The sequence below is a fragment of the Elusimicrobiota bacterium genome (assembly GCA_016788905.1).
Classification (GTDB): domain Bacteria; phylum Elusimicrobiota; class Elusimicrobia; order FEN-1173; family FEN-1173; genus JADKHR01.
The window spans coordinates 56,664-103,050 of the sequence record JAEURZ010000007.1 but is presented as its reverse complement, the minus strand read 5'-3'; the positions used below and the strand labels follow the sequence as shown (position 1 = coordinate 103,050).

General features: G+C 55.0%; 32 protein-coding genes and 1 tRNA gene (1 of these 33 running past the window's edge). 32 read left to right on the top strand and 1 reads right to left on the bottom strand.

All coding sequences use genetic code 11. The features are described 5' to 3' along the window. The first annotated feature begins 110 nt into the window (after positions 1-110). From JNK54_04655 to JNK54_04580, 16 genes are all read left to right on the top strand, one after another. On the top strand, positions 111-1,946 hold the full coding sequence (locus JNK54_04655) for a class I SAM-dependent methyltransferase (protein ID MBL8023559.1): 1,836 nt from the start codon (positions 111-113) through the stop codon (positions 1,944-1,946). Between the two features lie 27 nt (positions 1,947-1,973). Next, positions 1,974-3,923: a hypothetical protein gene (locus tag JNK54_04650; protein MBL8023558.1), complete on the top strand. Its 1,950-nt coding sequence runs from the start codon at positions 1,974-1,976 to the stop codon at positions 3,921-3,923. A 119-nt stretch (positions 3,924-4,042) separates the two neighbouring features. Continuing rightward, the gene (locus JNK54_04645; GenBank protein ID MBL8023557.1) at positions 4,043-5,140 is read left to right on the top strand and encodes a hypothetical protein; all 1,098 of its coding nucleotides are present in this window, start codon (positions 4,043-4,045) and stop codon (positions 5,138-5,140) included. Beyond that, positions 5,137-6,069, top strand: coding sequence for a ThiF family adenylyltransferase (locus JNK54_04640; protein ID MBL8023556.1), 933 nt, complete (start codon positions 5,137-5,139; stop codon positions 6,067-6,069). The genes JNK54_04645 and JNK54_04640 overlap by 4 nt, the downstream gene beginning before the upstream one ends. Positions 6,070-6,410: 341 nt before the next feature. Next, the gene (locus JNK54_04635) at positions 6,411-7,922 is read left to right on the top strand and encodes a DUF3373 family protein (protein ID MBL8023555.1); all 1,512 of its coding nucleotides are present in this window, start codon (positions 6,411-6,413) and stop codon (positions 7,920-7,922) included. 75 nt (positions 7,923-7,997) lie between these two features. Continuing rightward, the gene (locus JNK54_04630; protein ID MBL8023554.1) at positions 7,998-8,327 is read left to right on the top strand and encodes a hypothetical protein; all 330 of its coding nucleotides are present in this window, start codon (positions 7,998-8,000) and stop codon (positions 8,325-8,327) included. Between the two features lie 114 nt (positions 8,328-8,441). After that, the gene (locus tag JNK54_04625) at positions 8,442-10,070 is read left to right on the top strand and encodes a cytochrome C (protein MBL8023553.1); all 1,629 of its coding nucleotides are present in this window, start codon (positions 8,442-8,444) and stop codon (positions 10,068-10,070) included. Further along, positions 10,067-10,690 (top strand): cytochrome b/b6 domain-containing protein, encoded by a 624-nt coding sequence (locus tag JNK54_04620; protein ID MBL8023552.1) that lies wholly within the window; start codon positions 10,067-10,069, stop codon positions 10,688-10,690. Before JNK54_04625 ends, JNK54_04620 begins: the two co-directional genes overlap by 4 nt. Before the next feature lie 95 nt (positions 10,691-10,785). Then, complete coding sequence (gene sucC, locus JNK54_04615; GenBank protein MBL8023551.1) at positions 10,786-11,964, top strand: ADP-forming succinate--CoA ligase subunit beta; 1,179 nt, start codon at positions 10,786-10,788, stop codon at positions 11,962-11,964. A 9-nt stretch (positions 11,965-11,973) separates the two neighbouring features. After that, positions 11,974-12,312, top strand: coding sequence for a hypothetical protein (locus JNK54_04610; GenBank protein MBL8023550.1), 339 nt, complete (start codon positions 11,974-11,976; stop codon positions 12,310-12,312). Next, on the top strand, positions 12,309-13,220 hold the full coding sequence (gene sucD / locus JNK54_04605; GenBank protein ID MBL8023549.1) for a succinate--CoA ligase subunit alpha: 912 nt from the start codon (positions 12,309-12,311) through the stop codon (positions 13,218-13,220). Before JNK54_04610 ends, sucD begins: the two co-directional genes overlap by 4 nt. A 5-nt stretch (positions 13,221-13,225) precedes the next feature. After that, complete coding sequence (locus tag JNK54_04600; protein MBL8023548.1) at positions 13,226-15,193, top strand: glycogen debranching enzyme family protein; 1,968 nt, start codon at positions 13,226-13,228, stop codon at positions 15,191-15,193. After that, on the top strand, positions 15,190-16,257 hold the full coding sequence (locus tag JNK54_04595; GenBank protein MBL8023547.1) for a C40 family peptidase: 1,068 nt from the start codon (positions 15,190-15,192) through the stop codon (positions 16,255-16,257). Before JNK54_04600 ends, JNK54_04595 begins: the two co-directional genes overlap by 4 nt. Before the next feature lie 2 nt (positions 16,258-16,259). Then, positions 16,260-17,348 (top strand): hypothetical protein, encoded by a 1,089-nt coding sequence (locus JNK54_04590; protein ID MBL8023546.1) that lies wholly within the window; start codon positions 16,260-16,262, stop codon positions 17,346-17,348. After that, positions 17,348-18,532, top strand: coding sequence for a DUF819 family protein (locus JNK54_04585; protein MBL8023545.1), 1,185 nt, complete (start codon positions 17,348-17,350; stop codon positions 18,530-18,532). The genes JNK54_04590 and JNK54_04585 overlap by 1 nt, the downstream gene beginning before the upstream one ends. A 98-nt stretch (positions 18,533-18,630) precedes the next feature. Then, on the top strand, positions 18,631-20,517 hold the full coding sequence (locus tag JNK54_04580) for an N-acetylmuramoyl-L-alanine amidase (protein MBL8023544.1): 1,887 nt from the start codon (positions 18,631-18,633) through the stop codon (positions 20,515-20,517). A gap of 14 nt (positions 20,518-20,531) precedes the next feature. Here JNK54_04580 and JNK54_04575 read toward each other — a convergent pair whose 3' ends face one another. Further along, a complete protein-coding gene (locus JNK54_04575) occupies positions 20,532-22,817 on the bottom strand; it encodes a discoidin domain-containing protein (GenBank protein ID MBL8023543.1) in 2,286 nt (761 codons plus the stop codon). A gap of 274 nt (positions 22,818-23,091) precedes the next feature. Here JNK54_04575 and JNK54_04570 point away from each other — a divergent pair, with 274 nt between their 5' ends. From JNK54_04570 to JNK54_04495, 16 genes are all read left to right on the top strand, one after another. Then, positions 23,092-26,250 carry a PAS domain S-box protein gene (locus JNK54_04570; protein MBL8023542.1) on the top strand — a complete coding sequence of 1,053 codons (3,159 nt, stop codon included), beginning with the start codon at positions 23,092-23,094 and terminating at the stop codon, positions 26,248-26,250. A gap of 120 nt (positions 26,251-26,370) precedes the next feature. After that, positions 26,371-27,471 carry a bifunctional diaminohydroxyphosphoribosylaminopyrimidine deaminase/5-amino-6-(5-phosphoribosylamino)uracil reductase RibD gene (gene ribD, locus JNK54_04565; protein ID MBL8023541.1) on the top strand — a complete coding sequence of 367 codons (1,101 nt, stop codon included), beginning with the start codon at positions 26,371-26,373 and terminating at the stop codon, positions 27,469-27,471. A gap of 1 nt (position 27,472) precedes the next feature. Then, entirely contained in the window at positions 27,473-28,066 is a 594-nt protein-coding gene (locus JNK54_04560) for a riboflavin synthase (protein MBL8023540.1), read from the top strand. Next, entirely contained in the window at positions 28,060-29,262 is a 1,203-nt protein-coding gene (locus JNK54_04555) for a bifunctional 3,4-dihydroxy-2-butanone-4-phosphate synthase/GTP cyclohydrolase II (GenBank protein ID MBL8023539.1), read from the top strand. The genes JNK54_04560 and JNK54_04555 overlap by 7 nt, the downstream gene beginning before the upstream one ends. A 17-nt stretch (positions 29,263-29,279) precedes the next feature. Continuing rightward, positions 29,280-29,726: a 6,7-dimethyl-8-ribityllumazine synthase gene (locus JNK54_04550; protein ID MBL8023538.1), complete on the top strand. Its 447-nt coding sequence runs from the start codon at positions 29,280-29,282 to the stop codon at positions 29,724-29,726. Position 29,727: 1 nt separating this feature from the next. Continuing rightward, positions 29,728-30,183 carry a transcription antitermination factor NusB gene (nusB, locus tag JNK54_04545; GenBank protein MBL8023537.1) on the top strand — a complete coding sequence of 152 codons (456 nt, stop codon included), beginning with the start codon at positions 29,728-29,730 and terminating at the stop codon, positions 30,181-30,183. Next, a complete protein-coding gene (ligA, locus tag JNK54_04540) occupies positions 30,183-32,186 on the top strand; it encodes an NAD-dependent DNA ligase LigA (GenBank protein MBL8023536.1) in 2,004 nt (667 codons plus the stop codon). The genes nusB and ligA overlap by 1 nt, the downstream gene beginning before the upstream one ends. Before the next feature lie 34 nt (positions 32,187-32,220). Continuing rightward, positions 32,221-32,712, top strand: coding sequence for a regulatory protein RecX (locus tag JNK54_04535; GenBank protein ID MBL8023535.1), 492 nt, complete (start codon positions 32,221-32,223; stop codon positions 32,710-32,712). Then, the gene (gene purH, locus JNK54_04530) at positions 32,709-34,274 is read left to right on the top strand and encodes a bifunctional phosphoribosylaminoimidazolecarboxamide formyltransferase/IMP cyclohydrolase (GenBank protein ID MBL8023534.1); all 1,566 of its coding nucleotides are present in this window, start codon (positions 32,709-32,711) and stop codon (positions 34,272-34,274) included. Before JNK54_04535 ends, purH begins: the two co-directional genes overlap by 4 nt. A gap of 69 nt (positions 34,275-34,343) precedes the next feature. Next, a complete protein-coding gene (locus JNK54_04525) occupies positions 34,344-34,601 on the top strand; it encodes a hypothetical protein (protein MBL8023533.1) in 258 nt (85 codons plus the stop codon). After that, positions 34,598-35,002 (top strand): type II toxin-antitoxin system VapC family toxin, encoded by a 405-nt coding sequence (locus JNK54_04520; GenBank protein ID MBL8023532.1) that lies wholly within the window; start codon positions 34,598-34,600, stop codon positions 35,000-35,002. The genes JNK54_04525 and JNK54_04520 overlap by 4 nt, the downstream gene beginning before the upstream one ends. Positions 35,003-35,008: 6 nt before the next feature. After that, positions 35,009-37,648: an alanine--tRNA ligase gene (alaS, locus tag JNK54_04515; GenBank protein MBL8023531.1), complete on the top strand. Its 2,640-nt coding sequence runs from the start codon at positions 35,009-35,011 to the stop codon at positions 37,646-37,648. 123 nt (positions 37,649-37,771) lie between these two features. Beyond that, positions 37,772-37,845 (top strand) — tRNA-Arg (locus JNK54_04510). Positions 37,846-38,032: 187 nt separating this feature from the next. Next, the gene (locus JNK54_04505; GenBank protein ID MBL8023530.1) at positions 38,033-44,281 is read left to right on the top strand and encodes a hypothetical protein; all 6,249 of its coding nucleotides are present in this window, start codon (positions 38,033-38,035) and stop codon (positions 44,279-44,281) included. 83 nt (positions 44,282-44,364) lie between these two features. Next, positions 44,365-45,390: a DUF1016 family protein gene (locus tag JNK54_04500; GenBank protein ID MBL8023529.1), complete on the top strand. Its 1,026-nt coding sequence runs from the start codon at positions 44,365-44,367 to the stop codon at positions 45,388-45,390. After that, on the top strand, positions 45,387-46,387 hold the 5' end (the start) of the coding sequence (locus JNK54_04495; GenBank protein ID MBL8023528.1) for a hypothetical protein. Its footprint extends 1,039 nt past the window's final position; 1,001 of the gene's 2,040 nt are visible here — the first part of the coding sequence; its start codon is at positions 45,387-45,389; its stop codon lies beyond the right edge, outside the window. The genes JNK54_04500 and JNK54_04495 overlap by 4 nt, the downstream gene beginning before the upstream one ends.

Here is a 46,387-nt window from a genome sequence, read left to right as displayed (position 1 = left end):
TTCGCTCAACACACAACCGTTGCCGTCCTTGTTGCCAGTGAAATAGCTCCGGGGGGTGAAACCCCCTGAACGGTTACGACCGATCGAATTATTTAGAGGAGAAAGGGGCCATGAATCCAGGAACTCCACAATATAAGTCGGGTGGCGGTGATCTCCGAATCCACGCTGAACCAACGCCTTTTTTGGATTTGGTGGAACGGGTGCGGCGTAACCCCCTGGGCGAGGTCCGCTGCCCGTGGCTTTTAGAGTGGGATGGACAAGCGCTTCATGTGAAATTGGATCCTTCGCCTTCTTCCTCTTTGCCTGAAGACCAGTGGTTTTCCTTGGGGACCGTTTTGGAAGAGATGGAAACTCTGTCCGCGGGGGCTGGATTCCAGCTGGAGGTTGTTGTCAATGATTCAATCCCTGGTGGGCGGGTGAAACCCCTTCCGTCCGTTCCTCGGGTTCACCTCCTCTCCTCCGCTCTGGGGGCGACGGGGTGGGTGCGATCGCAACGCAGTGGTCTTTTTACTCCGGCCACTCGACGCGCCATGCGCTTGGTGGTTGAGGAACCTGGGGTGGATTTCTTTTTGATGGAAGACCGTCGGGAAATGGAACAAATGGGCCAAATCCTTTCTCTTTTGGGATCCCCTGCTTTGGGCGACAGGTGGGAAAGCACCTTGGCCGTGGGTTTTTTCCTTACCGACACGGGATCCCCCGCTTCCCTTCTCCGGGCGGGTCGGGCCTTCGCGCGGTTTCACATGACGGCGGAACTTCGTGGGTTTAAGGTTGAAGTGTTCCCTGAAATCGTTCAATTGGCCCGAAGGCGGTGGGCCGAAAAGAACGGGGCCTCCCACCCGGTGGAATCGAGGTCCATCGAAAAAGGAGCCGCGGAACTCGCCCACTGGGTCCCGGATGTTGACCAGAAGTTTACAGCCGTGGTGTTTCGATTGGGAAAGGGGGGGGCCACTTTTCCCGTGGAAGTATCGTCACCTGCTCCGTCCGTTCCACGTGCACCCCTTCCCGTTGGGAAAAACACACCGGACCAGGATATCGCGATGGGGATGGGCGAGATTTTTCAGCCGGTCAAATTTCCCCGGTTGCAATTGATGACGTCATTCCTCCGTGAGATCCGCGCCAAAAACCATTTCCCTCGGGAACCGGAGCCCGACTTGATTATGGATGGGGAAGCGGAGGTCGCGGCCTACCGCAACGCCGGGCGTGTGGACGGCATTATGTCCGCCAACTATATCTATCAAACGGCCCGCATCACCCAGGCGATTTATGGGTGCGGAACAGTGGTCGATTTGGGGTGTGGCCCCGCCACCCAGTTGGCGCAAGTGGCGGCCTTTAACCCCCAAACGAAGTTTATCGGGGTCGAACTTTCCGATGAGATGGCGCGGGAGGCCCGGGCCCATGTGGCGCAACTCGGTCTTTCCAACGTAACATTCATTAAGCAAGACATGACCAACCTGGATGCTTTTTCGGATCACAGCGTGGACGGGGTCATGAGCACGTTGGCCCTTCACCATCTTCCCACGCGGGGGCACTTGCAAAAAACGTTCCAGGAAGTGAATCGAATCCTCGCGCCAGGGGGATCCGTCTATTTAACCGATTTCGGACGGTTAAAATCCCTCTGGACCGTGCTTTTTTTTGCCTACAAGAACGCCGATCGGCAACCCAACCTATTTTCCCGGGACTATGAACGGTCCCTCCGGGCGGCTTTTTTGCTTGAAGACTACCAAGCTCTAACCCGTGAATGTTTGCCCACGGGGGTGCGTGTTCAATCCACCTTCCGTGTTCCCTTCCTGGTGGCGGTGAAGACACCAGACAAACCGGTCCCTTCGGAAGTGTCGGAAGGCCTCCGCCTTTTGGCGAAAGCTCTTCCGTCTCGCTATAAAGCGGATCTCAATGAAATGCGCCTCTTCTATCGTTTGGGCGGTTTTGGTCGGGACCTTTTTCGTTGAAACACCCCACGCCTGCGGGATCGTTCCATGGATGACTTAAGTTCCCGGAATTTGTTAAACACCCCAACGGTCACTCACGGTGGGGTGGCGGGACTCTTTATTCGATTGGTGGAGGAAACAGAAAAAAATCTTTTGCCGGTTTTTCGTTGTCCCTGGTCTTATTCCTGGGATGGAAACTCTTTGGGAATTCGTCTTGATCCACCGCCTTCTTTGCCCCAACCGGCGAAATATTGGTTTTCTCTTGGGGTGCTTTTGGAAGCGATGGAAACCCGAGCCGCGGGAACGGGTTTGGAACTTCATGTGACGCTCATGGAACGAGAACCGGGGGCCCAGGTCAACCCCAGGTCCACGGTCTCAGGGGTCAATGCTTTTGTCGGTCGTTCGCGTTCCCAAGACAAAGACAAAGGCCCTCTTTCTCCCTCTTTCCGGAAAGCCATTCAATTGGCGGTGGAGGATCCCGGACTGGGTTTAGCCCTTGTGGAAGACCCTCATGACAGGGAGAATCTGAAGAAAATGACAGAGCGGTTCCAGCCGTTTTTATTACCACTTCGGGAACGGTCCCTTCCCGAAACGGCCATGGGCATCCTTTTTTCAGAGGGGAACACACCTCAAGACTTCCTGCGGGCAGGTCGGGCTATGGAGCGTCTTCGTCTGACGACTGAAGGGCATGGGTTTAATTTGGTTTCCATCACAGGCATCGACCGGTTCGTTCGTCATCCTCGGAACGCGGGGCCCGGTGCGGCCCCACCCACGTTACACCCTGGGGCCATGGCATTGGCTCGCTGGTGGACGGACCCAGAACACCGCTTCCCCCTGGTTTCGTTTCGATTCGTACAGGCCCCTTCTCTTCCGGTCAAGAAAGTTAACCTTGATCTTCCGATGTTGCTGACCGAAGGGGCGGGGGGCATCTTTCCCTCACCCAGCCAAATCCAGGCGATTGTTGAATTCGCTCGATGGGCTCCGTCGGGGGACAACGTGCAACCCTTCACGTTTGACTGGAACGGGAAGGTTCTTTTGGTCCTGGAGGAGCGTGCCCGGAGCCGGGCTTTCCTGAACGTGGATAATGCGGCCAGCCTCATGGCTCTTGGCATGTGTTTTCGCAACATGGAGTTGGGCGCGGAGCGCGAAGGTTGGTCTGCCTGTTGGCAGCTGGGAGAGGAGGAAGGGATGGCGGCTCGGGTGACGTTTAAGCCCGGCCCGATCAAAACCTCCTCTTTGGTGGATGCGGTGACCGCTCGCGCTGTCGACCGGCGCCCCTATCGCCTTGACCCGATCCCTCGGCGCTATGTTCGCGATCTCGTGGATGAGGTGCAAAACCCCTGGGGCATTCGCTTTCGCCTTTTGAACGACAAACACCGGCTAAACGCCATGGCCCACATTAACGGTGGGTTTGAATCGTTTCTCTTTGAACATCGGGAGAACCACACGTTATTCTACCGATGGCTGCGTCGAACCGATGAGGAAGCCAGCCGGACCATGGATGGATTGCCCGTTTCCACATTTGGTCTAAATGCCTTGGAGGTCTTGGGCCTTCGCCTGTTGGGTTGGTGGTGGCTTGCCCGATTGTTTAGTTTCGCCGGGTTCACACGAATGGCCGCTCTCCGGGCTCGAAAAGTTTATCGTCAGTCAGGAGGGTTTGGCGTGTTTACGGTGCCGAACCAAGATCCCCTCACTTTTGTTCGCTTGGGCTGGCTTTGGCAACGGATGTGGCTCAAGATGGCTGTGGACGGATGGTCTCTCCAGCCGGTGATCGGTAACGCTCTCATGGGCCTCCTCTGCCGGGCCCATGGGGGGGAAGGTCTTTCCCCATCCCAAAAAGCGCGTTTCACCAGAGAAGAAATGGAGATGCGTGATTTGATCGTGGCGGAGGAAGGGGAAACCATTGCTTGCGTTTTCAGAATGGGCCGCCCCACCAGTCCCGTCACCGCTCGCGCCCCCCGCCGCTCCCTGGCCAGTATCCTCGCCACCCACGGTTAGAGGACCCTTTTAAGCTTCTTTCAAGATTTCTCTGGAAATATCGTCCAATGGGATATACAGTAGTTAGATCACGGACCTCCTCCTTTGAGAAAAGGAGTGAAGGTAAAAAAAGGGGACCTATGACTATTCCGAAGGCTACTGAAGGGGCTGTTCCTTCCATTCGTGATATTGAAGCCATTGTGAACGGCGCCCGTTGGGCTCCAACAGGGGATAACGCCCAGGAATTTACATTCGATTGGGACGGAAGGGTTTTGTCTGTGCTGGAGGACCGCGGTCGGGGTGAGGCCTTTATGAATGTCGGGAACATGGCGAGCCGGATTTCTTTAGGAATGTGTCTCGCCACGATTGAAATTGGGGCCGAACGGGAGGGGTGGGTGGCTCGATGGGACATGGGAAGCGAGGGCGATGTTGTGGCCCGAGTCACTTTTACGTTCGGGCCAAAAACAAATTCTCCCCTGGCGGAGGCGGTTTTCTCTCGAACAGTGGATCGGCGCCCTTACCGCCCGGAAACGCTTCCCGTCTCTTATGGAAAGGAATTGGTGGCCTTCATGGAGAACCCTTGGGGAATCCGTTTCCGCTTGGTGGATAACCCCACATTCATTCAAAAACTGGTTCGAATTATGGGGGGATTTGAACCCGAAATGTTTGCAATTAAAGGGCTTCACCACTTTTTGTTTCGATGGCTTCGTTGGACGGAAAAAGAAGCTCATCAGACGGGGGATGGAATGCCGATTCAAGCCATGGGGGTGGGACCCCTGGATGCCGTTAATTTGCGATTGCTTTCTTCCTGGAGATTTTCAAAATTATGTTCCATCTTCGGGTTTACTGGTCTGGCGGCTGTTCGGGCTGGAAAAGTTTACAATCAATCCTCCGCTCTCGGCGTCTTTACAGTCCCAAATATTGAACCCCTCTCTTTTATAAGGGTCGGATGGCTTTGGCAGCGCTTGTGGTTACAACTGGCGGCGGATGGGTGGTCCCTTCAACCCATAATGGGCAACTCATTAATGGGACTCCTTTGTCGCCATTTCGGGGGGGCCGGTTTGACGGACGCCCAAAAAGAACGGTTCACCCGCGACGAAAAAGAACTACGGCATTTGATTTCGGCGGAAGAGGGGGAAACATTGGCGATCTTTTTCCGAATGGGTCGGTCCAAGGGGCCCGTTCCCGCCCGGGCGCCGCGAAGACCTCTTCATCAGGTTCTGAGGATTCGGTCATGACAACCCCCACGGAACCTAGAGCGACCCGTTGGGAAGGGGCGTGCACGCCCCAGGGAGACGATTCGAAAAACCCGAAAACTTTTAATTACGACGCAGCTTTTAGTCGTAATTTAGGTTTGGTTCAACCGGAAGAACAGCTTCGGCTGAAAGGAAGTGTGGTGGCTGTAGCGGGGCTTGGCGGGGTGGGGGGAGTTCATGTGACGACCCTGGCTCGGTTGGGGATATCCCGGTTTCATCTGGCCGATTTTGATCGTTTCGAAGTTCACAATTTTAACCGCCAAGCGGGGGCGGTGGTGGATAGTCTTGGTCGGGAGAAAGTCGAGGTGACTGCGGAGCAAGCTTTAGGCATCAATCCTTCGGCGGAAATCAAAAAATTCCCACAGGGGGTGGCCAAGGACAATGTGGAATCTTTCCTAGACGGGGTAGATGTGGTGGTGGATGGCCTGGATTTTTTTGCGCTGGAAGCCAGGGAAATTCTGTACGACGCCGCTGAGCGCCGAAAGATTCCCCTCGTGACGGCCGGACCCATGGGGATGAGTGTGGCCTGGCTGGTTTTTGAGCCGGGGAAAATGTCCTGGCGAAAATACTTTTGTTTTGACCTGGCGAAATCCCCTCTAGATAAAATCATCCTTTTCGCACTGGGGCTCACGCCCCGGGCAACACAGTTGAAATATTTAGACCGTCGTTATGTGGACTTAGAGAAGCACCGTGGCCCGTCCCTGTCCCTGGCTGTTCAGTTGTGTGCCGGCGTGGCCGCCGGGGAAGTGTTAAAACTTATTTTGAAGCGAGGCCGCTCGGCTCCTGCCCCAGCGTATCATCAATTCGATGTCTATCTGGGACGCTACGTGAAGGGACGCCTCCGTTGGGGCAATAGGGGCTGGCTGCAACGTCTCCGGTTTGGGGTGGCAAGGCGGTGGTTGTCTCGATAATATGCGTGGTAGCGCGAAATCGCTCCAGTGTCCTTGACACATCGACCTTCCACTGTAGCCTTGTTGCAAATGAGCCCACCCTGTTTTCTCTCGGGCTGGATGGGACGGGGTCAGCCCCGGGAACGGCACAAAATTGTGCTCGAAACGCCGCAATGGGGGATCGAAAGGCGAAAGCGTAAAACAACCCGAAAAGACGGACTCGCGGGGGAATCTCACCCCACCGGTCTTGCCTTTTTCCTCCCTATGTTGAAATATAGGGACATAGTGTTGTGTGTTTCGATCCTTTCTCATTCGCCGCGACGGTGCGGCGAAAATAACTCATGGTTCAAGGAGGAATCCTGATGTTACAAAATCGTCTCTGGATAGGTTTGGTCTTTGTGGCGGCTTCGGTGGTGCCGGCGTGGTCGGCAACAACGGAAGAATTGGAAATGAAATTAAAAGATCTTGCCTCGCAGGTTCAAAAACTGAAGGGAGAGGTTTCCAGTCATGAATCGGCCGAAGACCCCACCCACAATCGCTATTCCTGGCTAACCATCGGCGGTGATTTCCGCGTCCGGCATGACGTGCTGGGGGCGCATTCGGTGCCATATCAAGAGATGGACCCATCAGCCCCATTTTTTATGGGCGAGGTAATGGAGGCGCAGTCCATTCGAAACAGTTCTCTCCTTACATCGCGCGTGGGCCTGAACTTGAAAGCCCAGGTGGCCGAAGGCATTTCGTTTAAGACACGCCTTGTCATGCAGAAGGTTTACGGAATGGCGGACGGGTCTGCCTTTACCGGGAGCTATTTCTCTGATCGTTACGGGGGAAATCCCTTTGACGGAACCGTTGGGAAAATCCCCGGTAATTCCAGTGTCGTTGTGGAACAAGCCTATGCGGATTGGGCCAATATCGGCGGTGCGCCCGTATGGTTCAGTGCTGGTCGACGTCCTTCCACGGGCGGGGTACCGACCAATTTCCGCCAAAACAAGGATGACGAGGGTGTTTCTGGCGTCAACGGCTTGCTCGTGGACTATGTGTTCGATGGATTTTCTCTGGGATACGCTCCCCAAATCGCCGGGCTTCCGGGCTTCGCGACGAAACTCTGCGCGGGGCGTGCGTTCCAGGCGGGTTTTCAAACCCCAGCGACGGCTTCCACGTTGAAGAATACAGACATGCTGGGCGTCGTGTTCCTTCCTATGGATACGGGGAAGACCCGAGTGGATTTCCAGTATCAACGGGCGTTCAATCTCATGAATACTGTTCCGACCTGGGATAGCGCTTGGAATGACCCCATGCATGACACGACCGCCGTAACCGCCAACATTGGCGACATTGAAAACGCGGCCGGTGGGTTCGTGAAGAAAACGGACATTATTGGGGGATCGTTGCAGTTTTTTGGGTATGGGGGACTGAGTCTTTCGCACCCAACCCCGACGGGGGGGCTGATGTTCTCCCCTGGGGCCCAGAGTGCATCAGGCAAGCAAGGGTGGTCGGCCTACACCGGGCTTCGTTATGACCTGGAAAAGTCCCGCACGAAGATCGGCGCGGAATACAACTATGGATCCAAAAACTGGATCACGTTTACCCCGGCGGCGGACGATGTTTGGACGTCCAAGCTGGGCACACGTGGCAACGTGTATGAAACGTACGTGATTCAAGAGCTGGGCCGGTTCGCCTATGCCCCCAAGGCCAAGACCTTTTTCCGCTTGGGTTGGCAGTACTACGACTTCAAGCATACCGGGTCGAACAACTGGGTGGGCGGTGCCATCCCGATCAAGGATGTTGATCCCAACAACCCAGCCACCATGCAGTTCTTTACCCCATTGGCGAACGCCTATGACATTTACACGACCTTTGAGGTGCATTTCTAACATTCGGATTCCTCACGCGTCCTCCCCCATGAAGGGGGAGGACGCGTAGGGGGCTCTTTCTTAAAGGAGAATCCAATGAAACATTTTAAAAGTTTGACCTTAATCTTGATGGGCGCTTTTTTCGTGGGCGCGGTGGCCCTTCCTGTTCGGGCGGAAACCCCGGTTAAAGGGGAAAAGAAAGCGGTGGGAATCTTGATCAAAGTTGACGTGGCCGAAGACGGGGCCTCCGCGGTGGCGACGCTCAAAGTTCGGGGTAAAAAGGTGGAGATTCTGGTGACCGATGAGCTGACCCTCAACAAGTTCGAAATTAAAAAGATCAAGGTGGGAGATGAAATCCGTACCGAATACAACGAAAAAGATGGGGTTCGGTCCAGCGTTCAATTCGTTCGTACGGCCGGTTGCTAGTTGGTCTTTTCCCGTTAGAAAAATGACCCTCCTCCCGAACCGCCCTTTTCTGGAGATACGGGAGGAGGGGGGGCCGGCCCTTGGAGGAGTTTTGAAAGAGGTCGAATCATTCCAGTGAATAGAAATAAAATCGGATTTCTTCTCTTCCTTCTTTCCCTTCTCTGTTTTGTCCCCGCCCAGGCGGAACGGACCGTGGACCATCGTTCTTTCCCCGCGCTGAAAGGTCCCTTTAAAGACGGACCCTCTGTCACCAAAGCCTGCCTCACCTGCCACCTTCAGTCGGCCCACGAAATTATGGAAACCCCCCACTGGTTGTGGAAGGGGGAGGAAACCGTGGTTCCCGGATCGGACGGCAAGCCTCGACGGATCGGTAAGGCCAACTTGATTAATAACTTCTGCATCGGAATTCAATCCAATGAGGCGTCCTGTACCCGTTGTCATATCGGCTACGGCTGGAAAGATAAGACCTTCGATTTCTCCGATCCCACCCGGGTGGACTGCCTGGTTTGTCACGATACCACCGGCGAATACGCGCGTCCAGCTTCATCGGACGATTTAGGGCATTCTTCTCCTGGGGGGGCCACCGATTGGGTTCGTGTGGCCCAGGGGGTGGGACCCACCAGTGTGGAAAGCTGTGGCAAGTGTCACTTCGCCGGGGGGGGCGGTGAAGGGGTCAAACATGGGGATCTGGATCCCACCCTGATCGAGGCCGGTCGGGGCCTCGACCTGCACATGGGAAAAGATGGATTGGGGTTCACCTGTTCGACCTGTCACAAGGGGGAAGAAATTCCCCACCGGATCACCGGCCATTCCGCGTCGGTGGCGGTCCGTACTGGGGACGCGCTTTCCTGTGCCAAATGTCACGGGACGTCCCCCCATGGAACCCCATTTATTGCCCGCACCCAAAAAGAACGGAACGCCGGGAAAGCTCTCCGGCAGACGGGGGCAGATCTTTCGGGACAGCACGCCCAACGGCTGAATTGGCATGCCCGTCGAATCGCCTGTCAAACCTGTCATATCCCCCGCTACGCTCGGGAGATGCCCACCAAGACCTGGTGGGATTGGTCCAAGGCCGGTCGCCTGGACGAAGAGGGGAAGTCGGTGACCGAACTGAACGACGATGGTGACATCGTCTACATGGGCATCAAAGGTGAATTCAAATGGGGGGCCAACCTGGTCCCCGAATACCGATGGTATGACGGAACCCACCAACGCTATCTCCTGGGGGAAAAGTTCGACCCATCGAGAATCTTGTCGCTCAACCTCCCCAGGGGGGGGCCGGAATCCGGTGCCAAAATTTGGCCCTTTAAAATTATGCGGGGTCGGCAAATTTACGATGTAAACAACCGTTATTTGATTCAGCCCAAACTCTCCGGGGCCAAGGGATCCGGGGCCTATTGGAAAGATTTTAATTGGGATGTGGCCGCCCGGGAAGGTATGGCGTATGCCGGTTTGGATTACAGCGGCCACTTCGATTTTGTGGAGACGGAGATGCACTGGCCCTTGTCCCACATGAATGTGGAAGGGCAGGGCGCCCTCGCGTGCCAGGACTGTCACGCGAAGACCGGTCGGTTGGCGGGTGTCCCTGGGGTTTACATCCCTGGCCAAAGTCGAAGCCGATTGTTGGATTTCTTGGGATGGTTCGTGGTCATCGGATCGACGTTCATGGTCTTGATTCACGGTGTGTTGCGATGGCGGAGTCGTCGCCGAAAACCCGTTCGAATTTCGGAGAAACAATCGTGAAAAAGATCTACCTGTTCAAAATTTATGAGCGAATCTGGCACTGGGTTCAAAGTGGGATCCTCTTAATTCTTCTCTGGACAGGGTTTGCTCTCCATGGGACTTTCGGTTGGCCCCACTTTGAACCCGCGGTTCGTTGGCATGAATTCTTGGGGATCTCCCTTATCGTCCTGAGTGTCTTCACGATGTTTTGGCACCTCACCACGGGGGAGGTACGCCAGTTCATCCCCCGCGGGCGGGGTTTGGGGGATATGATTCGTTTCTATATGGGCGGTAATTTTCGACATGAACACCATCCCAATGTGCCCACGCCTGACGCGAAATTTAATCCGCTCCAACGTTTTTCCTATTTCAGTTTGCTGGTGTTCATCTTTCCTGTTCAGATGTTGACGGGATTTCTTCTCTGGGCCATGCCCCGTTTCGAACTGTTCTCCCTTTTTCGGCCACACGTGGGGCTCTTGGCCCTCCTTCACACCGCCGGATCTTTTGGGATGTTGGCTTTTATCGTTGTGCATATCTACATGATCACCACGGGCCGCACTCTGGGTGCCAACCTAAAAGCCATGATTACCGGCTGGGCGGAGGAGGAGGATTCTCCTCCCCCGACACCCGAATCAAAGTAAAGAGTCCCCCTCTCCTCATCCATTCGTCGTTTGGCCTTTCGAGGTTGGTGGAATTATGGTTGAATCACGTCTGAACCCAGAGGGGAGGATTATTCATGAAGCTCCATGAGTATCAAGCAAAGCGTCAAATGGAAATTTTTAAATTGCCCGTGTTAAAAGGGGCGGTGGTGACCGAGGGGGGGGCTGTCCCCGAAGCTTTGAAAGCCGTTGGGGACGGGCCTTGGGTCCTCAAGGCCCAGGTGCATGCGGGTGGGCGGGGGAAAGCGGGCGGGGTCCGTGTGGTCAAGGATCTGGGAGAGGCTGAATCTTTTGTCAAAGGGGTTCTCGGGAAACCACTGGTGACCGCCCAGACCGGGCCGGAGGGACTTTTGGTTCGAACGGTTCTTGTGGAACCCGCGGTCACGGTGGAACGTGAACTGTACGCCGCGGTTCTCATGAACCGGAAAACGGGGAAACCTGTTCTCATCGTTTCAGCGGAGGGCGGGGTGGATATCGAAACCTTAGCTTGGACGTCTCCCGATAAAATTGTTCGGGTGGATGTGGATCCGATTCGGGGGCTGGAAGCTTTTCAAGCTCGGGAAGTGGCTTTTGCCACCGGACTGGCCGGGGATTTCCTGGGGGAATCGGTTCCGTTTTTCCAAAACCTTGTGAAGATGTTTCTCTCCACGGACGCCAGTTTGGTGGAAGTCAATCCCCTGGGGGTTCGGACGGGAAAAAAGGGCGAGCGTCTTTTAGCTTTGGACGCTAAGATGACCGTGGATGATAACGCCCCATTTCGCCAGCCGGCCTTGTTTAAAGAAGCCGATGAGGCGGATCTTTCGGAAGCGGAACGGCAAGCGAGTGCCGTGGGCATCTCCTACATCCGTCTTGAAGGGACCATCGGTTGCATGGTGAATGGGGCGGGGCTTGCCATGGCGACCATGGACATCATAAAACTCCATGGGGGTGAACCCGCTAATTTCTTGGATGTGGGCGGCGGGGCGACGGTGGAGCAAGTCACCGAGGCGTTCAAAATCATTTTGTCCGATTCCAACGTGCGGGTTGTTCTGGTGAACATTTTTGGTGGAATCATGAAATGCGATGTGATTGCTGAAGGGATTGTCCAGGCGGTGAAAAGCACCGGGTTGGACCGCCCTCTTGTGGTTCGGCTGGAAGGGAACCGGGTCGAAGAAGGCCGAAGAATTTTAGCGGCTTCCGGCTTAAAAATCACCCCCGCAGCGGATTTGGCGGACGCCGCCCAAAAATCGGTTGCCCTTTCAAAAGAGGCGGCCTAGGAGATTCCCATGAGCGATTTTGAAACCCTGATGAAGTTTCCGCCGAACAGCGTGGCGGACGTGTTGCGACGGTTATTGAGCGTTGATCGCGAAGGGGGGGCGAACGCTCCCCTCTTGTCGCTCCATTTAACGAGTGGGGCCACGGTGTCAGGGGCCCTGCTTCAGTTTCGCAAAGACAATTCTCACCAGTTTGTTGTCACGATAGGGACCTTTCGAAAGGAGGACGGAGCGGTGGAATCGGTGAGCTATGTTCCGTTGATCAACATCGAAGCGATTACGGTGCATCATCCCATGGCCCTGGCCTCTTGCCTTGAGGAAGTCTCCATGACGGAAGAGGAAAGAGCGTGAGTATCCTGATTGATCAAAAAACCAAAGTTATTGTGCAAGGGATGACCGGGGCGGCGGGGTCTTTTCACGCCCAGGGGTGCCGGGATTACGGGACACAGGTTGTGGGGGGAGTGACCCCGGGGAAAGGCGGGACTTCTGTTTCTGGAATCCCCGTATATAACACTGTGAAAGAATCCGTGAAAGCCAGCGGGGCCACGGCGTCTCTCCTCTTCGTGCCGCCTCCCTTTGCGGCGGACGCGATTTTGGAAGCGGCGGACGCGGGGATCGGGCTTATCCTTTGCGTGACAGAAGGGATTCCCGTTCTGGACATGGCCCGCGTGATGTCCGTCTTGAAAGGAACGGGGGTTCGTCTCATTGGGCCGAACGGGCCCGGGGTGATCACCCCCGGGGATGCGGCTCGGCCCGGGTGTAAAATAGGCATTATGCCGGGCTATATCCATAAACCGGGCCGAATCGGCGTGGTGTCCCGTTCCGGGACGCTCACCTACGAAGCGGTCTGGCAGTTGACCCAACGGAGTTTGGGTCAATCCACGGTGGTGGGCATTGGGGGAGACCCGATCCAGGGCACTTCGTTCGTCGACGTTCTTGAACTTTTTGAAAATGATCCTGGAACCGACGCCGTTCTTATGATCGGGGAGATTGGGGGTACCGCGGAAGAAGAAGCCGCCCAATTCTTTAAAAAAAGAATGTCCAAGCCGCTCATGGCGTTCATCGCGGGCCGCACCGCTCCTCCCGGGAAGCGGATGGGTCACGCGGGGGCCATTATCGGGGCGGGTGGGGAAGGGGGAAAAGTTTCCCACGGATCGGCGATGGAAAAGCGAGCCGCCCTGGAGTCCGCGGGTGTGAAATTGATCGATTCGCCAGCGGACCTGGGAGAAACTGTTTTAAAAGTGATGCGGAGCGCATAGAAAAAATGCCCCCGAAGGGGACACCCCTCTTATTGCTCGGTCCCGACATTTGCCGAAACTTCGAAGACGCCAGTGGTCGGGAATGGATTGAAACCAACGGTCGTGGAAGTTACGCCATGGGGGCCGTGGCCGATTGCGCCACCCGCCGTTATCACGGTTTTTTAACGGTCGCGCGTCGACCGCCCCTGGACCGGTTTCAATTGGTCAACCGCCTTGAAGAAACCGTGTTCCAAGACGGAACCCGCGTGGATTTGTCCTGCCAACAATACCCCGGTGTCTCCCGGCCCGCCAGTGGGGATCGGTTGGAATCTTTTCGCCTCGATCCCTTTCCCACATGGACCTTTGCTTGGGGGGAAACCCGTCTCCAAAAAACGTATTTTCTCCGTTATGGGGAAGACACTGGAGTGATGACGTATCGACTCCTCTCGGGGCCGGCCCTCGAAATGGAAGTGCGTCCTCTCCTTTCGTTCCGCGATCACCATTCCCTCGGACGTCGTGACGCGCGGTTTGAAGGGCGCCTGTCCTATGGGGAGAACCTGGTGGGCGTTTCTGTTCCAGGGGTTGATCCGTTGACGCTGTGGGCCACGGACGGTCATTTTTACTCGGTTCCCGTGTGGTACAACACCCAAGACTATGTGAAAGAAGAACGGAGGGGCGAAGAAGGATGGGAAGATGTTTTCGGTCCTGGAATTTTTCGGTTTTCTTTGCAGAAAGATAAACCGGTATCCGTGGTTTTTTCCGCGGTATTGAAGGAACGCGTTCCGTCCTCGGGCTGGGAAGGGGAGGAGCGGGATCAACGACGAAAAATTGTTCAGGGGTCCCTGGTGCGGGGGCCCTTGGGCGGGGCCTTGAGCGCGGCGGCCGATTCTTTTGTGGTGTCACGGGGCGAAGGGCTCAGCGTGTTGGCGGGATACCCGTGGTTGGCGGATTGGAGTCGTGACGCGTTGGTGGCGTTTCCCGGCCTTTTTCTCGCCACCGGTCGATGGTCGGAGGCCACGTCGTTTCTGGAAACGTACGCGCGGCATGTGCGCCAGGGGTTGCTTCCCAACTATTTCTCGGAGGGGAACGCCTCTGTCGCCTACAACGCTGTGGACGCCCCTCTCTGGTTTATCCGGGCGGTTCAAGCTTATCACAAGGCCACCCATGATGACGCGGCTGTTCGGAAATGGCTTCCCATCCTGAGGGACATTGTCGATGCTTTTCAAAATGGAGCGGCCTACGACATCCATATGGACGGGGACGGTTTGATTGTCGCCCCGGCCGCGGATTTGGCTCTGACCTGGATGGACGCCCGTGTGAACGGTCAACGGGTCACCCCACGCACGGGAAAACCGGTGGAAATTCAGGCCCTGTGGTACAACGCCCTCCAATTCCTCGTCGAAATTCAACTGAAACTCAAGGAACCCACACGGGGATACGATACGTTAGCTCAGATCGCTCGCCAAAGTTTCAACGCTAAATTTTGGAACGAATCGGGGGCCTATTTGTATGATGTTATCGAAGGAAAACAGCGGGATGACGCTGTTCGACCAAACGCGCTATTGGCGGTTAGTCTTCCGTACGAAATCTTGGAAGAAAAGAGGTTCCGCTCCGTGGTCGATGCGGCCTGGAAAACCCTCTATACACCCCGGGGTATGCGAACATTAGCCCCCGGATCTCCCGGGTATCGGGCCCGATGTGAGGGGACACTTTCTGACCGAGACAGTGCCTATCACCAGGGGACCGTTTGGCCGTGGCTCTTGGGTCCGTTCCTGACCGCGTTTGTGAAAGCCTATGGCGCTACGGAAGAAACGAAAAGTCACGTGGTGTCTTTCCTCCAACCTTTTCTAGGGCACTTAACGGAAGTGGGGGTGGGCCACATCTCGGAGATCTTTGATGGGGACGCTCCCCATTCTCCACGGGGATGTCCCGCTCAAGCCTGGAACGTTGGTGAACTTTTGCGTGTGATGTGGGAGGAGGGGGTTACTTTATGATGAATCGTTTTTTCTTATGGGGTGCACTTGTCCTTCCTTGTACGGTCTGGAGCGGGGTGGATATTACCTTTACTCCCCAGGGACCGGTCACCACCAAGACCACGGCCCCGGAAACTCCAAAGGCGCCCGCCACCGAACCCGTGGAAGGGATCGTCGTGGTTCCCATCGCCGACCTCCGCCGGGCTCCTGTCTCGCCCTCTCCCCAAGCGGTGAAGCGTCGTCCCTACGCGGTGGATGAGAACCAAGAAACCCAGTTGCTGTTCGGTGAGAGAGTTCTTGTTTATGAGGTGAAAGGAAACTGGTTTCGAGTGGAAGCCGTGGACCAGGCGGAGTGGACCCACTCTCAGCGGTGGCAGGGGTATCCTGGATGGGTTTTGCAAGAGGCGGTTATTCCACGTCCGGCCGATTTCATGCCTCAAGCGGTCGTCATTGCCCGCTATGGGCGCGTGAGGGAAACTCAAAAAAGATCTTCCGCTTTTAAAGAGTTGCCCATGGGCTCCAGGCTCGGGGTCCTCTACAGGCAAAAAGGCTGGGTTCGGGTGCAAGGGCCCCAGGGCGAAATGGGGTGGATGCGCGATAAAGATGTTCGCCTGGATCGTGAAGCCCCCACCCGAAACAATGAGGTGCGGGACGCACTGGTGACCGCGGTTCGTCAATTTATAGGGGAACCTTATTACTGGGGCGGGCGAAGTGGGCACAAAAAAAGGGGGACCAACCCCTCCGGGGTGGATTGTTCGGCGCTTGTGAATGTCGCCTATCGGTCGGTGGCGTTAAACGCCCCCCGGGACGCCCACGAACAATTTCTCCTAGCGAGTCCCTTGCGAAAGGGGGGGGACCTTCGGCCGGGGGATCTGGTGTTTCTTTCGAAAAAGGGGACTCCTGACCGCGTTGTCCATGTCCTGATTTATGAAAAGACCGAAACATTGATTGAAGCGGTTCACGAATTCAATAAGGTGCGTCGGGTCTCTTTCAAAAAGAAATTGGGTGTGCGCCAAAACGATATTCAGTCTGGATCGATCTTCGGCGATTTTGTTGTGCGGCTTGGAACTTTTTTGGATAAGTAGGAGTGAATCGTCATCGTCTCGGTCTCCCCACCGTCATTCCCGTTCGCTGGTCCCTCCGCCGTCCTTTCGTCACCGCTCTCGGTCGTAAAACGTCTACAGACAACGTCCTCATTCGCCTTCCTCTTTCAGGGGGGGGATCGGGGATGGGGGAGGCTTCGTCCTCTTTGGCGATGCCCGAACAAACGGGGTCGCGCATGGCTTCCGCGTTACGACGCCTGGGGCGGCGTTTTCGGGGTCGGGATGTTCGGGATCTGCAGCGCCTCGTGGAGGAGGCTTGGGCCACGGAAGGGGATTGGCCAACGGCCGTGTCCGCTTTCGAAGTGGCGTTGTGGGATGCCTACGCTCAAGCGGAAACCATCCCTTTCTCTGAACTCTGGGGCGGTGTGTGTCAGGAGATGGAGACGGTCCTTTCCCTTTCTGCCGTGTCTCCGGCTGAGGTGGGACAACGGGCCCGTCTAGCCGCTCGGTCTGGGTGGCGTTTCCTGAAATTGAAATTGAACGGACAGGAACCCTTTGCCGTGAACCGGGATCGCCTTCGCGCGGTGCGGCGAGCCGCTCCTCGGGCGCGTGTTCTTCTGGACCCAAACCAAAGTTATGGTCCGGACGGTTTGGAAGAACTTTTGTTGGCGGCCAAATCGGACGGCATCGAAATTGAATTGATCGAAGAACCTTTTCCTAAGGGAAAAGCGGCGGCCTATCACGAAGCCAAGGAACGAAGATTAGGCCCTCTCCTGGGGGACGAAACCATCCAAAACATTTCGGACGCTCGACGATTCTCTAACGGTGGACTTGTTTGCGGGCCGAACATCAAAATAGCCAAGAGTGGATTGTCCCGAAGCCGGGCCATTTTGGACGTGTTTGATCGGACGTTAAAAGGGCGTGCCCTTTTTATGATCGGGTGCATGGCCGAGTCGTCTCTGGGGCTGACCGCCGCCGTGCATTTTGCCCTGGGTCTCGGCGTTTTTCATTACGCGGATTTGGATTCGGATTTGATTCTGTCTCCGACCGGAGTCCGGGGGGGATATGTCCGCCAGGGGCCCTGGCTCCGGCTACCTAAAAAAACTGTTCCGGGATTGGGGATCTGTTTCTAATGGAAATCCCGCCACTTTTTCTGGGGATCCTGTTGGCCTCTTTAACCGGAGGCATCCTCTGGGTTCGAGAGAAATATAAATCCTCGGCTCTGTTTCGCTGGGTCCCGGCCCCTTTCTTCTGTTATTTTTTTCCCCTCTGTTTGACGTCGATTGGTTTGCTCCCTTCTGTGAGCCCCCTTTACGATGGGGTCGCACGATTCCTCCTTCCGGTGTGTTTAGCTTTGCTACTCCTTAATGTTAATTTCGCCGCCCTGCGTGGGGTGGGGCGATCGGCTCTTCTCGCCATGGCCTGGGGTGTGGGGGGGATGGTGGCCGGGCTCGTGGTCTCCTTCGGTTTTTTTCATTCGTTTCTTCCCCCTGAAGCGTGGAAATCCGTTGGGGCCTTGGCGGGCAGTTGGACAGGAGGGAGCGCCAATTTGTTGGCGGTTAAAGAGGCTCTGGGGGCCTCCGAGCAGGTGTTTGCCCCTATCCTTGTTGTTGACACACTCTTCGCCTACAGTTGGATGGCGTTCTTGGTTTGGATGGCCGGCCGCCAGGGAGCCGTTGATCGTTGGTCCAAGGCATGGGAGAGGGACGTCCTTCCCGTCCCGCCGCTTCTAAAGACAAAGACGCCTTCCTGGCCCTGGCCGACGGTTCCCATGGCGGCCCTTGTCTTGGCGGGTGGATCGCTTTTTTTAGGGACAACGTTAGGGCCCACTTGGAGCAGAGCTGTAGCCGAAATTTTACCGGACCTGGGGAACAGTCTGAAGCCGGCCACTTGGACAGTGATCGCTGTTACGACCGGAAGTCTGGTGGCCTCCCTGTCGGGGCGGTTCCGGGCCCTTCCGGAACGAACCGAAGGGGTCGGAACCTTTTTCCTTTTCTTCTTGTTAACAACCTTGGGCGCTCAAGCTTCTTTCCGTTCGTTGAAAGAAGCCCCACTCTTTTTGGCGGTCGGCGCGGTGGGGTTGATGATTCACGGGGCCACACTGGTGGTGGGGGCGCGATTGTCCCGTTTGCCTTTGGCCCTTTTGGCAACGGCCAGCCAGGCGTGCGTGGGGGGAGTCGTGTCCGCCCCTCTGGTTGGGGCTGTTTACCGGTCCTCCCTGGCCGCGGTGGGATTGCTGTTAGCGGTGTTGGGAAACGTGGGAGGCACCTATGTGGGTCTTCTGACCGCCCATTTGTGTTCTTGGATTGGAAACTAACAAAGATTTTCCGTGAAATTCTGGTTGTCAACAAGAGGGAATGAAAATTCCGATTAAAGAAGTGGGGTGTCAATAAAACGGGGAGGACAATGGCACGAATGAAAAGACGATTGCTCTTGATTGTGTTTTTTGGGTGCGGAGCCGGACTGATGTCGGTCCGTGGTGAAGATGGGTGGGTGGAAGAAGGCGATGAACGGGAATCCCTTTCCGTCTCAACAGAACCTGAAAAAGGTATCCTCCCCTTGAAAATTGTGCATCCTCCCGAAGGAAGGACTCTTCCCGCTGTCAAATCGTCTTTCGTCTACGGCTGGGCCGATCCCCTAGGGAAATTGACCGTCAACGGTTTCCCGGTGACAACACACGCGGGGGGAGGCTGGCTTACGGTGATCCCCTACACACCCGGGGCCTTTACGATCCAGGCGGAACTGAAACTTCCCACCACCACCTATGTCACGTTGCGCCGCGTCGTTGTGGCGGGGGAAGAATCCTCATTTCCCGTTCCTTCTTCTCGAGCCCTCCAGCCTGATGAAAATCTTCTTCTTCAGGCCGGGGAAACTGTGGTTGTGGAGGCTCTCGGCCCGCCGGGGGAAAGGGCGTATTTTCAATGGGCGGGTTCCCGAAGAAAGGTTCCCATGGAAGAAATTTATTCCAATGGCAAAGGGATTTATCGCGGTTTTTTTATTGTTCCTTCGCGAGAAGAATACGAGAGGAAGATCGAAAACGATGCCATTAAAATCACGATGGTGGATAAAAAGGGTAGGAACAAGCGGAAGGTCTTGGCGCCGGGTCGGATTTCCCGTTTCGATCGACCGGCACCATGGGTGGTGGAGGTTTCTGTGGACCCCGCTGTCCTTCGTGCGGGGCCGGGTGTGGTGAAAGGGGAAAAAAGCGGTTATATCCTTTATCCTCCCATGGGGACTCGCCTCTTGGTCACGGGCCGACGGGGGGAAGAGTTTCGTGTGGCGCTCACTTCCACGCGAGAGGCGTGGATTGGGGTAAAAGACGTTGTCGACCTTTCTCCCGGCGCACGGGCTCCGCGGGCCGTCGTTTCGTCGGTGTCTGTGGAACGGAGTGGTCGTCACACCCTGGTGCGCGCCGCTGTCGGAACGAAAGTTCCCTTTGAAGTTCGCGCCTGCGATGACCTATCCGCTCTGGATGTGTTGTTTTACGGAGCGGTGTCCGATACGGATTGGATTCATTACGGCGGAGCGGGGGGGGCGGTTCGACGCGTGGAGTGGTTTCAAGAGGAGAACGATATCTATCGTCTTCGGGTTCATCTTCACCCGGGCCGTTGGTGGGGGTACGACGCTCGTTATGAAAACGGATGGTTTGTCTTAGAACTCCGGCGCCCCCTTTCGAACACCCGAAACCCATCGTCGCTTGCGGGGTTAATGGTGGCGGTCGACGCGGGGCATTCCTCCGATCGTGGTTCCATTGGCCCAACGGAGTTTTTGGAAAAAGACGCCAACTGGGCCATTGCGTTGTGTCTAGAGAAAAAACTGAAACGAGCGGGGGCTGAGGTTTTTATGGTGAGAAAGGGAAATGAGCCTGTGGGCCTCTACGAACGACCCCAACGCGCCTGGAAGGCAAAGGCTGATCTCCTAATCAGTGTTCACAACAACGCCCTCCCGGAAGGGGCCAATCCTTTTGATCGGAATGGATACGGGGTGTATTATTTTCAACCGCACAGCTTTGGTCTGGCGAATCAGATTCACGAGGCCTACGGGGATCTCTTTGGGGGGAGAGGGAAACATCAGGGGCGATCGCGGGCAAAGCTTCGGGATGACGGCTTGCACTATGGGAACCTGGCCTTGGCCCGAACGACCCAGATGCCCGCGGTTTTAACAGAATCCGCTTACATGATTCTTCCCAACGAAGAGGCGTTACTGAAAACCGAAAAATTCCAATGCGATTGCGCCGAGGCCATGATCCTGGGTCTAAAGCGTTTTGTCCGTGACGTTCGCGAAAGGGACACCTCCCCCTGACGGATGGGCGGAGGTTAATCGGTCACCGTGGCGGTGGCCGTCACCCCGGCCTTTCCCTCCGGAGGGGCTCCGGGATCATAAAAAGCCGATAATTCCCAGAGGGAGTAGGGATAGGGCGATCCGCGCTGGCGGCAAAGGATTCTGACGAAACGTGTGTGGGAGGTCGGAATCGCCACCACATCTTGGCCGCCGTTCCCATTTTCAACCGAAGCGATATCCGCCCACTGAAGTCGATCGTTGGAGATCTGAACGGTATAGGCTTTGGCGTAGGCGGCTTCCCACTTCATGATCACTCGATTGATGGAGCGCGGCTGCCCAAAATCGATGCCAATAAATTGGGGATCAGGGAGCTCCGCGGCCGCCCATCGGGTTGCCGAATCTCCGTCCACCGCCAGAGGGGCTAGGTCCTGGCGAGAGGAGGCCACCGCGAGGGGCGTGTCATACGGGGTGAACCCGGCGGCCGCCAGCCCTCGGATCGCGATGGGGGATTTCATAAATGTTTCCTTGATCATTCCCGTTCGATGGTTTTCGATGCCCAGGATGATGGGCCCCGTGTCCAACCCCAATGTGATGGGCGAAATGTAAGGGTTGTCGGGGGGGCGGGTCACGTTGAAGGAATCCGTGAAACCAAATCGGCCCCAAATGTGATGTTTGTATTGAAAATACATGAACCGGGCCGCGGCAAGGGACGGTGCGGGGGTAAACTCCATGGAGGTTAAGGCCGCCGTCGGGGCTACTGTCCCATCGTTGCACCCGAAGGGGGGGACTCCGTAGGCCCAATAGTGAGTGTTGGCGGGGGCGCAATATCCGGGTGGCCCATAAGAGGCGGTGACGCCCCAGCGGTTCTTTTCATACAGAAAGCTGTCCTCTTCACACAGATCCCGGTTGTACAGAGTCGCGTCTCGGGCGGTGAGTTCGTAATTGGCCCAACCGTCATGGCGTGGCCCCAGATCAAAGTAGAGGTTTTGGAATTGGTGTGTGAACAGGGGCGGTTCGTGAATGAAATTGTATCCGTGATCGTTCACCCAGGTCCGCCGCATTTGGGTCCAGGCGGAGACGGGAAGGGGAAAGGAATTGGACCCTAGGGCCAGGAGGTCGATGATTACTGTTTCCGAATAGCGGTTCCAATAGTCGTGGGCGAAGTAGCCTCCCTCCCCCGGGTTGGGATAGGCTCCCCCCTCCTGGTTCCATCCTTGGCACATGAAGAGGTCGTCCGGGTGATTGTCGGCCGGATGGCGGTTCAGCCAAATGGTCCATTCCATGCGAGCGTGGAGGGTTTCCGCCAAGGTCTTAATTTCGGGATACGTGTTTCGGAAATACTCTCCGGCTTGCAGGGCTCCCGCCATGAAAATCGCCGAATCGATGTTTGATATTTCGGACGTCCCGGAACGCATTCCAGTGTCCATATGGACAAAATGGTTCCAGAAGCCGTGGAAACTTTTGTTGGGATCATTGTTGGCCTGTTGGAGAGAATCAAAGAGCGTCAGCGTCGCCATGATGCGATCCCGGGCGGCTTGGGCGGTTATCCACCCTCGGCTTACCGCCACGGTCAGAACGCTGAACCCAAACCCCGTGGCGGCGATGTTTCCCAGGGAGGAATATCGTCCCGCGAAACTGTTTTCATTTTCTTTCACGATCCCCGTGACGGGATGCGCCTCGGTCTCGAAATAGCGAAACAGGGTTCGTTGAACGAAATCGAGGAAATCATCATCGGAGAGGGAGACCACCTCGACATCAAGTCCGCAGAGCAAGGCGTTGTCGGCTGTGACCTGAGGAAACGAAAGGGTCAACACCCCATCGGTCACGTTTCGCGTAAAGGTATGGGTGTCCGCTCGGTCGAACCCCTTTTCAGCGAAGATGTCGTGGTTTGTAAGCACGGTTTCACCTTCAATGGCCACATCAAAAACCCGACGATTCGGGGCTGTCCAGAACGTTTCCGCGAAGTGAAGGGTGATGCGGTATCGGCCCCGGGGCACCGCGACCTGATACTCCATTGTGGTTCCCCCGAAGCGATGGGTTTGGTAAAGGGGGTCGAGATCGGTCCCGGCGATGGGGCGGGAAATGGGAACGGCGGTTTGGCCGTTCACAAACCCCCACCGATTCAAGTCGTTATAGAATTCATCGTGGGTCCACCAATTCTGGCGGGGGTCGGTGTAGTCGAATTCCGCCCCGCAATTGAGGTGCCAAACCTCCTTCCCTGAAGCGGAAGCCTTGGATAAGGGCAACGCTTGGCTGGGCCAGGCCATCACGGAGGCGACGATGCCCACCACGAATTGTTTCGCGGAATTCGAACGATTCATGAAATTCTCCCTCGCGTCATGGTTGTTTCCTGCCAAGGCGATTATAGCAGGGTTTATCCAAACCCAGTGAGGAGGAAGATCTCCCTATCGGGATGTCCCAAAACAAACCCATTGAATTATTGTACAACAGCAACTATAGTTAACGTTGTGCCCTTGAAAAGGAGATTGTGACGATCAGGAGCGGAATCCAGGCGACCGGATCCCTTAGTGTGGGGGTGGAGGTTCGCGTCACCAGAGAGCCTTTTTTCTGGTGATGGGAGGAGGGCTTCTCGGAGTGAAGGCGTTGTGGTGGAAGCTGATGCGGTGGGTCCCAGCGCTCACGTTGGGTCGATGGGCCCATCTCTTTCGCGGTCGGACCCTGAGCCGGCGTTTGTTGGCTCCTGTTCTCCCGGCCGTTATCGTTGTGACCGTGTTGTTTGGCGGTTTTAGTTATTTATTGGTCCGTCATCAAATTGTTGAAAACGTTCACCAGGTGGTGAACGCCGAAGCCCAAAACACCGCTCGTGCCCTCCAGGATTTTTTTCACCAACGACTCAACGATCTCGAATCTGTTTCGGAAACCCCGCTGATCGCGGACTACAATAAGAATCGAGATTATGGTTTAGGGCAAGAAGCGGCCATTTACCGAAAAGAACTGGAAAAATATTTCCAAAGTTTTGCCCAACGGGCCAAAGTCTATTACGACATTGCCTACGTGTCTCCCGATGGCAAACGCGTTTGTTCTCTCCGCCCCAATATCGACCCCGACCGCTATAAAGCGTCTTTTCCGTTGGAATTCCTGGACCATATTCGTCGGGGGAAACGGTTCGATCCTCCCTTGCAGAAAGCGGTGGAGGGCGGTCCGTTGGTCAAGCGCTACGGGAAAGCTATTTTTGATGAGGCGGGGGTGTTTTTAGGGGCGATCGTGACCGATTGCGACATGTCCGCCGTGGAGGATATTTTACGTGGGGTGCAGGTCGGCATGGGAGGGGGCGCCTTCATTGAAGATTTTGACGGAAACCGACTGTTGGGGTTGGAACGGACCCGAACGAAATCGGTTTTTCGTGGAGAAATGCCCATTCGGGAAGGGGAAACCGGGTGGCGTTGGCGGGTGGTGGTCACCGCGCCGGCCCGTGAATTTTTAGCGCGGCCTCTCCGAAATATTTTCTTGGCCACCGCTCTGTTTGCCGTCTTGGGGACGGTGTTTCTCATGGGGCTCATCGTTTCCCGCGTGTCGGATCTCATGGGCCCGATTCACAGCATGGTGGAGGGAACCAAACGATTTGCTTCCGGTGATTTAACCTTTCGATTTCCGGGATTGAAAAGTCGCGAGTTGGATGTTCTGGCGGCTTCATTTAACCGCATGGCGGGAACGTTGGAGGCCCGCAACCGAGAGCTGGAACAGCGTCTCCGCCAGGTCACGGCGTTGCGCGATATGGAGGAAGCGGTCATCCAACGCCAGGAGGAGGAAACGGTTCTTCGCACATGCTTGGAGGCGGTCGCTCGAGGGTTTGCGTTCGATCGCACCGGCATGTATTGGGTGGATCCCATTCACAAAGAAATTGTGGGACGATACCTTTTTGGTTCGGACGCGGCGGGTTTTACGGAAATCGCTTTCAAAAAACGTCGGGTGCCTCTTGGAGGGGACGACATCTTAAACGAAGTGGTCCGGAACCGTCAGGCCGTGATCGTCCGGGAACCTTCGGGCGATTATCGGGTGAATCCCGCGTTTGTTTCGGAAGCCAGAACCCAAGAGTTTTGCATGGCCCCTATCTGCGGAAAGGACCGGGTTCTCGGCATCATCACGGCGGACAATTTCGATAGCCAACGCCCCTTTACGGAAACCGATCGAGAAGGGCTGATGTTGTACGCGAACGCCGTGGGGCTGGCTTTAGAAAACGCGATCCTTTTCCAGAATCTGGCGGAAAGCGAATCCAAATTACGCACGGTGTTGGAAAATTCGCCCGAAGCCATTATCGGTATGTCGCGGGAGCATTGGATCAGTACCTGGAACCGTGGCGCGGAAAAAATATTTGGTTACCTGGTCCCCGAGGCGTTGGGCAAACCGTTGACCATCCTTTTCCCAAAAAACGCGGGGGCCGATTTTAAAAAATTGCTCAATCTCGTCATGGAAAAAGGATCGGTGCGCGATTTTATGTTGCCGGGGCAAGCCAAAGACGGTCGACCTTTGGAGCTTTCGGTTTCTTGGGGGGGCCAGCACCAGGATTTTTGGATGAACAAGGAATGGACCCTCGTGATCCGCGACATCACAGAATCCCGTCGGCTGCAACAGCAACTCATCCGGTCGGAAAAACTTTCCGCTGTAGGACAACTCATTTCGGGTATCGCTCATGAGCTCAACAATCCGTTGCAGGCGGTGGTGGGGTATTCCGATATTTTAGGTGACGATATGAAGGATCGGTTGGCCTCTCCCGATAAGGGGCAGCGCTTAGACCCCAAGGCCATCTTGAATGATCTGCGCATCATCACAGAGAACGCCATGCGGTGCCAAAAAATTATCGAAAACCTACTGCTTTTTGTTCGGCAGGGGGACATCGAAAAACGGCCTGTAGACCTGGCCCACGTCGTGGAATCTTCCCGGGAATTGTTGCAATACAAATTGAAAAAAGCGGCCCACATCGAAGTGACAGTGGACATCCCCAAGAGCGTTCCTTTCGCGAAGGGAAATCTTCAACAGGTTCAGCAGGTGTTCGTTAATCTCATCAACAACGCCTGCGATGCCATGGGGACCAACACGGGGAAGAAGACCATCCACGTGTCCGCCCGGGAAGAACCACCGGGAATGATCCATGTGGAAGTGACCGACAATGGTCCCGGGGTCCCCGAGTCGGCCCGGGAGCGGTTGTTCGAACCCTTTTTTACGACGAAACCGGAAGGACGCGGAACGGGGTTGGGTCTTCCCGTGTGCAAACAGATCGTTGAGGAACATGGAGGGAAAATAGGTTTTATTACGGAGATCGGTCAGGGGACAACGTTCCTCTTTGATCTCCCCGCGTCTCCGGACGCCGCCGTGCCGTCCTCCGCCCCATCGGCGCCCTTGCCGGTCGTGCGCGGGAAGTCGATCCTTCTGGTTGACGATGAACCCGATGTCCTGGGATTTTTGTCGAAAGTTATTCAGGCGGAGGGGAACCACATGGAAGTGGCCGCATCGTTAAAAGACGCCATTGGTCACGCCGCCCAACAACCTTTCGATTTGATCGTCACGGATGTTCGGTTGGGGGAAGGAACCGGTTTCTCTTTGTACGAGAATTGGAGCTTGTGGTCCAATCACCCGCGCCCCCTTTTCCTCTTTATGACGGGGGACGTGTTGAACGGCACGATCGTGGCCGACATTGAGAACCGCGGGTTGCATCTTCTCCATAAACCCATTGATTTGGCCACGTTCCAGCGGGCCATCCGAAGTTCCCTGGCCCCCCCGGTCGAGGGACATTGAACCTTCTCCCTCCAAAAAGCTAGAATGCCACCACTCTAAGAGAACTTTGTTGGTCCTGAGGCCGGGAGTTTTATGCTCATTTTTTTATTTTCCCATTGACGTTTCCCTTCCGCCCCGGCCGTGTACCGTCTTCTTGATCAAACCATGATGTCTCGGGCGCTCTCTCTCGCTGAAGAACGGGGGGGGGGGGCCCATCCGAACCCCCGTGTGGGATGTGTCATCACTCGGGGGAAACGTATCGTGGGGGAGGGATGGCACGAGCGGTTTGGGGGACCCCACGCGGAAATTTTGGCGTTACGTCGGGCAGGTGTTCAGGCCCGCGGGGCCACAATGTATGTGACCTTGGAACCCTGTCCCCATTGGGGAAAGACCCCTCCGTGCGCTGAGGCGGTGGCCCGGGCCGGTGTGGCACGAGTGGTGGTGGCGGTTTCCGATCCCAGTCGGCGTTTGACGGGACGGGGAATCGCTCATCTTCGTCGTGCAGGGGTGCGGGTGGACTGTGGCCTCCTGAGGGAAAAGGCCGTTCAGTTGAATCCTGGATTTTTTTCCCGGGGAAAGCGCGATCGGCCCTGGGTGATTTTAAAAATGGCTCAGACGTTGGATGGAAAGATTGCGTCGCGGACAGGGGCTTCCCGCTGGATCACGGGTCCCCGGGCGCGTGCGTTGGGTCACCAATTGAGGGCCGCCTCGGATGCGGTGTTGGTGGGGGGGGGAACAGTTCGTCGGGACAACCCGGGCCTGACAAGTCATGGAAAGGGTGTTGATCCTGTTCGGGTGGTTCTGTCTCGGTCTCTCCGTTTGCCTGTCGGTGCAAAAGTTTTTCGACGGGATGTTCCCGTTTGGGTTTTATCTGAGAGCGGGGGGACCCGAGCCAACGTTCGCGGGTTGGAGAACGCGGGGGTTTCTGTGATCCCGGTTCTTCGGGGCCCAGAAGGAATGAGCCCCCGCCACGCGCTGGTCGCCCTGGCGCGACGGGGGGTGAACCAGTTGTTGGTGGAAGGCGGGGGGCGGACCGCGGAATTCTTTTTGTCCGCAGGAATGGTGGATGAGGTTTATCTCTTTGTGGCCCCCTTTTTTCTGGGGGGACGGGAAGCACCCACGTCGGTTGACGGTCGCGGGTGGGCCTCTCCCGGAGAGGGGCCACGGCTTCATGAGGTAAACGTGACTCCTCTCGGGGACGATTACCTGATTCATGGTTATATGAAATCCAGGAGAAATTAACGTGTTCACAGGAATCATTCAGTCCAAAGGGAAGGTGGTGGAACGAAAAGGCCTCCGTCTTGTCGTTCGAGCCCCTCTCGCGCGGGCACGGGTGGGGGATTCTGTGGCGGTGAACGGGGTGTGTCTGACGATTGTGAAATCGACGGGTTCATCCAAGGCACGCCTTCTGGGATTTGATTTGTCCCAAGAAACATTGGATCGAACGACAATGGGCGAATGGAAGCCCGGGCGTACCGTCAACGTGGAGCCGGCTCTCCGTGCGGGGGATCCCATGGGGGGGCATATGGTGCAAGGGCATGTGGACGGCGTGGGGCGGGTTGAGGCGCGACGAGACGAAAAAGGATGGAGCCATATCACGTTTTCCTTTCCCTCGGTGATGAGAGATTTTTTTGTGGACAAGGGGTCTGTGTCCATTGACGGCATTAGTTTAACGCTCTTGAATCCCAAGAAAGGGCGTTTCGGCGTGGCGGTGATTCCACACACGGATCAGGTGACCACATTGGGAGAGGTTCGGCCGGGAGATCCGGTGAACTTGGAAGCGGATGTGATGGCGAAACAAGTAGCGACTTTGATTAAAGGGCGGCGGCGATGGTAACGTTTCAATCGGTAGCGGACGCGCTGAAAGATTTCAAACGGGGTAAACCGCTGATTGTCGTGGACGACCCGGGTCGGGAAAACGAAGGAGACGTGGTCATTGCCGCGGAAAAGGCGACGCCGGAAGCCATCAATTTTATGGCGAAAGAGGCCCGGGGTCTGATTTGTGTCCCCATGTTGGGCGACCGATTGGACCGTCTTAACGTTCTTCCGATGGTGGAACGAGGCGAACCGCGTGAGGCGGCTTTTACCATTTCGGTCGATGCCAAGAAGGGGGTCACCACCGGGATCTCGGCCCACGACCGGGCGCGGACCGTGCGGGCTCTGGTGGACCCCCGCACCCGTCCCGAAGATCTTCGTCGACCAGGGCACATTTTCCCACTCCGGTACAAGGAGGGAGGCGTGTTGGTTCGGTCCGGCCACACGGAGGCGGCCGTGGACTTGGCCCGGTTGGCGGGGTTAGCCCCCGCCGCGGTTATTTGCGAAATCATGAACGATGATGGCAGTATGAGTCGCCTGCCCGCTCTCGGGACCTTTGCGCGTCGGCATGGCTTAAAAATTGTGACCATCGAAAGTTTGATCGCTTACCGGCGTCGCCATGAGCGGTTGGTGCGACGGCTGGTTTCGGCGAATTTACCCACCCGGTTTGGGCTGTTTAAAATTCATCTCTATGAAGATGTCCCCACCGGGGAGCATCACGTGGCCTTGGTTCGAGGGGAGGTGGCGGGATCCCCCAACATTTTAGTTCGAGTTCACTCGTCTTGTTTTACGGGGGATGTCCTTCATTCGCTTCGTTGCGATTGCGGGGAACAGTTGGAAAAAGCGTTTGAAAAAATCAATGGGGCGGGGAAGGGAGTCCTTCTTTATATGCACCAGGAAGGACGCGGGATCGGATTGATGAACAAGCTTCACGCCTACGCGTTGCAGGAAACCGGTTTGGACACGGTTCAGGCCAACCGCAAGTTGGGTTTCAAGGCGGATCTTCGGGAATATGGGATCGGAGCGCAAATTCTGGCTGATCTGGGCCTGTCCAGCGTGCGCCTTTTGACGAACAATCCCAAGAAGATCGTGGGGATTGAAGGATACGGTTTGCGCGTGACTCAACGGGTGTCCCTGGAAATCCCTTCCAACCGGCACAATCGTCGCTACCTGGCCACGAAGCGGTCCAAAATGGGCCACCAATTGGAGGGACTGTGAAACGTAAGCCATCGTCCGTGCCATCCGCCCTTTTGGAGGGGCGGGGTCGCCGATTTGCTGTGGTGGTGGCGCGTTTTAACAAGGACATTACGGGAAAATTGGAAGAGGCCTGTGTTCGGACGTTGGCGTCCCATGGGAGCAAGACGCGCGTCGTTCCCGTTCCGGGTGCTTTTGAGCTTCCCCTGGTGGCTCGTCGACTGGCCCGTTCTCGAAAATTCGATGGGGTGATCGCGTTGGGATGTATTATTCGCGGGCAAACGCCCCACGATCGATACATTGCCCAGGAAGTTTCCCGCGGGTTGGGCCAGGTGGCGCTTGAAACCGATGTCCCGGTCATTTTTGGAGTCTTGACCCCGCTCACCCTCCGTCAAGCTCAGGCCCGGGCCGGTAACGGTTCCTCCAACAAAGGGGCGGAAGCCGCGTTAGCGGCCCTGGAAATGGCGAATTTAGGGAAGTTGGTCTAAAATGGGGCTGCGTCGACAATCTCGGGAAGCGGCCCTTCAAATTCTTTATTTGGCGGATGTCGCACGCCTGCCTTGTCCCGAGGCGGCAACGATTATTTGGGCGGGGGCCAACTATCCCCCGAAAGCCCGGCGGTTTGCGGATGTTTTGGCCGCGGGATCTTTGGCCCATCGGCCGGAAATCGATCTTCTGATCACTCGACACGCGGACAATTGGGAGATTTCTCGCATGGCCGCGGTGGACCGGAACATCCTTCGGTTGGCCACGTTCGAATTGTTGTTCGAGTTGGATACCCCGGTCTCGGTCGTGATCGATGAGGCGGTTGAAATTGCCAAGAGTTACTCCACCGTGGATTCCGGTAAATTTGTTAACGGTATTTTGGATCAAATCAAAGCCAGCCGTCCCGCGCCACCTCCCGCGGTGGACCCCGGCAGCCAACGGGAATTGTTCCCCACGTGATGGAACAGACTGTTTCCCCTCAAGCTCAGGCGGAGGCTCTGCGGCAAGAAATTCGTCGGCACGATCGGCTGTACTACGTGGACGCTCGACCCGAAATTTCTGATGGTGAATACGATCAGCTGTTCCTTCAATTGAAGGCACTGGAAGCGGGGCACCCCAACCTCGTGACCCCGGACTCTCCCACCCAACGGGTGGGGGGGGCCGCCACAGCGGATTTTCGTCCGGTGACACATCCTGTTCCTATGTTGTCCCTGGACAATGCTTTTACAGAAAAAGATCTTTTAGAATGGAAAGAGCGCGTGGCGAAAGGCCTTCCTCCCGGGGAGACGGTGGTCTATACGGTGGAACCGAAAATTGACGGGGTGGGATTGGCGCTCCTCTATGAGCAAGGGGTCTTGGTTCGCGCCGCAACACGGGGGGACGGCGAGACGGGCGAAGAGGTGACGGCCAATGCCAAAACGATCCGCGCCATTCCCCTTCACTTGGAAGGTCCGTACCCACCACGCTTGGAAGTGCGGGGGGAGGTCTATGCCCCAAAAGCGGATTTTGAAAAATTCAGTCAACGTCTTTTGGAAAAGGGAGCCCCCGTTCCCGCCAACCCTCGGAACTTCGCGGCGGGGAGTTTGCGTCAAAAAGATTCGCGCGTGACGGCTGAAAGGCCTCTTCGCTATTTTGTCCATTCCTATGGGACAGTGGAAGGGGCCGTTTATGATTCTCATGCGGAATTTCTCAAGGCCTGTCGTTCCTATGGTTTACCGGTGGATTTGAAAACGATGGGGGGCCTTCCTTTCGATTCTGTGGTGACCGTGTGTCGCCAGTTTCAAGAAGGGCGGGCGGCCCTCCCTTATGAGGTGGATGGGGCTGTGATTAAAGTGGATCGAATCGATCAACAAAAGCGATTGGGCGCCACGTTTAAATTCCCTCGTTGGGCCGTGGCGTTTAAATTCCCCGCGGCCCAGGCCACCACGCGGGTTCTGGACGTGGGGCTGTCCGTAGGGCGCACGGGCGCCGTGACGCCGGTGGCCAAACTCGAACCGGTGGAATGTGGCGGGGTGACCTTGGCGAGCGCTTCCCTTCATAATTTTGATGAAGTGAAACGGTTGGATGTGAAAATCGGCGACTGGGTTTTGGTGGAACGGGCTGGGGAAGTCATACCTAAAGTCGTTCAAGTGATTTTTTCCAAACGTCCCGCCGACGCACGTCCGGTTCTGGTGCCCAGGGCCTGTCCCGCTTGTCGGGGCGAAATCGTTCGCTCCAAGGAAGACGAGGTGGTTTTTCGGTGTGTCAATTCGGCTTGTCCCGCCCAAATCGAAAAAAGTCTTCTCCATTTTGCCAGTCGCGACGCCATGGACATTCAGGGGTTAGGGGAAGCGGTGGTGGCGGAACTCCGTTCAAAACAATTCGTCTTGGACTTGGCCGACATTTACCGAGTCACCAAAAAACAACTTTTAACTCTAGAGGGATTTAAGGAAAAGAAGGCCGATAACCTTTTGAAGGGGATCGCCGAATCAAAATCCCGTTCCCTTGCCCGTTTCTTGAACGGGCTGGGAATTCGGGATGTGGGGGAGAAGGGCGCGATCCTTTTGGCCGAACATTTTGGCACTCTGGATAAGCTGGTGAACGCCACGGAAGAGGATCTTCGCGCCTTGCATGAAGTTGGGCCCGTTATGGCGGCGTCCGTGGCAGGCTATTTTCGCCAACCCATGGGACGTCGGTTGATTGAAAAGTTTCGCCAGGTGGGGGTGGACCCTGTGGAAGAGGCTCGGCGGGCGGGACCTTTTTCGGGTAAGATTGTGGTGTTTACTGGGACGCTCACGCAACTCTCCCGTGCCGAAGCCGAACGCCTTGTCCGTGAGTTGGGGGGAAACACCTCTTCTTCGGTTTCAAGCCAAACTTCTTTTGTGGTGAGCGGAGCGGCCGCCGGTTCCAAACTTCGGCGGGCACAATCTTTGGGGGTTGAGGTGATGAACGAAGACGAATTTCTGAGACGATCGGGGCGCTGAAACGGGGGTCTCCACGTGGTGAATTATTCGTTCCATGGATGAGAGCACCCGAAAAGCGATGGATCAGGCTTTGCGATGGCTGACCTTCAGGGCGCGAAGCCAACGTGAAATGGTGGAGCGGTTGGGGCAGAAGGGCTTCACCGCTGAAGTGGTTGATCTTACGGTGTCCCGTTTGGGAGAACTGGGGCTGTTGAACGATTCTGTTTTGGCCCGGGACATGGCGGATTCCCGTCGACGCGGGGGGCGGGGAGATCACCGGATCCGGCAAGAGCTCCGGAAACGGGGCCTCCCAACAGAGACTATTTCGGACGCGATGGCCGTTCCCTCGGTGGACAGTGGTGCGGAACGGGCATGGGCCGCGCTCCGGAAACGTGGCGATCGAATGAAAGGTATGGAACGGGACCGGGCCTACCGTCGGTTGCATGGTTATTTAATGAGGCAGGGTTTTGGTGTGGACGAAACACGGCAGGCTTTGAAACGCTATTTCTCGGGGGAACCCGAAATCGGGGAGATCATTGAACCATGAAAAAATCGTGTGAAATTAGCCGCGTACTTATTTCTGTTTCCAGCAAAGACCGCATTGTGGAGTTGGCCTACGGTCTCTCGGAATTGGGGGTTGAAATCCTTTCTACGGGGGGGACTTCCAAAACACTTCGCCAGGCTGAACTCCGGGTTCAGGAGGTTTCTGACCTCACGGGATTTCCGGAAATTTTAGACGGCCGGGTAAAAACGTTGCATCCCAAGGTTTTTGGAGGGCTTCTCGCTCTGCGCGGAAAAGAATCCCACGCCCAGGATATGGAGAAACATGGCATTCCCCCCATTGACATGGTGGTGGTGAACCTCTATCCCTTTGAGTCCATTTGCGGAGACAACAGTCTTCCCGAAGAAGAAATGTTGGAATACGTGGACATCGGGGGTTCCGCGCTCCTGCGGGCCGCCTCCAAAAATTTTCGTAGTGTGGCTCCTCTGGTGGATCCGGACGATTACGTTTTAGTTCTGGAAGAGTTGAAAGAGCGGGGGAAACTTTCGGTGGAAACCCGGCGACGTTTGGCCGCCAAGGCTTTTGGCCATACGGCCCACTATGATGCGGTGATTGCGTCTGTTTTTCGTCAGAAAGCCCAGGTGAAGGAGTTCCCCGCAGAGATTGCCCCGGGACTTCGCAAGAAAGCCGATCTGCGCTACGGGGAAAACCCCCATCAAAAAGCCGCCCTCTACCAGGAATCCGGGACACGAGCCTGGGGTGTGGTGGGGGCGAAGGTCCTTCAGGGAAAACAAGTTTCTTTTAACAATTATATGGATTGCGATGCGGCGTGGCGGTTGGTTTCTTCGTTTTCCAACCCGGCCACAGTAGTGATTAAGCACAACAATCCTTGCGGTGTCGCCGAATCGGAAAGTTTGGCGGATTCGTTTCGGTTGGCCTACGGCGCCGATTCTCTTTCTGCTTTTGGCGGGGTGGTGGGGTTCAATCGAGCGGTGGACGGCGAAACGGCTCAGGAAATGTCGAAACTTTTCCTGGAATGTGTGATGGCGCCCAGTTTCCATCCTGAAGCTCGGGAAATCCTTGGGAAAAAGACCAACCTCCGACTGCTGGAACAACCGACAATTCTGGCGGATCCCTACGAATGGGATATTCGTAGGATTTCGGGCGGGTTTTTGGTCCAGGAACAGGACGCGCCGCGTCCTCTGGAAATGAAAGTGGTTTCGCGTCGGGCTCCTACTCCAGAAGAACAAATGTCTTTGGCCTTTGCCTGGCAGGTGGCCAAACAAGTCAAATCCAACGCTATCGTTTTGGCCCGGGGACGGGTGACCGCCGGGATTGGGGCGGGCCAAATGTCACGGATTGATTCTCTTAAGGTGGCCCACATGAAACTTCAGATTCCGGGGATAGGGATTAAAAAGCCTTTGCCCTTGGTCCTCGCTTCCGATGGATTTTTCCCTTTCCGAGACACCGTGGATGAAGCGGCGAAGATGGGGGTCTCCGCCATCATCCAACCGGGCGGTAGTGTCCGGGACGAAGAAAGCGTGACATCCGCCAACGAGCACGGTCTCGCCATGGTCGTGACCTCCGTCCGCCATTTCCGCCATTGAGATTCCCCCGGAATTGGTGCTATAATTGATTCACTCTGATGCAGGCATTGAATCTCAAAGGAGGGTTCCATGAAAACGATCACCTTAAGACATCTGCCGCCTCCCTTAAGTCGCCTTCTTCAACGACGTGCCATGAAGGAACGCTCGAGTTTAAACAAAACGGTTATCCGGGTTATGGAAGAATCCCTGGGTTTGGCGGCTCTTCCAAAGAAAAAACTCCACCACGATTTAGATCGTTTTGCGGGCCTTTGGACAGAAAAGGAAGCTCGCGATTTTGACCGTTTGGTTAAGGCGCAACGGAAAATAGATCCGGAAATGTGGAAATGAACCGTGTTCTGTTAGACGCCTCCGGTTACTCCGCTTTGTTTCGGAACCATCCCGGGGTGAGAAGGGCGTTGCAAGAGTGTGGCGAGATCCTTCTTTCCCCGATTGTTTTGGGAGAAATTCGATCTGGGTTTCTTGGAGGGGCTCGGCTCCGGGCGAACGAAAGAGAATTGGCCGAGTTCCTTTCGTCCGAACGGGTTTCCGTTTTGCCCATTGATGAAGAAACGTCTCAACGATACGCCGTCATTCTTCACGGGCTTCGACGCGCGGGAACTCCCATTAATTCCAACGACCTTTGGATCGCCGCTAGTGCCATGCAGCATGGTCTCACGGTGATCACCACCGACAAGGATTTTGAACGGGTTCCGCAAATCATCACGAGCTGTTTTGACCCCAAAGGATAACCTTTCATGCCGACCGGTAACGCGATTCGCGAAAAATTTCTCACATATTTTGAGTTGGGTGACCGGCGGCACCGCCGCATGCCTTCCGATAGTCTTATCCCTTCCTCCGATCCCACGCTCCTTTTTACGTCGGCGGGAATGGTTCAGTTTAAGCCCTATTTCTTGGGCCAGAAAGTTTTACCCGGCGGCCGTGCCTGCACCTCTCAGAAATGTCTTCGAACCACGGACATTGAGCGGGTGGGTTTCACCGCCCGGCACCTCACTTTTTTTGAAATGTTGGGCAACTTTTCCTTTGGGGACTACTTTAAAAAGGAAGCCATTGCTTGGGGATGGGAGTTCCTGACTAAAGAAATGGGAATCGATAAAAACCGATTGATTTCGACCATTTACAAGGAAGATGACGAAGCGTTCTCTCTTTGGAAACCGTTTCAACCGGAATCCCGCATCGTTCGAATGGGGGCGGACACCAATTTTTGGAACATGGGTCCCACGGGTCCCTGCGGCCCCTGTTCAGAAATCCTTTTTGATAAGGGAGAAAAGGAGTGCACCTGTGGGGCCGGGGCTTCCTGCACTCCCGAGAACGATTGCGACCGTTGGATGGAAGTTTGGAACCTGGTTTTTACACAATTTGACCGCCAGGAGGACGGGAGTTTGCAATCCCTCCCTCAAAAAAATATTGATACAGGGATGGGACTCGAGCGGCTCACCGCCGTGGTTCAAGGGAAACACACGAATTTCGAGACGGACCTCTTCACCCCCTACATCACGAAGACCGAGGAATTGCTGGGGCGATCCTCCCGCGGGTTGAGCGGGAAAGATTTGGCCCCGTTTCGCTTAATTCCCGATCATGCCCGTTCATCCATCTTTATGATGGGCGACGGGATTTTGCCCACCAACGAGGGACGGGGTTATGTTCTCCGCCGTCTCATTCGCCGAGCGGTTCGGCATGGCCGCCAACTGGGTCGCAAAGAACCGTTCCTTTATTTGATCGGTGACGTTGTCCTCCGAGAAATGGCAGGCGCCTATCCGGAATTGGCCGCGAAACGGGAGAGCCTTCTTTCGATCCTGCGCCAAGAGGAAGAGCGGTTCTTTGAAACCTTGGAAAGCGGGACAGCCCGGTTGGAAGAGATCGTGGGGGCTGTTCTTGCCAAGGGGAATAAATCGATGCCGGGGGCGGACGTTTTTCGCCTTTACGATACCTATGGTTTTCCTCCCGACATGACCCGGGACATGCTGGCGGAGCGTGGGCTCACCTTTGAGGAAAAAGAATTTGAAGAGGCCCAACGGCAGGCCCAGGAAACCGCCCGGGGGGCCTGGAAGGGATCCGGTCAGGAAGACGCCGGGTTTTACGCCACGATAGCACGGGATCTCGGGGCCACCACTTTTAGTGGATATGAGACCTCCGAACAGACGGTGACTATTCAAGCGATGATTCATGACAAAAAAATAGTGGGAAATTTGTCCCAAGGGGATGAGGGTGAAATCGTTTTGGCAGAAACGCCCTTTTATCCGGAAGGCGGCGGCCCCGTCGGTGACACAGGAACATTTCTTTGGGCGGAAGGTGAAGCCACTGTTTTGGACACACAGCGTCCCGTGGAAGGGTTGATCGTTCACCGGGTGAAGATGGTTCGGGGTAACTTAAAGAAGGGGGATCGGGTCACGGCCCGGGTGGATGGGGAACGCCGCGCGGCTCTTAAGCGTCACCACACGGCCACTCACCTTCTCCACGCTGCAATGCGAAGAGTTCTTGGGACCCACGTGAGCCAGGCGGGGTCCATTGTCACGCCGGAAAAACTCCGTTTTGATTACACCCATACCGGGACCCCAACCACCGACGAATTGCGCCGAATCGAAGAGGACGCCAACCGGAACGTTTTAGCCGATATTGGCCGGCCGGAACAGACCCCTGAAATGTCCCTGGTGGAAGCTCAAAAGGTGGGGGCCATGGCTTTCTTCGGGGACAAATACGGGGAGAAAGTCCGTGTGGTGAAGTTTGGCGAGGCCACGACCGAGGTGTGTGGTGGTATTCATGTGCTTCGGACCGGGGAAGTGGGGGCCATTAAAATAACTTCGGAATCTTCGATTGGTGCGGGAGTCCGGCGGGTGGAAGCGGTGGCGGGTTTACGGGCCCTGGATTATTTAAGAAGTCTGGAAGAATCGGTTGAACAGATTGCTGAAAAACTTAAGGTCTCCCCCGGGGAGATCAACGTCAAGATTGATCGAGCCCTGCAACGGCAACGGCAGTTGGAAAAAGAAATTGAAGACCTTCGTTTAAAAGCCGCCCAAGGGGGCGGTTCCTCAGGGGGGCCTGTCGTTCAAGAAGTGGGTGGTGGACGCTGGATCGCCCACGTGGCTGTTGGGTTAGACGAAAAATCCCTTCGCGCCTTCTCAGATAAACTCAAGGACAAGTCGGAAGGAACAGGTGTGTTGGTGGTTACGGGAGGGGCGGAGAAGATCTCTTTTGTTGTTTCCCTGCCACCCGTTTTGGTCCAGGCCGGATGGAGTGCGGGAAAGATTGCCCAGGCCATGGCCGCCAAAATTGGAGGACGAGGGGGAGGGCGACCGGAATTCGCCCAAGGGGGAGGCAAGGCGTTCGAACCCCTAGAGAAGATTTTCGAGGATCTGCCCTCCCTTTTAAAGAAGTAGTAGAATCACCCATTATCGAGCTTCCCCATTTTGTGCCTGTAGCTCAATTGCGACGGAGGCGTGGGAGCCAACGAAGTGGTTGAAGGCCGATAGGCCGGAAACCAGATAGAGGGGAACAATTTTGTGCCTGTAGCTCAATTGGATAGAGCGTTGGCCTCCGGAGCCAAAGGCTGAGGGTTCAAGTCCCCCCAGGCACGAATTTAGAAAGGCAAAGGAACCTGTGTGGACCCGGCTCCGCTAAAGCGGAGCGTCCAAGGCGCTTGCCACATGGCAAGCAGGACCCCCAGGCACGTATTTAGAAGGTTACCAGTCTCCGGAAAAAATTTACAACATCGTTACAACTCCTTAAGGAAGATTTTCTAGATCAATTAGTAGATTAGGGGGATGAAGACCTTCCTCCGCCTCCAACGGATTGTTGCTGGGACAATGGGTTTGTTGTTATTTGGAACCCATTGCCTTTTTGCATACTCGACGGAATCGAATATTTGGGCCGAGCGGCGGAAAGCCCGGGAACAGCGTTCTTCTCCGACACTCTTGGCTTCTTTGCCTGTTGGTTCACCCGAACTTCTCTTCTCCTCCTCGTTGCCTTCCCTCCAAAGCATAGGGGTTTCGCTTTCCCCAAGTGTCGCCCACTCTGTCCCAAAGGGATTCCTGAAAGACCATCAAGATCTGTTGTCGGCGCTCTCTCCGGCATACGGAACCATTCGAAAAGTTTCGCTCAGTCTCCCGTCCAACCGTTCCACCCCTGTGGTCATCCACATTCAAGATGTACATCAAAATTTGGATGCCCAAAAAAACATCGGTCGGTTGGTGGATTCTCTCCTCACTTCTAAGCAGGCGGGACTTATCGCTCTGGAGGGCACCTGGGGAGACATCGATCTCCAACCTTTTCGAGATTTCCCTCATCGAGAGGCCGTGCAACTCAGTGCCGATTACCTCTTAAAAGAAAACAAGATTTCCGGCCCGATCCATGCGGTTCTCACGGGGAGCGGGCCCCTCCCTCCATTGATCGGGGTTGATGACCCTACCCATTACAACGCGAATGTGGAGGCCTATCGGAACTCCGCTCCCCGAATTGAGGGGATGAAGAGAATCCTCGCTCAACAGAAGGCGGCCCTGGACCTTGAAAAGTCCCGTGTTTTTACTCCTAAGCTCAAAGCTTTGGACTCTGCGGTGGAGGCCTATCGGTCCGGACAGTTGGGACTAGGGGACTATGTTGATGCTCTGACCAACGCTTCGTTTGGGATCGAGACTCCCTCCTCGATTCGGAATTTCCAGAAAACCCTTGCCATGGAAAAAACACTCGATTTTAATCAGGTGGAACGGGAACGCGCCGACTTGATAGGCCACCTGGTTAAAAAACTGACCCGTTTGGAAATGGAAGAACTGACCCGTCAAAGCGTGGCCTACCGTTCGAGCCAAGTGACGTACGGCGATTTCTATTCTTACCTGCAGGGGCTCTGTCACCGAACGGGTATTTCGTTGGAATCGTATCCGGCCATGAAGAGCTATATCCATTACGTTTTATGGGCCGATGCTATAGAGGCGGAAACTCTTTTAGGTGACTTGAATACCCTGGAACGGAAAGTTTTTGCCACCTTGGCGCCCACGTCGGAGACCCAAGGTCTCATCGATCAATCCCATGCCGCTCACCTCACTCGGAAATTGGTGGAATTCAGTTTGACTCCGGAGGAATGGAAGGACTATCGGTCCCTCTCCATCCTGGGCCAAAATTTTTCATCTTTTGAGGATTTCTATCGGGAAGCCGATGCCCGAGATCGTTCCATGGCTGAAAACCTGCTTAAAAGCATGAATTCGATAAAATCATTGCCGGTATCGATCCTGGTGACGGGCGGTTATCATTCCCCGGGGCTTATCGCCCATTTAACCCAGGCGGGCGCCACGGTCATTAGCGTCACCCCAAAAATAGAAAAACTGGAAACAGTCCAGGGATTCTCTTACCTTTCTGTTTTCGCGCAGGAAAAAACCCCGCTCGATCAACTCTTTTCCGGTGAAAAATTGTTTCTTTCTCAGGCGCCGATCCCACGACAGGTCGCGACCCTTGTACTGCCTGGCATGATCGCGGTCGCCGATGGTGGGAAAACGGCGAAGGTGGAGAGCAGTTTCCTATCCTTCGTCCCGTCTTCTGTGGCAGGCCGGATCCGTCAAGTCACCGCAAAGGTACAGGCGGATTATGCCCATCTCACCACCCGTTTTAAAAACGGTTGGATTTTTACCGTTGAAGCGACAACAGTCGGACCCGCAAACGAACGCCAATTTAAAATGGAGGTTCTCAAACAATCCCTCAATCCTCTTAAATTGATCCAAGAACAGCGTTTTGTCCTTCCCGCGGCAGTGGCCGTGACGGCCACAGCGGCGATCGGCTTGGCGACCCAGACGCCCCTGCTCTTTCCGTTGGCTTTCCTATTCGGCCTCTTAACCCTCGCCTGGTATGAACGGGGGTTTGTTCGGTTTCACCCGCGAGAAAATGCACGCCTCTTTAAGATAACTGAAAATCAATACGATAATTACGTCCGCCTTGGGTTTTGGATGTTTGGGGGACTGACTCTGTTGTCCCTCCTCTCGGCCCTGTCGGGCCTTCCCGGGTTCGATGCTCAAGCGGTGGCCACCATCTTTATTCGACACGTTTTTGGCTACGGTCTTCTCTATCATGCCCTTTTCAACGTCGTGAGCCCGGTGAAGGCTACCGCGAAACTGAACGTGCCTTCTCCCGTGGGCGAACCATTAATATCTGAAGAGAAGGCGAAACTATTGGCCTATTCCATTGTAGATAGGGCGTCTGAAAAAATGCGTCCCCCATTGAAGAAACTATTTGATGCTCGGATTGAATTCATAAGGGAACCGCGGAATTACGCAACGTTTGACCGGCGAATCCGGCTGGTGGGGACAAAAATGTTCGAGGGGCTTAAAGAGGGCCATTTAGCCGTGGATGATCCCTTGTTGGCTGACGCCCTTTTTCTCATGCTGGTAAAGGGTTCCATCAAAGAAATCGTTTGGGAATTATCGGAACAAAGCCGTGCCGCGATTCAGGAAGCGGGGGGAGACCCCTCCCTTATAATGAACGTGTTTTCGCCGGCAACCATTCAAGCCGTCATGGAAAAATTAATGGCGTCGGGCGTTTTACAAGATGGGCAACTGAATGTGGCCTTGGTTCAGGAGACAGGCCATGACGAACGGGATTTTGAGTCGGACCCTTCCCTCTACGCCATATATGCCGACCAAGTCGCCGTGGCTATTCGAAAAACAATTCTTCTTAGAGCATCGAAACTTCCCGCGAACCATACCCACCAAACGGTTTTAAAAGAAATCGCGGAAACATTGGGGGAAGATACCTACGGCGATTTGCGTTTCTCGTTAACCGGCCGGAATATCGCGTCGTTAAGTGGGGGGGGGCGTTCGGGAGATTGCACGGCTCCGGGCCGGGTAAATTTCTGGACCCAGGGGGCCTGGAACACGACGTTGGAAAACTTAGAATTCGAAACCTACTTTGAGGGCGGCTTTTTCGGTCGATTTATCGGCCTCGTTGGAATGTCGGACAACCAATTGACCCTGTGGATTCACGCCATTGAATTTTCCCCCGTGGCGCGGAACCCCGGCGCGGCTTCTTCGATGACCGCGTCCAACGTGCAACAACGCCTGGTCCTCGAATCCCTCCGGTTTATCAATGCCTTCGCTCAACGGGCCGGAATTAACAATGTGGAATTGACCGGGATCTCGAATTCCGTCGGCTACGTGGATATTTTGCCCGGCCTCCTTGCCGGGTTGAAAAGCGATATTTCAGGTCCCGGACTTCGCCCCACATCCTTTACCCTTCTCAACCCCTTTGATGGAGCGCGGCGCGTCGCGCCATTGGTTCGCCCAGACGATAAACCCAATGCGTTTGTTTCCACGTATCTTCAGGGCTGGCGGACGCCCACCAACTTCCTTCCAGAAACGGTGGGGGAAGAAGAGGCTCCCACCGAAACTTCCACCGTCCCGTTGGGACGTGGACAGGTCCCCGTGGGTGATCTCGATCGAGCCGCCCCCATTCTGATGGATATGATCGCGGACGTCATATATGATGAACAGAAATCCCTTTATGCTTTAAATTGGGACGGCTACCAAAAAACCATTCAATCGGCGTTGGAGGCGGACGATCCCTTGTCGTTTTGGGAAAATTCCATCCGTGATATGTCGGACCAAATCCGGCGTTGGACCGATATCTTCGATCCCGGCGCCATGCCGGCCATCGACAAAATCTTGGCAAAAGCGAACGGTCTTGGCCAGGTCAAAGGGATTAAATTGATTAAACAAACGCTGATCAACAACCGAGCCCTGGCCGATAACGTGCCCCATGTGGCGGCTTTTTTATACAGGGGAAAAAAGACCTATTCCTATTTGAAGGATTTTACAAAACATCACAAGGAGGTGACCCAACAGGAATGGGAACAAACACTGGAAGAGACGGCGATTGACTTAAATGATGTTGCCGTTAACATGCGAACAAACCTGCCTTCTGTGAAACGTATTTTTGAATACTGGGTAATCTATCGCCGGGACAAAACGCGCGTTCCCATGGATATTGAAACTTTTATAGCCATCTGGGCGGAGAGGCCCATTTTGGCCGAAATCACCCCTGAGGAATTCGATTCGAAATTAGTGCCGCTCTGGAAAGGCGCTGTGCTCGCGAGGGTCAACCCGACATCCTTTCAACTGCGGCGAAGTTCTGAACTCACAGCCATATACAAGAGGTTGAGATCCAATTTGAATCAATTCCTTGCCTTTGAGAACGTCACGGGGGTCGGCGTGATGACCGTGATGAATAAAATCCATCCCACACTCCAAGCCGAGTTCAAAGATCGGCTGGCCCGTTCCGGTTTTAATTCGCCAGAAATCATTGAGCTTCTTTCCAGTCAACCCACCCCAGTCATTAACTATTACCTCAGGTTCAAGACGTCCCGTGAAAAAGTGGGCCATAGCAGTTCGACGATCGATACTTTTTCGCTCAGCCAATTAACCGGGGATGGTTATTTGAAAGGGTCGTCGCCTGAAAAAGCAGAAGGGGAGGAACATAATAATTTATCTGACCGTCATGACTCGGGCCGAGCGACGAGCCGTTGGATGACGCGATTGTTTGAGGGGGTGGGGTTTTTACTGGGGGGTGAGGAAGGGCGGGAAAAGGCCGGAAAACATTACAAGGATCATGCGCCGATCTATGAGTGGACCTTGGGACTCACGGGAATGTTTGTTAATTTCGGGGCGATTCTTTTTTTGTCGGGCTCAGGTTTGGTTGGAGTGGTCGCCCCGCTTCTCGGGGCTGTCTTTGGAGGATTGTTCTTTGTGTCGCATTTTGGGAAGGAACCCAAGACTCCCATCAACGTGAGTGTTTCCAACGCCGCTGTCATGGCGTTTATTTATACCGCGCTGATCATCATCACCCCTTTCCCGCTTTTAGAGTTTCTTGAATACCGTTCTTTCGTTTCGGTCTTTCTGTTGTCCGTGGTTGCTTCCTGGTGGGCGGGGGCCCTGGCGCTCCATAGGTCCTTTGATAGGAAACGATCTGAAATGGACATAAAGAAAGTCACTCTTTCTGATCCGAAATTAAAAACAGATGAATACCTCTGGTTGAGAAACTTTTTAGCACGACAATATCTACTTGATATTCGAACGATGGAACGAGTCTTTGAGGGCGGGACGTCGGAAGTTCCAAAAGTTTCCTATCGCATCCAAACGATGAAGGGCGAGATTTTCTCTTTCCGGATTGTTGGGGAATCCTTAACCTCCGCTCGCGGTATTGTTTCTACCCTTTTAGAATCGAAAGCCCTTCTTGTTCCGCATTTCCCCCATGCTGATGAGCGATTTCCAGAAGACCGTTACATCCTTCTCTGGGAGGGAATTCGATGGGTTCTCGAACAACATTCTGAACAGGGGTCCATTCCATTAACTCCCCTTTCCGAATTGACTTCTTCCCCTGAACCGGCGGAATTGACGGCTGAAAGGAGTTTGGTGACCGAAAAAGTTCTTGCTGAGTTGGGGGAGCGGCCGACCGATCTCCGTGTGAGAGATTTTATGGATCACGCGGCCCGGTTAACAGTGGAAAAATATTCTGAGCGGGCCATTGAAAAATCGATTGTCCCGACTTTCCCCTGGATCGAGGAAGGCCAAGGAACCCATGTGTTGTTTGTTGATGCGGAAAGCGTTCGAACGGCGGCCCAGCGTGAGAATCTTTCGGCGTTGGTGGCGGGGCGGTCCAACTGGGCGATAATCACCAACTCAAAGGGTTTGTCCGTTCCAGGAGTTGATTCTCAATTTGTATTCTTCCGGCCCGAAGTCTTTCCTGATGTAAAAACCGAAGAAGGTGTTCCCCTGGGAATTCAAGAGGTTCTGCTTGCGAAACTGGGTGATGTTTTTGGGACGATTTTAACGGCCAGGAATGGGGCCGGTCTTCGGTTTATGCACACGCCCGTCATTCGTCTGAATCCAGAGGGTCTCACGGCTGAGCAGAAGGATATACGCGATGCCGCCGATCGCGCCTGGCTCTTGAACGCGGTTTTTAAATTGGTTCTTCCCAGCCGACTCTTGGATTGGAAAGGAATTTTCGAAACGCTCACCGCCATCGCCCGCAACGCGTAAAACGATTGTTGTTTCCCTCCAAATTCGTTAGATTACTCCCATGTTAACAATTCGGCTGGGTGTGCTTTCTTTTTTGACGGGTTATGTCTAAGAAATTCATCTCCAGGGCTTATCATGAGGCTTTAATCGAAATAAAAAAAAGAATTCGATTAGCCCACTATGAGGCCTTAAGAACAGTCAATCAAGAACTGATACGCCTGTATTGGGATATAGGGAAAACCATTGTTGACAGTCAAAGCAGGCATGGATGGGGAAAGTCTGTTGTTGAGTCATTGGCCAAAGATTTGCAATTGGATTTTCCAGGTGTTCATGGTTTTTCACCGCAAAACCTTTGGTATATGCGACAGTTTTACGCGGAATACCATAAGAACCCAAATCTCCAACCACTGGTTGGAGAAATCAGTTGGGCGAAGCATTTGGTGGTGTTGGCCAAATGCAAAACGGACATAGAACGTGAGTTTTATGTCCGCATGACAAAGAAATTCGGTTGGACAAAAAATGTCTTGATCCATCAGATAGAAAATCAAAGTTATGAAAAGACTCTCTTGAACCAAACAAATTTTAGTAAAGCTTTACCTGAAAACATAAAAAAGCAGGCTCACCTTGCCGTTAAAGATGAATACACGTTTGATTTTCTCCAGTTGGCCGAGGAACATAGTGAGATGGAACTGGAGCGATCGCTTATTGCTAAAGTGAACCGCTTCCTGACTGAGATGGGAGGAGCCTTTGCGTTTATGGGAAACCAGTATCGCTTGGAAATCGAAGGGGAAGAGTTTTTTATTGACATCCTTTTATATCACCGGCGCTTGCAATGTCTTGTCGCTGTCGAATTGAAAGTAGGAAAATTTCAGCCTGAACATGTTGGGAAAATGCAATTTTACCTCGCGGCCTTGGATGGGCTTGTTAAGGAAAAAAATGAAAACCCCTCCATTGGGATAATTCTTTGTAAAGAGAAAAGGCGTACGATCGTTGAATATGCCCTCAAAGAAAGTCATAAACCCATCGCTGTTGCCCATTACCGTGTGACATCAACCCTGCCAAAGGAATTGCGAAAGGAATTGCCGGGGCCGGACCAAATTCGGCATCTTTTGGGTGATTTGAGCTCATGAGACGGTTCCTCTCACGATCAACCAAAAAGCACAGCGGTATTTTTCTTGTGCTTTTTTTTACGGCAACGATGGTTCTTGGTTATGCCCTTTGGAAAAGTCACGGGGAATCCTTGGTGTCCTGGACTCCGGTGGCTCCGGATTTGTCTCTCCAACTGCAAGCGGGAAAGGAAGCGTATTTCCACGACGAACTGGTGGACATCATCCTTCAGCCGGCTTCCGAGGACGCGCGGCAACTTTTACGAAAATCTACGGCTCCGTTGACGGCCTGGGTGGAATGGAAAGGCGAGCCGGTGGTCACGGTGGGGGAATTGGAAAAGGTTCGGCTCCTTTTTGATACGGGGTCCGACATGTGGCGGGCCCGCTGGCCTGTGCCCTGGAACGCTTTTGATGGGGATTATCATCTGCAAATTTCAACGCGCTCCTTTCCTCCAGGAATGGGGGCCCTCACGAAAGGGCGTTTCCAAGTCATTTCCCGAAAATTCGATCCCGTTCCTGCCGGGTATGCGGTTTTACCTTTAGAAGGGTTGGGTTCTTTTTATCGGTTCCGGGGACCGGATGGGGGGGAGCCCCACTTGGGCGCCATGGCCGAATGGGCGAACTTTATTGGGGCGGACGCCGTTCTCGTCCAGGGGGCGGAGTCCAGCGGGTATTCAAAAAAACTATCCTCGGATTTTCCGTGGCAGACCAGGTCCGAAGAATCCGTGGCGGAGTTGGCTCGGGCGTGCCGTGAGCGGGGCGTGAATTTAGGTGTTTATGTTCTCTGCTATATGGTTGGTGGGCCAGCAAAATTCTCACCGGACTACGCTTACGGGTGGCACTATGAAAAAGGGCGCCCCGTTCATGGGTTAAACCGGGATGTTCGACGGGGTATTTCCATTCGGGACCCGAAACGGCCGGGGGATATCGTTAAGGTTTTGGACCGATTTGCCGCGGTGGAGGGTGTGGATTTTGTGGGGTTGGATTACATCCGACCTGTTTTTGGGGGCAATGAGCTGGT

Excerpts from the sequence above, each read along its gene's own strand:
- JNK54_04535 (MBL8023535.1), top strand. The coding sequence starts at position 32,221 with ATGGATGAGAGCACCCGAAAAGCGATGGATCAGGCTTTGCGATGGCTG.
- JNK54_04595 (MBL8023547.1), top strand. The coding sequence starts at position 15,190 with ATGATGAATCGTTTTTTCTTATGGGGTGCACTTGTCCTTCCTTGTACG.
- JNK54_04520 (MBL8023532.1), top strand. The coding sequence starts at position 34,598 with ATGAACCGTGTTCTGTTAGACGCCTCCGGTTACTCCGCTTTGTTTCGG.
- JNK54_04635 (MBL8023555.1), top strand. The coding sequence starts at position 6,411 with ATGTTACAAAATCGTCTCTGGATAGGTTTGGTCTTTGTGGCGGCTTCG.
- sucC (MBL8023551.1), top strand. The coding sequence starts at position 10,786 with ATGAAGCTCCATGAGTATCAAGCAAAGCGTCAAATGGAAATTTTTAAA.
- JNK54_04500 (MBL8023529.1), top strand. The coding sequence starts at position 44,365 with ATGTCTAAGAAATTCATCTCCAGGGCTTATCATGAGGCTTTAATCGAA.
- alaS (MBL8023531.1), top strand. The coding sequence starts at position 35,009 with ATGCCGACCGGTAACGCGATTCGCGAAAAATTTCTCACATATTTTGAG.
- nusB (MBL8023537.1), top strand. The coding sequence starts at position 29,728 with ATGGGGCTGCGTCGACAATCTCGGGAAGCGGCCCTTCAAATTCTTTAT.
- JNK54_04650 (MBL8023558.1), top strand. The coding sequence starts at position 1,974 with ATGGATGACTTAAGTTCCCGGAATTTGTTAAACACCCCAACGGTCACT.
- JNK54_04630 (MBL8023554.1), top strand. The coding sequence starts at position 7,998 with ATGAAACATTTTAAAAGTTTGACCTTAATCTTGATGGGCGCTTTTTTC.
- ligA (MBL8023536.1), top strand. The coding sequence starts at position 30,183 with ATGGAACAGACTGTTTCCCCTCAAGCTCAGGCGGAGGCTCTGCGGCAA.
- JNK54_04645 (MBL8023557.1), top strand. The coding sequence starts at position 4,043 with ATGACTATTCCGAAGGCTACTGAAGGGGCTGTTCCTTCCATTCGTGAT.
- JNK54_04610 (MBL8023550.1), top strand. The coding sequence starts at position 11,974 with ATGAGCGATTTTGAAACCCTGATGAAGTTTCCGCCGAACAGCGTGGCG.
- JNK54_04580 (MBL8023544.1), top strand. The coding sequence starts at position 18,631 with ATGAAAAGACGATTGCTCTTGATTGTGTTTTTTGGGTGCGGAGCCGGA.
- JNK54_04525 (MBL8023533.1), top strand. The coding sequence starts at position 34,344 with ATGAAAACGATCACCTTAAGACATCTGCCGCCTCCCTTAAGTCGCCTT.
- JNK54_04505 (MBL8023530.1), top strand. The coding sequence starts at position 38,033 with ATGAAGACCTTCCTCCGCCTCCAACGGATTGTTGCTGGGACAATGGGT.
- JNK54_04655 (MBL8023559.1), top strand. The coding sequence starts at position 111 with ATGAATCCAGGAACTCCACAATATAAGTCGGGTGGCGGTGATCTCCGA.
- JNK54_04640 (MBL8023556.1), top strand. The coding sequence starts at position 5,137 with ATGACAACCCCCACGGAACCTAGAGCGACCCGTTGGGAAGGGGCGTGC.
- purH (MBL8023534.1), top strand. The coding sequence starts at position 32,709 with ATGAAAAAATCGTGTGAAATTAGCCGCGTACTTATTTCTGTTTCCAGC.
- JNK54_04600 (MBL8023548.1), top strand. The coding sequence starts at position 13,226 with ATGCCCCCGAAGGGGACACCCCTCTTATTGCTCGGTCCCGACATTTGC.
- JNK54_04575 (MBL8023543.1), bottom strand. The coding sequence starts at position 22,817 with ATGAATCGTTCGAATTCCGCGAAACAATTCGTGGTGGGCATCGTCGCC.
- JNK54_04555 (MBL8023539.1), top strand. The coding sequence starts at position 28,060 with ATGGTAACGTTTCAATCGGTAGCGGACGCGCTGAAAGATTTCAAACGG.
- JNK54_04585 (MBL8023545.1), top strand. The coding sequence starts at position 17,348 with ATGGAAATCCCGCCACTTTTTCTGGGGATCCTGTTGGCCTCTTTAACC.